Source organism: Acinetobacter sp. FY731 (assembly GCF_059515905.1).
Genome location: NZ_JCAKNB010000011.1, coordinates 1 through 57,671, shown reverse-complemented (window position 1 = coordinate 57,671; position 57,671 = coordinate 1). Strand labels below are relative to the sequence as shown.

Sequence of the window (57,671 nt, the reverse complement as noted above, 5' to 3'; positions counted from 1 at the left end):
TTAACATTTGATACCTATAATCCTCAGATCTATTTCATTCATAACGCATCATGCGCATTTGTAGTAATACATCTGCTTTTAAATACTAAATTTGTTGAAAGTTTACGCTATAATAACAGAAGCATATATTTCTACTTTTAGACTAGAAAAATAATAAGTCAAAAATCCCTAGATTCGCTCCCTTTAAACAAACGATGTAGTGAATAAATTATTTTGTTTAATCGCTGTTTCACGTGGAACAACTTTTGAGCAATTTATAGTTTCTGTTGTTGATCCCAAAACCATCTAAAGTTTTTCGCAATCTCAATAGTAATGTTTTTCGCTCGTGTAGAGATAAATGTTAAATTTATAAAACCATGTGTTTGGTCTTGATAATCCATATATGCAACATTTATACCTTTTTGCTGCAACTTATGAACATAGATTATCGCTTCATCATGTAAAACATCATGCCCTGCTGAAAATATGTAAGCTGGTGCAATATTATTTACATCTCCATGAATAGGAGAAACCAAAGGATCATCCAATTCAAAACCATGTTGTTCTACATAAAATTGAGTAACATGTTCAATATCTGACTCCGTTAAAACTAAACCCTCTTTATAAGAAAAAAATGATGGATGACGGTTTTTAAAATCTACCGTTGGATAAATAAGAAGTTGTGCTTCTGGTGCATAGGCTTCAAGTTTTGTTCTTTGAGCGACAACTGTCGCTATATTTCCACCCGCACTATCACCTGCAACAGCAATGCGATTATTTAATATGTTAAAACGAGCTTTATTTTCATAAATCCAAATCAATGCTTCTTCACAACTTTGAATTAATTGCCTAGGACTCGCTTCTGGTGCAAGTGGATAATTCACACTTATAATTTGGGCATTTGCATGGACTGCTAATAATCGGCAAGCTTCATCGTGTGTATTTATACTTCCTACAACAAAACCACCCCCATGATAAAAAATAATAAGTGGCAACTTTTGATTTGGTGCAGGATGATAATGTCGAGCTTGTATCTCTCCACCTGTTAAAGGAAGTTGAATTGTTTCTACCTGTTTAACAAACGTTGGCTGAGTAGCAATTGAATACATTTGTGATTCAAAAGCCATTCTTGAAGCTTCAACATCTGCACCAATGAAACCAATCTTTCCTTGTTTAAGCTGAGCCGCCATCATACTTTTTATAAAAGGATCAAGATTTGGATATTGATAAGGATACGATAATGCTTTGGCTAGAGTATCTTGAATATTGCTAGGAACTTTATTTAAGAGTCTTGCTGCAAAACCCTGCCCCTTTTCCATTTTATTTTTTATTCTTGAATAAATAGACAAAACTATCACCTTTAAGACACAGCTTTTATGTATTTATATCACCTACACATCAACTAAACAGCTTATATCGTCACAATAAAAATGAGATTCCAAGAAAATAATAACTAAAAGCTTTAAAGCCCAAATAAAATAACCCTGAAGATAAAAATTATCTTCAGGGTTATTTTTGGGAGAGATCAACGTTCATGTCAGCACTTTCTATTTCTCAACAATAAAGTGCGTTCATGTAAAAGTATAAAAAAAGGCTCACCCATAGGAGGGGTAAGCCTTGAAAAAGAAATAAAAGAAGAAACATACAGCGCTATGTATCTGAACAAATAATATGCAATTTTAGAGAAAATTAGAAATATATAATTTATAACTCTTAATATCTTTTAACTATTAATATGTGTTTAAAAAAAAACTGACCATAAAGATGATCAGCTAAAACTGTTATTTGGTTACAGCAACTATACTCAGCTCTCTCTTCAAAATATAGTTACTGTATCTGTGATACATAATAATGATGAAAAATCATTCCGTAAAAACGATATATTTCATTATATTTATTAACTATTACGATCAATATCTACCTTTCTTTTGATAATCAAAAATTTAAGGCCACTTCATTTCACCTTTTACTACTTTTGCACCTAGCTCAAGATTTGAATCGCCTGCCAATTCAGGATATTTCTGCTTCATTTGGGCAATGAGTTCCGCTGAATTTTTTGATGATTTCACAGCTTTTTCATATTGAGCTAAATAATCCAATGAAAAATTCACAGCTGCTAAATTTTGAGGGGCATTTACCAATGTATGTGCAGGAACAATAATTTCAGGATTCAGCTTTTTGATATCTTTTAATGTTGTTGCTACAGTTTCACGATCTTGTTTTGTTGCAGAATCTGCCATCCACAAATGAGAGCCTGAAGTTACAGGAATACCTCCCACAACTGCTTTTTGTTGTGGAATCCACAAATAAGTCAGTTCATTTTTGCCTTTAATTTCAATATTAGCATCTTCAAGTTTTAATGTTTTAGCCGTATAAATTTCTGGTACATAAATTTTACTTGGTGCATTTGCACCCATTTGTGGTGCCCAGTAGTCCATTTTCAATTTATAAGTAGACTGAATATGTTTCACTGTTTCAGGTGTTGCAACAATTTGAACATTCGGAAAATATGTTTTAAATACATCTAAAGCAAAATAAAAGTCTGGATCACCATAACTCACAAAAATTGTTTTTAAATTTTTACCTGAATCTAGAATATCCGCAGCAATACGCAATGCTTCAGATTTTGAAAATTGTGCATTGACTAAAATAGCATCTTTATCCCCCTCAATGAGCGTTGAAGTCACACCAAAGTGTTCGGGAGCAGCAATATAATTTTTGATTTTTAGATCTTGTGCCATTGCCGTTTGAATACCAAATGCAAGCGTTGTTAAGGCTATTGCTGTTGTTTTTAAAGATTTCATTTTTTGTCGATCTCTATATTTAATAAACATACTTTAAATTACAGATCATGTTCAATAAATACGCTTTTTTAAGATAGAATATTGCATAAATTGCAACAATAAGAATCATTATGGACACATTAAAAGCAATACAAGTTTTTGTATGTATTGAAAAAAATGGCAGTTTAACCAAAGCAGCAGATCAATTGGGTTATTCACGCGCAATGGTTTCTCGATATTTAGAACATTTAGAAAACCACTTTTCAACACGTTTATTTCATCGAAGTACTCGAAATATTTCCTTAACCAGCGCAGGTGAAAAGGCACTTCTATATTGTCAAAATATTTTGCAACAGCAACAACTTCTTAAAGAGCTTTCATTAGAAGAACAATATACAGGTACAATTCGTTTAACCTGTGGCTTATTTATTTTAGAAAATGGTTTATCCGAAGCAATTCAAAAATTCCAGCAATGCTACTCAAATATACAATTTGATATTTTAATTACAGAAGAAACCTTAGATTTAGTAGAATCTCAAATTGATGTTGCTTTTCGAATTACAGCAAAAGTTTCAGATAGTTTAATTGCACGACCTTTACTGCAAATTCATTCTGTCTTGTGTGCTCATCCTGAATATTTACAAGCTTTACCGCAAATTACACATCCAGATCAGCTCATTCAATATCAGTGTATTAGCCATCACAACATGCAAAATACATGGACACTTTCCACACAGCAAAAAGAACCTCAAAACTACCCTATTAATATTGTTGCTCAAAGTAATGACGCACATGCATTGTATCTAATGTGTCGAAACAAAATGGGCATTGCCATGCTACCTTACGCAATCGTGAAAGAAGATTTAGAAAATAAAACATTAACTTCCCTACTAACGGATTATGAAGCCCCACAAATGATGCTTTCTGCTGTGTATTCCTCTCGTCGACATCTGCCTAAAAAGACACAAGAATTTATTACCTTTGTGATTAATCATCTCAAAAATAGTTAAAATTTAGAAAATTAAAAAATTTAATTATTCATATCGCTTGAATTTTTCTAGCTCGCCCCGATTTCTGTATTAATCATGACATTTAACAAACGCATGGCCGTTCAGTAGGAACAGAGTTCAATCTGACGCCTAAAAAGGACTGTACATGTTTAAGAACCCATTTAAACGGAGTAAATCAATGGCGACTGATCAAAATCAAGAAGCTCAAGAACTTCAACAAGAGCAAGCAGAACAGCAAACTCAAGCTGAAAATGAGCAAGCTGAAGTTTCAGTTGAAGATTTACAAGCTCAAATCACCAACTTAGAAGAAAGCTTAAAACTTGAAAAAGCACGTACTGCAAATGCAGTTTACGAAGCGCAAAAAAGTGTTGAACGTATTCAACGTGAATCTGAAAAGCATAAAGATACTGTGCTTGAGAAATTCGCTAAAGAATTATTAGATTCTGTAGATAACCTAGAACGCGCCATTGCTGCGGCAGGCGAAGAAAAATCTGGTTTATCTGAAGGTGTAGAGCTTACGCTTAAATCACTCCTTACAACTTTAGAAAAGTTTGGTGTTGTAATTGTAGATACAGCTAATGGCTTTAATGCAGATTTCCATCAAGCAGTCGGTATTTCACCTGAAGCAAAAGCAAATGAAATTGGTACTGTACTGCAAAAAGGCTACACCTTAAAAGGTCGTTTATTACGCCCAGCAATGGTATTAGTTGGCGCATAAGACCTAAAAATTCGGGAGTTTTTTTAATTTTTTTTGAAAAAAATACTTGAAAAAAATTGAACGGCTCTCATATCGGATAACAAGCGAAAACATTGTAAAAGAAATTCAGAGGAAACATCCAAATGGCTAAAATCATTGGTATTGACTTAGGTACTACAAACTCTTGCGTAGCAGTACTTGAAGGCGACACAGTTAAAGTAATTGAAAACGCTGAAGGCGCACGCACAACTCCATCTATTATTGCGTATAAAGATGGCGAAATTCTTGTTGGTCAATCTGCTAAACGTCAAGCAGTAACTAACCCTAAAAACACATTATTCGCAATCAAGCGTTTAATTGGTCGTAAGTATCAAGACCAAGCAGTTCAAAAAGATATTGGTCTTGTACCTTACAAAATCATCAAAGCAGACAATGGCGATGCTTGGGTTGATGTAAACGATAAGAAACTTGCTCCACAACAAATCTCTGCTGAAATCTTGAAAAAGATGAAGAAAACAGCTGAAGATTACTTAGGTGAAGCAGTAACTGAAGCAGTTATTACTGTTCCTGCTTACTTCAACGATGCACAACGTCAAGCAACTAAAGATGCGGGTAAAATTGCAGGTTTAGAAGTTAAACGTATCATCAACGAACCAACTGCTGCTGCACTTGCATTTGGTATGGACAAGAAAGAAGGCGACCGTAAAATCGCTGTATACGATCTTGGTGGTGGTACATTCGACGTTTCAATTATTGAAATTGCTGACCTTGATGGCGACCAACAAATTGAAGTGTTATCTACAAACGGTGACACATTCCTTGGTGGTGAAGACTTCGATAACGCGTTAATTGAATTCCTTGTAGAAGAATTCAAGAAAGAGCAAAGCGTAAACTTGAAACAAGATCCTCTTGCACTTCAACGTTTAAAAGAAGCTGCTGAAAAAGCGAAAATCGAGCTTTCTTCTTCTAACGCAACTGAAATCAACCTTCCGTACATCACTGCCGATGCGACTGGTCCTAAACACTTAGTGATCAACGTAACACGTGCAAAATTAGAAGGTTTAGTTGCTGACTTAGTTGCTCGTACAATTGAGCCTTGCCGTATTGCGCTTAAAGATGCTGGTCTTTCGACTTCTGACATCTCTGACGTAATTTTGGTTGGTGGTCAATCACGTATGCCAATGGTTCAACAGAAGGTTCAAGAATTCTTCGGTAAAGAACCACGTAAAGACGTGAACCCTGATGAAGCTGTAGCAATGGGTGCTGCGATTCAAGGTGCGGTACTTTCAGGTGACAAAACTGACGTACTTCTTCTTGACGTAACGCCGCTTACTCTTGGTATCGAAACTATGGGTGGCGTGTTAACTGCAATTATCGAGAAAAACACGACGATTCCTGCGAAGAAATCTCAAGTATTCTCAACTGCTGCTGACAACCAACCTGCTGTAGACATTTCTGTGTTCCAAGGTGAACGTAAAATGGCTCAGCAAAACAAATTGTTAGGTAACTTCCAATTAGGCGATATCCCACCTGCTCCACGTGGTGTGCCACAAATTGAAGTATCTTTCGATATCAACGCTGATGGTATCTTGAAAGTATCTGCAAAAGACAAGAGCACTGGTAAAGAGCAATCGATCCAGATTAAAGCAAACTCAGGTTTGTCTGATGCTGAAATCGAAGCGATGATCAAAGATGCTGAAGCGAATGCTGAAGAAGATCGTAAATTCGAAGAATTAGCGAAAGCACGTAACGAAGCTGATGCGCTTGTATCTTCTGCTCAAAAAGCAGTTAAAGATCTTGGCGAGCAAGTAACTGCAGACGAAAAAACTGCAATCGAAACTGCTGTAGCTGAACTTGAAGCTTCTACAAAAGAAAATGATGTAGAAGACATTAAAGCGAAAACTGAAGCGCTTCAAAACATTATCATGCCTATTAGCCAACGTGCTTATGAAGCAGCACAAGGTCAAGGCGGTGCTGAAGGTTTTGATCCGAATGCATTCGGTGGCGAAGCTCAAAAAGCTGATGATGGCGTTGTAGATGCTGAGTTCAAAGAAGTTAAAGATGACAAAAAATAATTTGTCACTTTAATAAAAGACCGCGCGAAAGCGCGGTTTTTTTATTCTCAAATTCATCTAATTAAGCTACATTATTCTTCAAATAACTCTTTGATTTTTAAAATGCGTATTTATGTTCTGATTTTTTTCAGTCTCATTTTTTTCTATTTTATTATTCAAAATAAAAAACACCCTCACGTGATATTAAATAGCCCAATTGATAGAGTTTTACACCCTACAGACTCTCGACTCAGGTATAAAATTCAGAAATTGATCCTAGATTTAATATTAGTCATGAAAAAGCCATTCAGCTTAGCCAAGAAGCAATTGAAATTTGGAAAAATGGCACAGGAAAAGATTTTTTTGTTTATGATCCTCAGGCAAAACTAACGATAAATTTTCACTACGATGAGCGCCAAGCAGAAAGCACTGCTCGCTCTTCTTCTGAAAAAAATATTGAAGCCAATCAAGCGCAATGGGCAAATAAGAAACAAGAAGTTGAAGCCTTTCGTAAAGATATAGACCGCTACAACACCTTACTCAATGCCAAAAAAATTGAGTACGACAACCAAGTTCAATATTACAACGAACAAATTGCACAGATTAATCAAAATGGTGGTGCCAATGTGGTACAAAGAGAAGCCTTTACCCAACAAAAACAATATCTTGCACATCAAATGGACAGCTTAAAATTTGAAATTGAAGGGTATAACCAAAAAATTAATGTCCTTAATCAACACGTGAATGAACTCAATCACATGAATCAAAATATCAATCTTTCCATTCAACATTTCAACCAAAGGTTTAAACCCTATTTATTTGATAAAGGAAATTTTGATGGTCGAAATATCAATATTTTTGAGTTTCAATCTGAAGATGATTTACGCTTAACTCTCGCACATGAATTTGGTCATGCCTTGGGTTTAAAACATCATGAAGATCCTAAAGGACTAATGCACCCGATGATGAAAGATCAAGAACAACAAAATTTTAGATTATTACCTGCCGATTTAGCACTTTTTAAATATCGTAATTATGAATAAAAAAAGCCAACACAAATGTTGGCTATAAAGAGGAACTTTAAATTATTTTACTGCTGCTGTAAGCATCACTTCTACCAATACTTGAGGACGTGCTAAATCTGCTTGTAAAGCGGCACGTGCAGGTGCGGCACCTTCAGGCAACCAAGCTTCCCAACACTCATTAAATGCTGTGAAATCTTCAGCAATATTTTTAATCCAAATTTGAGCTGTTAAAATACGGCTTTTATCACTACCCGCTTGTTCCAACAAAGCATCAATTTTCGCTAAAACTTCTAAGGTTTGTTGTTTTGCATCTGCATCTAAAGTTGTTGGAACTTGACCAGAAACATAAACCAAGCCGTTATGAACTACACAACCAGCTAAACGTGCATTTGCACCAATACGTTGAATATCATTACTCATTTTATTTCTCCAAAGATAAACCATCTAAAGCAATTGGCGATTTTGATTGGCTAATTAAACCAGTAATCACCATTGCACTACCCGCTGCTAGCGTGAAACCCAAGCTACCTTGACCAACATTTGACCATAAGTTTGCGTATTTTGTAGCGCCTAAAATTGGTGGACCTTTTGGTGTAGATGGGCGCAAGCCACTCCACTCTTGAGCAATATCTACCCCTGCCAAATCTGGGAATGTTTTTCTCACCGTTTCTTTTAAAGCGTCCATACGCTCTTGACGGATATAAACATCTTGATAGCCAATATCCACCATAGCAGCAATACGCAATTGATCGCCTAATTTTGCATATACAATTTTATTAGCATAATCCGTTACGCTCATATTTGGCACAACGTTGTCATGTTCAGGGAATGGAAGCGTTAAGCTATAACCTTTTAGCGGATAAACTGGTACAGAAATTCCAACCATATTAAATAGAGATGTACTGCCATTACCCGCAGCAACCACAAAGTCATCTGCTTCTAAACGACCTTTATTGGTTTCAATTGCCTTAATTTTGTTATTTTCAGCAATAAAATCTACCACCTCATGTTCATATAAACATGAAAAATCTTGGCTTTTCTCTAACTCTTTATACAAAGCCAAACAGAATTTATAGCAGTCGGCTGTTTCATCATCTGGAGTATAAATAGAACCGACTAATTCTGAAGCAATACCTTTTAATGATGGCTCAAGCGCAATGGTTTCATCACGATTTAGTGCCTTTTGCACGTCAGGATCTATGCCAGAAGCTGCTTTTTTAAAGGCGTATTCATCACGATGGATTACCATTTTTCCTGATTTTACCCAGCAAAAATCATCAATTTCATCACGCCATTCAGACATGATGTTTTGACTAAAAAGTGATAACCGTAAAATATGATTACCATTGGCAATATTATCTTTTCGATTGCACGCAAGTAAAAATTGAAGTAACCAAGACCACTGAAATGGTGAAGCATTTAATTTAAAATTTAATGGAGAGTGTGCTTTTCCAAGCCATTGAAGCGCTTGAAATGGAACGCCTGCATCAGCCAATGGTGCAACATAGCGGTAACTTAACTGTCCGCCATTTGCAAAACTTGTTTGGCTACCAACCTGATCTTTGGCTTCAATGATTGTAACTTTATGACCAGCTTTAATAAGTGCATAGGCTGTACTTAATCCAACTACACCACCACCAATTACGGCTACATGCTTTTTCATGGTTCCATGCTATATATTCCAAAACGTATCCATTAAAGAAGATCAACTATGCTTTAACAAATGAGTTTTTAGGTAGTGGTCATAACTTTTAGTTAACTGCTGGTGTAATTAATCCAATTTCAGATTTAATCAATTCAATAAAGTCTTCTGTTGCTTTCGTGGTACTCACATTGGCATTTCTAAGAATATAAATAGTGGTATACATACGAGGTTTCATTTCATGAATCATCTCTTTAGGTAATGAATAGGCTGCCGTATAAATATCAGTAATACTGCACCCTATACCTTGCCGCACCAACTCACTTGCCATGTAATAGGTTTGGACATTCACAATACTTTTATTAAATGTTCTATATTGTTTTACCACCTGCATTAATGAATCTGCATCTGGCTGAATCCATCTACTTTCATCAATAGAGTGAATATCTTGACTAGACCTAACAGGGTAAGAATCAATATAAACAAGCGGTATTTCTAAAATAGGCGTTGCAATAATGCCATGTTGAGTATGCGGCTGAAATGTTACAGCTATATCAATTTCTCGTTGTAATAATTTTTGTTCTAATGCTTGCGTATGATCTGTTCCGATATTTACAAAAACACCTGGATATTTTTTTAAAAATTGCGCAGTCAACTTTGGTATTAGACTCAACCCCAAACTCGGTAAACAACCCAATGTAATTTGACCTTGTGTATTCTTTGCCAAATTGTTGGTGAGCTTATTTAACTCATTAATTTTTTCATAAATTGGCTTAATTTCTTCATACAAAATGTAAGCTTCTTTGGTGGGTTGTAATTTTCCTTTTACGCGCTTAAATAGTGCAAAACCAAGACGTTGCTCTGCATATTTGAGGAGTTTACTTGCCGCAGGCTGTGATATACATAGCGAAGATGCTGCTTCAGTAAGCGATCCAAAAAGCATCACTGCATAGAACATTTCTAAGTGTCTGAGATTCATGATAGTGCACATAACTTATGGTTATAGGTAATCTATTAGAATTCATTACTTAAAGTCAATAAACCCTTGTAAATTGGCGTCATTTTCAGCAACTAATTAAAAAACCTATTCGTTCAGATATGAACAAATTAATAGTGAATTTAAGATTAGCTTGGTAACTCATCAGTAGTATGTAAACCCATAGATATTAATACGAACCTGAAAAATCTAATTTTAGGTGTATCACCATCTATAACATTTAAAGGGACACAAATGATCGTAAGTACAAACCTCACATTGTTGATGGCTTGCGTCGCATTAGCGCTCGGCATGCTTGCAGTGAAGCACTCAAAATTTTTACGCAACAACCACATCCCCGAAGCTGTTGTAGGTGGATTTATCGTTGCAATCGCCTTATTCTTTGTCCAAAAAACAACAAGCTATACCTTTAAATTTGACACATCATTGCAAAGCCTATTGATGATTACCTTTTTCTCTGCGATTGGTTTAAGCTCAGACTTTGCAAAACTAGTCAAAGGTGGAAAACCCTTACTAATTCTAATCTTCGTTGTAACCATACTCATTATTACGCAAAATATTGTGGGTATTACAATGGCTATGCTATTGAACCAAGATCCTTTTATGGGCTTAATTGCAGGTTCTATTACGCTCTCTGGCGGGCATGGTAATGCTGGTGCTTGGGGACCAATTCTAGAGCAAAAATATGGTGTCACTGGTGCTTTAGAACTAGCAATGGCATGTGCAACATTAGGTCTAGTAATTGGCGGTTTAATGGGTGGACCAATTGCTCGTCATCTTATTAAAAAAGTAAAAGTTCCTAAAACAACTGAAGAACAAAAAAATACGATTGAAAATGCTTTCGAAGCACCAAAAGTTACACGAGAAATTAATACAAAAAATGTTATCGAAACTATTTTCATGCTCATTACTTGTATTGTGGTCGGAAGTTATCTTGGCGATTTACTCAAAGATAGCGCATTCTACTTACCTACTTTTGTATGGTGTTTATTTGTAGGTATCTTTTTACGTAACATCCTTAATCATTTATTCAAAAAAGAAGTGGTTGAACCAACAATTGATGTTCTTGGTAGCACATCTCTTTCTATTTATTTAGCAATTGCACTTATGTCTTTAAACTTCAGTCAATTGGCAAATATGGCAGGACCTGTACTCTTAATCATTATTGTACAAACAATTGTTATGGCTTTATTCGCATGCTTTATTACCTTTAAATTAATGGGTAAAGATTATGATGCCGTTGTTATTAGTGCCGGACATTGTGGTTTTGGTATGGGAGCAACACCTACAGCCATTGCAAATATGCAAACCGTAACAAAAACCTTTGGACCATCACATAAAGCTTTCCTTATTGTACCGATGGTTGGTGGATTTATTATTGATATCTCAAACAGTATTTCGATCAAATTCTTCATTAGCATTATTGAAAAAATCACCTGATTTTTTAGTTCAAATTAAGCATTTTCAATACAAAAAAGCCCTATTTTAATAGGGCTTTTTTGTATTGAATAACATTCCTAAAACCGTTCTATTAACACTATTCAAGGCTTTAAATTTATTTTAAAAATAAGAGAAACTAACGATCTTCCCTTGATGAATGCGATTCATGCTATTGTATGAATAGTTTGCTTGGAGGAAAAACTGTGAGTTACTATCATATTATTTTAGAAGTGAATGACCATATCAGTACAATTGAAGAAACACGTGATATTGAACTATTTGATATTATTGACCTTCAGCCATATCTTCATTCAATTTTATTGCCTTATTTCAATAAACAACTTCTTGAATTAGATGATGATAACATCGAATTTAAAGATGTCTTACACCTTGAAATTAAACAAACTCTTATACCAATTAATGACTTAATTGAAGAAGAACAACGCTTACTCCCAAGCGATACTGACGTTACAATTACAGCGTATGAAATTTTCAATAATCGTAATTTAAGCATTGATATCACATCGGCTGTTTTCGACTTATTGGAAGCGGTAAAAATTGATCCGTATGCGACAATTTAACATTGTCATACAATAAAAAAGGTCTGCAAATGCAGACCTTTTTTATATTTCTATTTCATCATATTTTTTGCATTTTCATCACGAATTGCACGCAAAATTAATTGCCCTGCTCTACCTGTTGGGCTTAAACCAAAACGTACTTGCTCCTGACGAATTGCCTGACGCGTTTTATCACCAATTAAACCATCTACCTCGCCAATAGAATAACCACGGCTAAGTAAATATGCCTGAATTTCACGGCGTTCTCTTCTTGATGTACCAGCATCATCTGTTGGCCAATCTTTTACAAAACCATGAGAGCCTTGAAATCTGTCAGATAAATGTGCAATCGCAAGCGCATAACTCTCAGCGGCGTTATAACTATAAATGGCATCAAAATTTTTAAAGACTAAGAATGTTGGTCCATTTACACCAGCTGGTGACATTAAACCTGCTTGTGAAAGTTCTGTTAAATTACCTTGAATTAAAGGCGTACCATCTGCTCGTACAACACCTCTTTCCACCCAAGAAGACAATGGCTTTTTATTACGACGACCTTCACCAGAAATTGACATTCCTTCTGGAATTTGAACTTCAAAGCCCCATGGCTGCCCTGTTTGCCATCCTCTTTTTTTCAAGAAGTTTGCTGTAGAGGCTAAAGCATCTGCTGTACTTGAAACTAAATCACGTCGACCATCACCATCAAAATCTACTGCAAGTTCTTCATAAGTAGATGGCATAAATTGCGTATGACCAAATGCACCTGCCCATGAACCTTTTAGTTGATCTTGTGTTAAGTCACCACGTTGGAGAATTCTCATAGCTGCAAAAAACTCACCACGGAAAAAGCTTTGTCTACGTCCTTCACAACTCAAAGTACCTAAAGCCTGCAATAGATCATAATTCCCAGAAATATTGCCATAGTTACTTTCAACACCCCAAACAGCAACAACAGTTTCGGCTGGCACACCATAAGTCGCTGAAACTTTCTTTAATACATCTTGATTCTGGCGAAGTTGTATTTTTCCAAGCTCAACACGTTCAACATCAACCAAACCCGATAAATAATCCCAAATAGGCGTAGAGAATTCTGGCTGATAATTCAATTTATCAATAACGGAATAATCTGGCGTTAAATTTTGCGTATAACGATCAAAGGTAAAACTAGAAACGCCAGAATTGATTGCCTGACTTTTTAACTTTGAAATACAGATTTGAAATGGACTTGGCGTATTAGAAGCCAAAGTATTTTGCCCAGCCATATTCACTGGAACTGTTTGACCATTAATGATCAATTCAGCCTGAACTTGCGTTGTGAGGAATAAAGCAGAACCAAAAAGAAAAGCAATATTACGCATATTATCCCGATGCATTTTTGAATTTAAATTATGACCTAAACATACCACTAACAAGATGAAAGAACATGAGTAAATCGTAAATTTAAATTCATTTTTCTCCACTTTAAATTCATATTTGAACTTTTAAATTTAAAAATCAGCGCTTTCTTTGTTTTTAAATTCAAAAATAGCAATCACTCGATGTTTTTTGAATTTAAAAGTGTGATTCTTAGATATTATTTAAATTTAAATTCGCACTTTTAAATTCAAATTCCTCAAATATAAATTCAAAACAAATAAGTTATCCACAATATAGGCGCAACAATACCACCTAAAAGACGGTTTTAAATTCAAAAACCAATGTTTAAATTCATTTTTCTGCCTTTTAAATTCAAAGTAAATTATTTTTAAATTTATTTTTCTCATTTTGAATTCAAAATAAGACATTTGAATTCATTTTATATAATTTAAATTCATAACTTTGAATTCAAACTCAAAACTTAATGTTTATTTTATAAAACAACTTAAATAAGCATCAAATTTCATTTGCTTTCTTTTTATACACATCACTTTAATGTAATGCTTATTTTTAGATCAATAATCTTCCGATAAATGGCATCCATTTCGAAAGAGGCGCAATCATGCCCGAACTGCACGCATAAAAAAAGCGGTCATTTGCATGACCGCTTTTTTAACATTCAAACTTGAGTTTAAATGCTCATATCTTCGCTAAGTGCGAGAGGATTCGGTAAAATTTTCGCCAACTTACGACATAAAGTCGTAAGTTCAGCGCTATCATTTGGCATTAATGTAATATGCCCAATTTTACGGCCTTCACGCTCAGTTTTGTTATACAAGTGAAGATGAGCTCCCTCTAAAGCAAGTACATCTTCGGTTTTTGGATGCTGACCAATAATATTCACCAATACCGTTGGACGAATAATTTCAGTCGAGCCTAAAGGCAAACCTGCAACCGCACGAATGTGATTTTCAAATTGAGAGCAAACCGCACCTTCAATTGACCAGTGACCAGAGTTATGTACTCGTGGTGCCATTTCATTGGCATACAGACCTTTGTCCGTCACAAACAATTCAAGCGTTAACACACCTACATAGTTCAAATGATTAAGTAAGCGAGTAATGTAGTCTTGCGCCACAGGCTGTAAATCTGTGCTATTTGGAGCAGGAACAATCGAATGCGACAAAATACCATTATGATGATGGTTCTCAGCCAAAGGCCATGTTTTCACATCACCATTTTGACCACGCACTGCAATAATTGATACTTCACGAGAGAAAGTCACAAAACTTTCGGCAATCAATTCACCTGCTGGACCAAGTTCAGCCCATGCTTGATCAATTTGATCTTCACGGCGTAAAACAAACTGACCTTTACCATCGTAACCGCCACGCGAGGTCTTAAGCACAATTGGTAAGCCAAGCGCAATAACCGCAGACTTTAAACTTTCTACAGAATCGACAGCTTTATATGGTGCAACAGGAATAGACAATTCATCGAACAATGCTTTTTCTGATAAACGATGCTGTGCTATTGCTAAGGCTTTACGTGGAGGATGTATGTCTTTGTTTTGCGTTAAAACATCAACATCTGCCAATGGCGTATTTTCAAATTCAAGGCTAAATACATCTGCACTTGCAATGAATTGTTGTAATCCATTTTCAGCTTTAGTCGAAATGACTTGACCTAAAGCTGCCGAAGGGCAATCTGTACTTGCTTCAAAGAAAGTACATTGAATATTTAAAGGCAATGCTGCCTGTGCCATCATTCGACCAAGTTGACCGCCACCAAAAATACCAATGGTTTTATCCATGATAATAATTCCTTAATTAAGCTTGGCTTTAGATTTGACCAGGAATATTTTTACTTGCTACTTTTTCAGTCTGTGCCGCACGGAAATCTGCAACATTTTTTGCAATTTCAGGGCGTGTAAGACCTAAAATTTGTGCTGCCATAATGGCTGCATTTGTCGCGCCCGCTGGACCAATTGCCAGTGTACCAACTGCAATACCTGCTGGCATTTGTACAATTGAAAGCAATGAATCTACGCCATTTAAAATAGATGATTTCACAGGTACACCAAGTACAGGTAAATCCGTTTTTGCCGCACACATACCAGGCAAATGCGCTGCGCCACCTGCACCAGCAATAATGACTTGAATACCACGATCACGTGCTTGTTCAGCATATTCAAATAAACGGTCTGGAGTACGGTGTGCAGAGACAACCTCAGCTTCAAAAGGGACACCAAGCTGCTTAAGCATATTGGCAGTGTGTTCTAGAGTTGCCCAATCCGATTGAGAACCCATGATAATTCCAACGAGAGGAGTGTCTTGTGAAGCGGCCGCATTCATTGCAATGTTTCCAGAGATAAAGTGAGAGAGTTAAATCTCGACTATAGCCAAGCTTTAATAAGAGCCCCATATTATAGACTGATTTTTCGGCTCAATAAAATTTAACGGTCAATGCAAAGCATGATTTTTATTATTTTTTTATTAAAATTACAAAAAATTAAATAAAAATAGGGGCGTAGCAAATTGCTATTTTTTGCTACTGACTACGGAATACAAAATAAACACAACCACACAAGCATAAAGCAGCCCAAATATAGTCAAGCTTAAAGGGTTGTTTGAATAAAAAAATCATAAAAGGTACAAACACTAAAAGCGTTACTACCTCTTGAGTAATTTTCATGTGCCCAACAGTTAAGCCTTGTTGTGCTAATAGTTTTGTTGCGGGAATCATTAAACTATATTCAAATAAAGCAATAAACCAACTCAACAAAATAGCCTGCCACAATGGAGCATCGTGCGGTAAAAATTTTAAATGTCCATACCATGCAAGTGTCATAAAACAATTGGCAAGAATAAGAAGTAATAATGGAATAAACATAAGATCAGCAAACCTGCTCTAGATAAATATAATTTAACTAGTATTGGTCTAAAATATCTAATATTATTTTTACGCTAAAAAAAATAAGACCAACAAATTATTATGAATTTTTTAAAAAAACTGTTCTCTTCAAAAAAACGCAATCCATTCAATGAAGATGCAGCTTTACTCTCTCAACAATTAAAGCAAAACCAAAATGATCTACTTTTTTCTGAAATACTTCGCTCAATTACACTCGACTATGAGTTAATGAGTTTAAAAGAGCTAGATTATTATCTACTTAAAGTCCGCCTTTACTTCCAAATAAAAAATCAAGATGCCAAATCTATGACAGAAAAAGGAATATTAATGAGTGAATTAACGCCGACTATTCTTAGTGTAGGCGCTTATTTAGGTAAAACCTTAAGAAAACAAAATAAAAATTTAAATTGGACTGAAAATACTCAACAACTACATTCTGGAACTACAGCACCTTCGTTTGCTGCTCTTGTTTTAACAAACCAAGTTCATACAATATCTCCTATGCAAGAAATCATTAATTTTATTTGTAATGCACAACAGCCCAACTCGCTCTATCAATATGCAGAAGAAATTTTAAGTCGCTAAAAATTACAAATATTTCTTATTCTAAGTAAATTCTCAACTATCTTTTCAGATATAGCCTTGCTATCGTTGCTTACAAATCGAATAAATCTGACAACACCACATAAAACAACGTGATGTGTCTTAAAAAGAAGTGGAGTTAAACGTATGCATCTGCATATCTTAGGTATCTGTGGCACCTTTATGGGTTCTTTGGCTTTATTAGCACGTGATTTAGGTCACACCGTAACTGGCTCAGATCAAAACGTTTATCCACCTATGTCTACGCAGTTAGAAAATGCAGGCATTAAACTCATGCAAGGCTATGACCGTAGCCATTTACAACCTCATCCTGATTTAGTGATTGTCGGTAATGCCATGAAACGTGGTATTGATGCTGTGGAATATATGTTAAATGAAGGTTTACCGTATATTTCAGGTCCTCAATTCCTTGCAGATCATGTATTGCAAGGCAAGCATGTACTTGGTGTTGCAGGTACACATGGTAAAACCACTACAACGACAATGTTGGCTTGGGTGCTCGATCAAGCAGGTTTAGAGCCAGGCTTCTTAATTGGTGGTGTACCTTTAGGTTTTAGTGAAAGTGCACGTTTAGGTGGTGGTAAATATTTCTGTGTAGAAGCAGATGAATACGATTCTGCATTCTTCGACAAGCGTTCTAAGTTCGTGCATTACCATCCTAAAACAGCCATTTTAAATAACTTAGAATTTGACCATGCCGATATCTTTGATGACCTGGCGGCAATTCAAAAACAATTCCATCATTTAGTTCGTACTATTCCAAGTGAAGGTCGCATTATTGCGCCTATTACTGAAACCAATATTGATGAAGTATTGGAACAAGGTTGTTGGACACCTGTTGTCCGTACAAGTTTAGATGCGAATGAAAAATCTGAGCTTTATGCAGAGCAATTATCTGCCGATGGTTCTCACTTTAAAGTTTTACAACACGACGTTGTAAAAGGCGAAGTGAAGTGGACAATGACAGGGCAACATAGTGTTGCAAATGCTTTAGCGACTATTGCTGCTGCAGAACATGTTGGTGTTTCTATTGAAACTGCATGTGAAGCATTATCTAATTTTGGTGGTGTGAAACGCCGTATGGAGCTTTTAGGCACTGTACGTGGTATTGAAGTTTATGATGACTTTGCGCATCACCCAACGGCAATTGATACAACACTTGAAGGTGCTCGTAAGCGTTTAGGCGAACGTAAACTTTGGGCTATTATTGAGCCTCGTTCTAATACCATGCGCATGGGCAGTCATAAAGATGGTTTAGCGCATTCTGCTCGTTTGGCGGATGAAGTGATTTGGTACCAACCTGAAGGTTTAGATTGGGATTTACAACCTGTAATTGATGCTTCACCGAATAAAGCTGTAATTGCGCGTACTTTGGATGACATTATTCAAACTGTCGTTAGTCAAGCAGGTGAGGGCGATGCGGTTGTGATTATGTCGAATGGCGGTTTTGGTGGCTTACATCAGAAGTTAATTACAGCGTTAAAAGCTTAATTTATTGTTTAAAAAAGCCCGCGAATGCGGGCTTTTTATTGTTCTAAATAGTCATAGTTAATGTGAATTATAAGCACACTTCTAGTGTTTTTTATGCTCTATGATCAAACAACTAATCTAGGATTGATTAGTCAATGAAATTCCTTCAGATGGTTAAATCTAGGGTGAATATATGGACAATATATCTACAACAATTACAACCCAGCCTACTAGCATTTTAGTAGAACAAGAAGTTAGTCACGTAACAAAGAAAAAATCGTTAATTGCGAGTACAGTCGGAAACCTCCTTGAATGGTATGACTGGACTATTTATGCAGTTGCGTCAGTCTACATTGCCACAGCATTGTTTGATAAAACTGATCCTACCTCTGCGCTATTAAATACCTTAGCTGTTTTTGCTGTAGGTTTTATTTCAAGGCCATTAGGTGGATTTGTTTTTGGACCATTAGCAAATAAATTTGGTCGTAAGAATATTATGCTTACGACCATGGTACTTATGGCAATAGCTAGCTTTATGATCGCGCTCATACCCAATTTCTCAAATATTGGATATTGGGCATCATTAATGTTGCTCATCGCACGCTTAATTCAAGGGTTTGCTCATGGCGGTGAAATGGCGACATCCTTTGCCTATATTGCAGAAATTGCACCAAACAACCGCCGTGGTTTATGGGCAAGTAGTTCATATGTAGCAAACGGTGCTGGAACATTACTCGCAACCTTATCTTTTGCAGCATTGAATGTCTTCTTTACTTCAGAAGAAGTATTTGAATGGGCATGGCGAATTCCATTTGTAATGGGTGGGCTACTTGCATTTTTTGCAATTTACTTAAGACGTAATATGGTTGAAAGCCATGTTGAATCTGATGCTCAATCTGATGATATCAATTGGAGTACTGGTAAATTCCTACGTACAGGCTTTAGGCTTTTCTTATATGAAGCGGGTTCAACTATTACTTTCTATACATGGGTTGTATGTGTATCTATTTATGCAATTACCTATCAAGGAATGGACCCTAAATCGGCCTTTTTCGTCAGTTGCTGTGCACAGGTCATTTATATTGTTTGTTTACCATTCCAAGGCTTACTTTCAGACTATATAGGGCGTAAAAAAACAACATTAATCACTTATGTGGGCTGTGCTTTAGTGATGTTCCCTCTATGGAATATTATTAGCAATGAACCATGGACTTTATTTGTTGCCCAAACTATTGGTTTAATACTTATTGGTTTCTTAATGTCATGTAAAGCAGCAACGATGTCAGAACAAATACCAACTAAATATCGTACTAAAATGTTGGGATTCTTTATGTCTCTTGCTATTGCATTGTTTGGCGGTACAGCATCTTACATCAACACATGGTTATATTCGACAGATCGTGGCTGGATGTTTAGTGCTTATCTCATCATTATTTGTATAGTCGCATTTTTTGTTGTTATTCGATGGAAAGACAACACAGGCATTCCATTAGACCAAATCAAGTAATACTCCATTAAAAAACTCCCCTAAATGGGGAGTTTTTTTATTTAATATTCCAAGGATTTAATTGAACCTTTTCAGTCCAAAAATTCATAAAAGTTTTAATACGGGGACTAAGAAATTTACGATTTGGATAAATTAAATAAATAGGCTCTAAATCATGAATTCGATAATCTCTTAAAAGTGGAACAAGTTTGCCATTTTGTATATCTTTAGACACATTATAATCGGCCAATCGAACAATGCCTTGTCCATCCAAAGCCAAATCTCGTAAAAAATCCCCTTGTGAAAATGAAGCCAAGGGTTTTATAGGTAAGCTAAAACGCTCACCTTTATTTTCATATTCCCACAAGTTCCAATCATTAAAATAGCTAAAGTGAAAACACCGATGATCTAACAAATCTTTTGGTTCTTTCGGTATACCATATTTAGCTAAATATTCAGGTGATGCACAGGTCACCCATTCACTTGCACCTAAACGCGACGTAACCCGAGAAGAATCGGGAAGCTTTCCTCCATAAATTGCAAGATCTATTCCTTTTTCAAACTCATCGACATATCTAGATTCAATTTTAATGTCGATCTGTAAGTTAGGAAATTTTTCAATAAACTCAGGTAGCCACGGTAAAATTTGATGCCGTGCAAAGGTCGGCATCGTTTTTATTCTTAATATACCACTGACTTGTTCTGGAAAGTTTTCTGCTAAAGCATCGGCTTCTGCCATAGCTGATACAACCTTACGTGCACTTTCTAAATATAATTGTCCTTCTTCAGTTAGCGTTAATTGACGAGTTCCTCTCTGAATTAATCTCACTTTTAAACGACTCTCTAAACGACTGATCATTTTGCTCATAGCAGATGGAGTCATGTCGTGTACACGTGCAGCAGCCGATAAACTTCCATGCTCATATGCCCAAATAAATGCGAGCATTTGTCTATAATTATCCATAATACCGACTCCATTTTTAAGATACTTTTACCGTATTATTAAGAACTTATACAAGTTATTTATAGTCTATATCTTTGCCATATATTCATAGATATTGTGAATCCAAATAGGGTAATCAAGTATTTTTTCTTTGCTACTATGAACTCACAAATTGCAGCACAATAAGGATTTTTAGCAATGAATGTTCAAAATAAAGCAATAGAACAATATGCAGAAGATATGCCATATCAACTACCACAAGTCCCTTACATGCCACAAGAAATTGTGACTCAAGAAGTACTCAGTGAAATGCTTAAAGATGATGATCTTTGGGTTCCAAGTTCAGAAAATGGTTGTGTAAGTTTTAAACCATTACTTCTTAGTGTAAGTGGTGGATATTTCATTAATTTATTACGAGTAAAAAAGAGCGGAATTTTATCGCGTCATCGTCATAATGGTCCTGTTCATGCTTTTGTACTCAAAGGTCGCTGGCATTACTTAGAACATGATTGGGTTGCTGAAGAAAACTCTTTTGCTTTTGAACCACCAGGTGAAGCACACACACTTTATGTTCCTGAAGATGTAGAAGAAATGATTACGTTATTTACCGTTTATGGTGGTTATATTTATGTAGACCCATATGGTAAAGCTGAAGGTTATGAAGATGTATTTACCAAGCTAGAACAAGCACGTGCTCATTATAGAAAACTTGGTATTCCAGATTCTGAATTAGAAAAAATTATTCGCTAATTAAAAGCCCGCGAATGCGGGCTTTTTTCTATTTTAGATCGTTCAAAAGTAATGTTTTAAGAATTAAACCTTCACATCAGCCAAACTTTTATCTCGTCTAAACATCACTTCAACATAAGAACAAGTAGGTAAAATTTTAAGGTTTTTTTCACGTGCAAACTCAACCAAAACATCAAGCAATTGACGCGCAACACCTTGTCCACGCAAAGAATCATCTACCCATGTATGATTTGCAATAATTGTATGTGTACTGCTCCAAACATAAGTAATTTCAGCAATTCTTTCCCCAGTATCATCAACCGCAAAAAACTCACCCAATTGACCATCGTCTATATGTTGAAATTGCATGGCAGATCTCTATAAATTTCTAATTAAATAGTAGCTGTGAATATGTTAACCGAATAGAACGTCACGAATAGAAGAATCTTTATTAAAAACAGATTTTGCAAAAGGGCATAAAGGTAAAATTTTCACCCCCTTATTCCGTGCATATTCCACAGCACGACTCACCAAAAGCACACCCACATTTTGTCCACGTAATTTATCTTCCACATGGGTATGATCAATAATAAACTTATCATCACCTGCCCAAGAATACGTCATTTCAGCCAAATGATGACCTTCTTCACCAATATAAAACTCACCCTTAGAACCATTTTCTTGATGTTTAATTTCTAACACTTTTTTATCCTTCAAATTATTCTTAATTTTTAAAATGCCATGTTTATTTTTTATGTACTGTTAATTTTTATTACTTTAAATATCATTAAGTCACATACCAAATCTATCATGAGAAATAAAACACATAACTTAACTTCACACTAAATTAAGCCTACAATTCACACAAATACTCTTTGCAATTTTTTTATGAAAACATCCCCCGTAGAAGCAGAATCAACAACCAAACAATGGATTTGTGTGATTACACTTGCTTTCGCTGCTTTTATATTTAATACAACAGAATTTGTGCCTATTGCTCTCTTAAGTGATATTGGTAATAGTTTTGGAATGCCTGCAACAGACGTTGGCATAATGATTACGCTTTATGCATGGGTTGTTGCACCTATTTCCTTACCTATTATGTTGCTGACAAAAAATATCGAAAGACGATTTTTACTGACCGCTTTATTCGTTGTATTTATTGTGAGCCATATTTTATCTTATTTTGCATGGAGCTTTACGGTTCTACTCATTAGCCGTATTGGTATTGCATTTTCACATGCATTATTTTGGGCAATTACTGCATCTTTAGCGGTACGTGTAGCACCTAAAGGCAAAGAGTTTCAAGCATTGGGCTTACTTGCTACAGGTACAGCCTTAGCCATGGTTTTAGGTATTCCATTTGGTCGTATGATTGGTGAAACATACGGATGGAGAAATACTTTTGGGCTTATTGCCATTTGTGCCACCATTGTTTGTATTACATTGGCGAAAACCTTGCCTTTACTGCCAAGTGTCAATTCAGGCTCAATCAAAAGTTTATCTAGTTTTGTAAAACGTCCAAGCCTGATGATGGTTTTTGCATTAACTATTATTATTATTACGGCGCAATTTACCGCTTATAGTTATATCGAACCTTTTTCACTTAATATTGCTCAATTCAGTTCTGCACAAACCACAACATTGTTGCTTATTTTTGGTGGTGCAGGCTTTTTTGGTTCTTTCTTATTTGGCAAATTTGGTGCTCGCTATCCAAAACTTGCAATTCCATTAAGTACATTTTGTTTAGCCATTTCAATGCTTCTTCTATTGCCATTATCGACAGGCTTTCTAAGTTTAAGCGCTGTTTGTTTATTTTGGGGCATGGGCATTATTGGATTTAGTCTTGCACTTCAGGCAAAGACTCTTAATTTAGCTTCCGATGCAACCGATGTTGCTATGGCAATTTACTCAGGCTTATACAATGTTGGTATTGGTGGTGGTGCATTATTAGGTGGTCTAGTTAGTACTCATTTAGGACTCAGTTATATTGGTATTATTGGCGGTATTCTTGCGGTTTTAGGAACATTAGTCACATTAGTTTTAGTACGCCGTGCAGACTTTATACCAAATAAAATTTAACTGTTTTAATACGTGAGCATTTGCAGATTGATTAAAAATCTGTCATGCTCTGCGCATATTTGGATTTAATCCAAAACAAAATTTAGTTGAACAAGGGGAGTAGCCTCCTCCAAGCGTTAAACACTCTTTTTGAATATTTAACGTGTCAGAATATCGTCATTACACTTTGCAAAAAGTCGGTATCTGAGCATCTTTTTTAAATATAAAGATGTAGGCAAGACCTTGATCATGTTGTTACAGATGTTTTATTTCATCTGGCGACTGGTCAAGGTTTTTTTATGGCTGGTTGTTAGATGTGGAGAATTCCCCCATGGAAACAATCGGCACTTTATGGCTGTATTTAGCATTTTTCGGTATCGTTACCGTCATGCTTATCATCGACTTTTTAGGTTTTAAACAAAAACAAGGTCAAGAAGTTAAAGTTAAAACCGCAGCATACTGGAGTATTGCTTGGGTTACAGTCGCGACTTTATTTGGTGGCGGCTTGTGGTTATATCTAGAACAAACCGCAGGTGCTGCAGTCGCTAACACCAAAGTTATGGAATACTTTGCAGGTTACTTACTTGAAAAATCACTCGCAATTGATAACGTCTTCGTTTGGCTCATGATTTTCGCAGCATTTGCTATTCCACCTGCATTACAACGTAAATTACTGTTATACGGCGTATTAGGTGCAATTGTTCTACGTACTATCTTTATTTTTATTGGTGCTTGGTTTGTTCAGGAATTCTCTTGGATTCTCTACATCTTCGGTGCGTTCTTAGTTTATACAGGCTTCAAGTTCTTAAAAGGTCAAGATGATGACCCGAATATTGAAGATATGGCAATTCTAAAATGGCTACGTAAGCACATGCGTATTACGCCAAAACTTGAAGGTGATAAGTTCTTTGTTCGCCAAAATGGTATGCTTTGGGCAACACCACTTTTTTTAGTGTTAATTTTAGTAGAAGCATCTGACGTTATTTTCGCAGTCGACTCTATTCCTGCTATTTTTGCAGTAACAACCGACCCGTTCATTGTATTAACTGCAAACTTAATGGCAATTTTAGGCTTACGTGCAATGTTCTTCTTGTTGTCTGGCGCGGCATCTAAAATGCATTATTTACCGTACGGCTTAGGACTTATTTTAGTGTTCATTGGCTTCAAAATGTTAATGCTAGATGTCTTCCACATGCCAATTTGGATTTCACTTGGTTTTATTATTATTACGCTTGCTATAACCGCAGTATTGTCTATTCGTCATAGTAAAAAGCATAACGAAACCACTTTATAAAATTGAAGATGTTTCATAAAAGCCTTCCTTTTTGGAGGGCTTTTTTAATGCAGCAGATTTTAACTTTGGCCATTTTAATACCTACTATAATTTTTAAATGATGATCCTAATATCTAAATTGGTAAAGATTATGTGATGAATCATGGAAGAGTTTATTTTTTAAGTTACAATCAATCGAAAAAAGTACAACCATAGGTTTCCCATGTCTTCAATTTTATCTTCTACAGCCATTCGTGGTCGTTTTCTCGATATTCAAAATACAGTTTCAAAAGCATCCGATATCGACCAAGCTGTTCGATATATTGAAGATGGCTTACTCATTAGCCATGAAGGAAAAATTTCATGGTTTGGTACTTGGGAAGAAGGGCAATCTCAACTTAAATCAGATACAAAGGTTCAGCATTATCCTGATCAATTAATTGTTCCAGGTTTTATCGACACGCACATTCATTTTCCACAAACAGAAATGATTGGGGCCTATGGCGAACAGCTTTTAGAATGGCTAAATACCTATACATTCCCCACAGAAATTCAGTTTGAAGACAAAGCTTATGCAGACAAAATTGCAAAATTCTTTGTAAATGAACTTCTAAAAAATGGCACAACAACGGCACTGGTTTTTTGCACGGTTCATCCTCAATCTGTAGATGCTTTATTTGAAGTTGCAGAACAACACCAAATGCGTTTAATTGCAGGTAAAGTGATGATGGATCGTCATGCTCCTGAAGCACTTTGTGATACCGCAGAAAACGCATACACAGACTCTAAAGAACTTATTGAAAAATGGCATGGCAAAGGTCGTAATTTATATGCGATTACTCCACGTTTTGCACCTACATCTACACCAGAGCAACTCACTGCAGCAGGCAGACTTAAAGCAGAATTCCCTGATGTTTATGTCCATACGCATTTAAGCGAAAACAAAAATGAAATTGCATGGGTAAAAGACTTATTCCCCGAGCAAAAAGGCTACTTAGATGTTTATCATCATTATGGTTTAACAGGTTCACGTTCTGTATTTGCACACTGCGTACATTTGGAAGATGAAGAATGGGACTGCATGCATAAAACCGACTCTGCAATTGCATTTTGCCCAACATCAAACTTGTTCTTAGGAAGTGGTTTATTTCCTTTGAAAAAGACATGGGAAAAACAAGTAAAAGTAGGCTTAGGGACAGATGTAGGGGCAGGGACTTCATTTAACCAATTACAAACGCTGAATGAAGCTTACAAAGTTCAACAACTACAAGGCGATAAACTATCTGCATTTGAAGCGCTTTATCATGCAACAATTGGTGGTGCAAAAGCTTTAGATTTAGATGAAAAGTTAGGTAACTTTAACATTGGAAAAGAAGCCGACTTTGTTGTTTTAGATTTAAAACCAACAGCCATTCAAGCCTTACGTCAAGAACGTGCTAAAGGTATTGATGATGCTTTCTTTGCACTGATGACTATGGGTGATGATCGTAACATTCACAGCACTTATATCTTTGGTCAATTGGCTTATCGCAAAAATAACGCTGAATAATGAATATCTTTCATCTTTTGTCTATTGAATGAAATTTACTAATTGTTCTATTTCATTTGATGAATATTTCACAATTTGAAAAACAATGATTACATTCTAAACAGGCAAAAGGGATGCATCTCAATTACAGATGTATTAAAATTAAGATAATATGAGGTGTTGCTGGTCAACACCTTTTTTATTTTTTTATTTTTTATCTTTAGGTATCTACCCATGACCGTTCAAATGAGCGTAATGATTTCCACAGAAGAAATCCAAGCTAAAGTTAAAGAGCTTGGTGCAATTATTGATGCACACTACGCAAACAGTGACAAAGAATTAGTACTTGTAGGTTTATTACGTGGCTCTGTAATTTTCATGTCAGATTTATGCCGCGCAATAACGAAACCACATGAACTAGATTTTATGACGGTATCAAGTTATGGCGGTGGAACTGTATCTTCAAAAGACGTTAAAATTTTGAAAGATTTAGACGGCGAAATTCGTGGTAAAGACGTTCTTGTTGTTGAAGATATTATCGATTCTGGTAATACATTAAGCAAAGTTTTAGAAATTTTAAGCACCCGTCAGCCTAATTCAATTGAGCTTTGCACCTTAGTTAGCAAACCTTCACGCCGTGAAATTGATTTAGAAGTTAAATTTTTAGGCTTTGAAGTCGAAGACAAATTTATTGTTGGTTATGGCTTAGATTACGATCAAAAATATCGCCATCTTCCATTTATTGGTGAAATTGGTCTTTAAGTAATTTTTTTAAAAGTGGCGTAAGCCACTTTTTTTATTTTTAAATTGTAGTGAACAAAAAAACAACAACACTTTTCCTTAACTTTCTTTTTTCTTTAAGATTTTTATTTAATGATATATCTATACGTTTTTATAATACAAAGATAAATAACAAGGAGATTTACGATGTGGTCACTTATTGTTGCAATTGTTGTTGGTTTTTTTGCAGGTTTAATTGCACGTGCTATTCATCCTGGTAAAGATAAAGCAGGTTTTTTTGTTACAGCTGCACTAGGGATTGCTGGTTCATTACTTGCAACTTATGGCGGACGCTTCTTAGGTTTATATGCTGAAGGTTCAAGTGCAGGATTTATAGCATCTGTGATTGGTGCAATTATTATTCTATTTATTTATAATTTTGTTGCTAAAAAATCTTAATTATTCAAATAAAAAAAGCACCTTTTACAGGTGCTTTTTTCAGCTTAAAACTTTCGCTTACAAACCAAATTCTTTAAATATTTGTTCAATTTGTTCTGCAGGGTAGGCACCTGAAACTTTAAATCCATTTTCAAAAACAATAGTTGGTGTGCCATTAATTCCTAAAGTACGTGCCAATGAAAGGTTACGTTCAACAGGGTTTTCACATGTCTTTTGATTTGTTGGTTCATACCCTTTACCAATTAAATCATCCCAAGCTTGTGCAGGATTTTTTTCACAGAAAATTTTCTTAGATGGTGCAACCGATTGTGGTTTAAATGCTAAAACAAAAATATGAATAGTCACATTATTTAACTTTTTAAACTCAGCTTCTAATTGCTTACAATAAGGGCAGTTTGGATCTGTAAATACCGCAATTTGACGTTTACCATTACCTTTTACAATTTTAATAGCATCATTTAACGGAAGCTTTTTCCAGTCCAAAGAGTTTTGTTGAACCAATAAACTTTTAGTTAAATTTTGCTTATCTTTTAAACGCACCATAGAGCCTGCAACAATATGCTGAGCATCATCGTTTAAATATACAACTTGCCCATTTAAAGAACCGCTATAAATTCCTTTCATTTCTGTTGTTTGAATATTCTGAATATTCACATCTGGTGAATTTTTTGCGAGATTCGTTTTTACCGTATTAATATCTGCAAATGTTATGGTCGACAAAAGGGCCGTTGCCAACATCATATATTTTTTCATTTATTTCAGTTCTCTTTTAAAACCTTTACAAGTGTAACGTGTAATCTTTCCGCTTGTGTTGATTTTTATTAACTCAAAAATTAACCAATTTGTTCCACGTGGAACAAATTATTTTGGGTTGATTTCGACAGAAATATGAACAATTTCATCATGAATTGAAAGTGCCTTTCGAATATAATCTGCATCAAATTGAGCACTACTTTCTAATGCCAAGATACATGCATATTTTCCATTACCTACTTTCCATACGTGTAAATCTGTAATATTTACAACATAAGGAAGCTCTTGAATAACAACTCGAATTTCTTCAACAACTGGCTCATTCATTTCAGCATCAAGCAAAGTTTTTCCTGTTTCAGACATTAAACCCAAAGCCCATTTTGCAATTAAAATTGCCCCAATTATTCCTAGCACTGCATCTAGAAAATCCCATCCCATATATTTACCAGCACACAAGGCTATAATAGCCAATACAGAAGTCACAGCATCTGCCACCACATGTAAAAATGCAGCTTTTTGATTTAAGTCATGATGGTGATGATCATGGTCGTGAGAATGATTGTGAGGATGGTGTGAATGTCCGTGATCATGCGAGTGATGATGTTCTCCATCATGAAGTAACCAAGCACAAATTAGGTTAATAACTAAACCTAAAATCGCAATCGGAATTGCTTCGTTATAGTGAATTTCAACAGGATTCATTAACCGAATACATGATTGAACTGCCATAAAAACAGCAACAACTAACAATAAAATTGCGCTGCTATATCCGGCTAAAATTTCAATTTTCCATGTACCAAAACAAAAGCGTTTGTCATTTGCATAATGACGTGCAGCACGATATGCAAAATAAGCCAAACCAAGTGCAAGCATATGCGAACTCATATGCCATCCATCGGCTAACAATGCCATGGAGTTAAAAAACCAACCTCCAAATACTTCTAAGATCATCATGACTGCCGTTAGAATAGTAGCAATCAAAATGCGTTTTTGAGCAAGCGGATTTCCCTCATCAAACTGATGAGAATGAATTCGAGATGACTTTAAATTTTGCATAATCATTAGAAATTAATATACTCCCCTACAGTATATTCCCATTTGGAGAATTTGTGTGAGCCATGTACATCAAGATAAGAAAATTTTGAATCGCGTTAAGCGCTTACAAGGTCAATTAAATGCAGTAGAGCAATCAATGATTCAACCTGAATCAAGCTGCATTGAAGTTCTTCAGCAAGTTGCTGCTATTCGTGGTGCTGTCAATGGTTTAATGAATGAGCTTACTGAAATGCATTTACGTCATCATGTATTACATGATGCTGAACATGTGAATGAAGAGGAGCTTGAAGAGTTTTTTAAATTATTAAAACGGTATGGTTAATTTTTTAAAATTTATTTTGATCTCTTAATATTTTTGTTTTTAAATTAAACATCTCTTCTTTTTTACCTCATGTTTTATTTAAAGCATTCGGTACACGCGATTTTAAATATGACTCAATCACAATGGAGACCATTTTTAATGGTTAGCCTTGCCCTTTGTATCGGCACAATTGGTACAGCTTTAGCAAGCCCGCTTTATCCAATTTATCAAGAGTTATGGCATTTACTTCCTAGTCATATTACTTATATTTTTGTTGCCTATATGTTTGGATGCTTGGCTACATTGTTGTTTTTAGGGCGTGCTAGCAATAGTTTTGGCTTTTTAAGAACCTTACAAGTCGGTCTATTACTCATTATTTTAGGATTAGCATTATCTAGTGTTGCACCGAGTGCATTATGGTTGTCTTTGGGGCGTTTTATTATTGGTATTGCATCTGGGCTAATTAGTACATCTGCCATGCTAGGCTTAATTTACACTATTCCTGAAAGTCATAAACAACAAGCAGCTCAGCTAAGTTCTGTAATTACCGTTATTGGCTTTAGTTTAGGGCCTTTTATTGGTGGAGTGATTGCCCAATTTTCACAGTTTCCATTATTTACACCCTATATTCCTGTCATTATTTTTGCAATTTTGTGTTTAATTGGCTTATTTTTTATTAAAGTCCCTCATTTCAAAAAACAGACTTTTTCTATTGCACCTCATTTAGAAACACCTGAAAAAAAATATAAATCATCTTTTTATATCGCAGGTCTTACCGCTTTTTGCGCTTTTGCATCATTTAGCCTATTTGCATCACTCGCACCATCTTTTGTCAAAGAAGCAATTCCTTGGCATGGCCCATTCGTCAGTGGGACAGCTATTGCGAGTATTCTTTTGGTTTCGGCATGTGTACAATTTTTTGCGAAAGGTTTAAAACCTGAAAAATCATTAAAACTAGGGTTAAGTATTCTTATTTTAAGTTATGTGCTTCTCGCACTTTGTATGACTCAGCATCTCAGCTTTTTATTCTTTGTAAGTGATATTTTAGTTGGTGTTGGGCATGGTTTCGGCTTACTTGGTGCTTTTGGTTTAGTACATACCATGACGCATAGTGAAAATCGTGCGGGGGTTATTTCAACTTATCTGTTTATTGGGTATTGGGGCACCATTTTACCAATTATTGGTACAGGTTATTTGTCGGATCTTTTTGGTTTAGTGGTTGGTATTTTAGGTTTTTGTATCGTAATAGGTTTGTTATGTTTTAGCTTATTAGCTTGGCAAAGAAAAATTAAAACTACTTAAATTACCCACAATTTCTTCATTTTTCATTAAGATACATTTTTTAATTTTAAATGGGGGAAATAATGATAAAACAACTTGGAATTTTAGGACTTACTTGTATTTCTTTAAGTGCATGCACTTCAATTCAGGTAAAAAATACAAATGGGTTTCAACCTAAAAACCTTCAAAAGATTTGTATTATTCAGAATCCAAAAGTCATTGTGAATGGCTTTGAAGATGCCATGATTAAAAGTTTTAAAAGATACAATATTCAAGCTAATGTTTATCCTGAAAATTCTAAACCTGTCTTGTGTGATACAACCATGACATATACAGCTTTACGTACTTGGGATGTAGTGACTTATTTAAGTTTCGCTCAATTTACGTTATATCAAGATAACCAACAAGTTTCTGAAGCAAAATTTCATTTAAAGGGTAAAGGTGGATTAGCATTAAATAAATGGCGATCTACTGAAACGAAGGTCAATGAGCTTATAGATGAGCTTTTAAAATAAAAAGAAGCCCTCAACTGAGGGCTTCTTTTTATTATTCAATGAAATTATTTCCCAATACAAAATGATCCGAAAATTTTTCCAAGTAAATCATCTGCACTAAAATCACCAGTAATTTCGCCTAATGAATTTTGAGCTAATCGAAGTGACTCAGCAACCAACTCACCTGCGTTATAAACAACAAGTTGCTCACGTGCTTCAGCAAGATATTCCTGAGTACGCTTCATTGCGTCTAAATGACGAGTTCGAGCAATAAAGGTATCTTCTTCTGGTTGGAAGCCTGCATGCGCTGTAATCGCATCTATGAGCGATTGAACACCAGTTTCTTCTTTTGCTGAGACCGTTATATGGCGGAAACTCTGAAAATCCGAAATTTCAGCAGTTTTTCCAGTTAAATCACACTTATTACCAATCAACATTAAGCGTTTTGGCTCAATATGATCCGCAAAATACTCTTGAGCAAGTTCAAGCGGGTTATCACCTTGGCTTAAGTCATAAACAAGCAATAACAAATCAGCTTGTTCAATTTCTTTAATCGCACGACGGATCCCTTCTTTTTCAACAATATCGCCAGTTTCACGTAAACCAGCTGTATCTGTAAGCGTAATTGGTAAACCATTTAGCGTAATTTTCTCGTGTAGAACATCGCGTGTTGTACCCGCAATATCCGTCACAATTGCACGTTCAATACCTGCAAGCGAGTTCAGTAATGAGGATTTACCCGCATTTGGCTTGCCTGCAATAACAACTTGCAAACCTTCACGTAATAACTGACCTTGACGTGCAGATTGCTGTACAGCCGTAACTGAATTTGCCACACCATCTAACAGATTTAAAATTTTACCATCTGCCAAGAAATCAATTTCTTCTTCAGGAAAATCAATGGCAGCTTCAACGTGTAAACGTAAATGGATTAGCTGCTCCAATACTGTATTTACTTTTGTTGAAAATGCACCTTGTAACGAACGTACAGCAGAGCGTGCTGCAGCCTGTGAAGTTGCATCAATCAAGTCAGCAATCGCTTCTGCTTGTACCAAATCAAGCTTACCATTTTCAAAAGCACGCATTGAAAACTCACCAGCTTTAGCTGCAATTGCACCTAATTCAAATAAACGTGCAAGTAGGGCATTTTGAATGACAGGACCACCATGTCCTTGCAACTCAACAACATCTTCACCTGTAAAAGAGTTTGGATTTGGAAAGCATATTGCTAAGCCTTCATCCATCACTTCATTATTCGCATCATAAAACTGACGGAATCCTGCATAACGTGCTTTTGGTAATTCTTTTTGTGTTAAAGCTTCTGCAATGGCATAAGCCTGAGGACCAGATAGGCGAATCACACCGACACCACCACGACCTGGTGGTGTGGCAATTGCAGCAATAGTGGTTCGGTTTTGCATAAAATTCACCTAAAAATCGAAAACAACAGACAAATAAAAATCCGCCTAAGATTACCATCTTAAGCGGATTTATTCAGCTATTCAGCAAGTCTTACTTTGCTTCGTTCGCTTCTTCACGTTTTACACGGTCTTTTTCAACAGATTTGTTGATTAAACCTTGCTGTAAAATCGTAATACTGTTGTTACAGATCCAGTAAAGTACAAGACCTGCTGGGAAGAACAACATGAATACAGTGAAAATAATTGGCATAAATTTAAATACTTTCGCTTGCATAGGATCTGCAGGCTGAGGATTTAAACTTTGCTGAATGAACATCGTTACGCCCATTAACAATGGGAGAATGAAATACGGATCCATTGCTGATAAATCTTGAATCCAAAGAATCCAAGGTGCATGGCGTAGTTCAACAGATTCCATCAACACCCAATACAACGCAAGGAAGATTGGCATTTGAAGTAATAATGGTAAACAACCTGAAAGTGGGTTCACTTGTTCACGTTTGTAAAGCGCCATCATTTCTTGAGAGAAACGCATGCGGTCTTCACCAAACTCTTCTTTCATGCGTTGCATTTCTGGTGCAATCACACGCATTTTCGCCATAGAGCGGTAGCTCTTAGACGATAAAGGCCAAAGAATAAGCTTAACAAGAATCGTCAATAGAATAATTGACCAACCCCAGTTTCCAACAATACCGTGGAAGAATTGCAAACCTAAGAATAAAAGTTTAGCAATTGGCCATAACCAACCATAATCAACGGTTTGATTTAACCCAACAGCTAAGTCTTTTAATTCAGATTGAATTTTAGGGCCAGCATAGAATGTCGCATCAACTTCAGCCACTGTACCCTTAGGAACAGTAATTGTTGGTGAAGTAAAACCAATGATATTCATATCATCAGCAGACTTACGAGATTCTAATTTTGCTGTATATGCTTGACCATCATTTTGCGTTAACTTGATATCACCAGGAATCCAAGCACTTACAAAATAATGTTGAACCATTGCAACCCATGCATCTTTAGCCTCAACACTTAACTTTTCTTCGTTAAAATTAGCGAATTTAAGTTTATTGTAATGCTCTTCAGGTGTACCCCAAGCACCGCCCAAGAATGTACCTAAAGTAAAAATACCTTGGTCAGACTTGCCTGGATCTTCTGAGTTATCACGTTTAAGTTGGCCAAACATTTGACCTTGCCAAGGAGCTGCACTGCGGTTAATTACTTTATGGTTAACAACAACTGGGTAATCACCTTCCTTAAATGTGAAAGTCTTGATGATTTCAACACCATCAGCTGTTTTATATACCATTGGAATAGTTAAAACTTTAACTATTTTTCCATCTTTATCTTTTATTTCTTTAGCATCAGCTAAATTATATGAAGCTTTTTCAAACTCATATACAGGACGACCATTACGGCTGCTATCTGGACCATTAAGACCAATTAAGCCAGATTGCGCGACATAAGTACGTTTTGCATCGCTTTCGAGCATAACGAATGGTTCATCACTGTCTTTATTTTTGTCATGGTTGAGTAATTCAACACGAACAATATCACCACCTTTAGGATTAATCCAAAGATGATAAAGGTCAGTTTTTACTGAAATAAGTTGTTGACTTACAGGTGCTATAGCATCCGAAGTTTGTTGCTGAGTTGCAATATTTGCTTGCGGCATATCAGTTGTTGCTGTAGCCGTTTGACCATTTGGCAAATCAGCAGACACATCTTTTGAAACTGCAACAGCTTCTTGCTGTACTTTAGGTTCCACGTGTCCATAATCTTTTTGCCAAGCCAAAATGAGCAAATATGCGACAACAAACATAGCTCCTAGAATGGCAATCCTGGCCCATTGTTGCATATCAATTACCCCAAGTGGTTAGAGTGATTTTGGTTCATTAAACGATCACGAAAGGGTACAACAACGTGAAGCGTTTGAGAATCTATTTGCTGAAATGAAATAAAACGAATTACCTTTGGAGGGACTGGGTCATAACCCGATCCTCCCCACGGATGACAACGACAAATACGTCTAGTCGCCAGCCACACACCACGCACAGCACCATGTGTATGGACTGCTTCCAATGAATATTGAGAACAAGTGGGAATATAACGACAGCGAGGTCCTAATAAAGGACTAAGCGCAATCTGATAGAAACGTATAAACCAATGCAGTAAACGAACCATTGGCCATCTCTACTTTTGTGGGGATGGAACTATTTTTGAATGCTTTTTGGCAAGGCGTTGCAATTTTTGCCAAGCACTTTGTAATTGCTGATGCAATTCAGCGTTCGAAATTGTATCAATACCTATTTTAGGCATAACAACAATATCTAAATCATCTAATTGCTGTTGATGCAGGCGAAAACTTTCGCGAGCAAGACGTTTTACTCTATTTCTTTCATGTGCACGACGCACTTTCTTTTTAGCAACGACAATACCCAAACGGCTATTAGGCAATTCGGAACGTTTTGCTAAAAATAAGAAATGGGGCTGATGCACTTTAAAAAGCGCACCATCAAACACACCTTTATAATCAGCAGCACAGCGTAATCGAACCTCTGTACTGAAGCTATAAAGTTTTGTTATAACACCCAAGGTATAATACCTTAACTGATTAAACAGTTAAGCTATGACGACCTTTTGCACGACGGCGAGCTAATACTTGACGACCAGCTTTTGTAGCCATACGAGCACGGAAACCATGAACGCGCTTACGCTTTAATTCAGATGGTTGGAATGTACGTTTCATATTGAAACTCCAAATATGATCTTGCTATGAAGGTTCGCGATTTTAGTGCTCATTGCTTGAGCTGTCAATGAAAAACGCGATTTGTAACAAAAATGATGCCTTTTTTTATTGTAAGACTTTAAATAAAAAAATTTAGTCTGAAAAATCAACTCACAATGCAAGATACTGATATATCTAGAGTAATAGTAATATCAACACCTTTATCTTCAGCTTTATCCACAATAGATGATTTCTAAATGAATTTATACAACCATATTTTTTGAATTTATTTAAATTTAAAATTACCCACAAAAAATAGCCTTCATATTAATAAATTCAAATTTATAAATTTAAATTTATTATTATTAGCGCTGATTATTTCTGTGGAAATCAACTTTATTTCTTTTTTTAATAGTAACTTAGATTGTGGATATACATGTTTTAATAAAAAGAATACTTTGTGGATAAGTTTATGATATATTTTATCCACAGGTTGTTAATTAATTTATCCACAGGCGATTGAATTTAATTTTTTAGCTTGTTTTGCTTTTTTTTATACAAAATTACTTTAATTTGCCATGACAGATGTGGATAACTTCGTTATCATGGCGACCCGCTTTTGCGGTCTTGAATATTTTTAATACATCATATTATGTAACGAACAGGGGGTTCGCATGCTTTGGACAGACTGCTTAACTCGTTTAAGACAAGAGTTATCGGGTAATGTCTTTACAATGTGGATTCGTCCTTTAATTGCGGAAGAACTAAACGATACATTACGTTTATACGCACCGAATCCGTATTGGACACGTTATATTCAAGAACATCATTTAGAATTGATTTCTATTTTGGCTGAACAATTGTCTGAAGGACGGGTCTGTAAAGTTGAAATTTTAGTTGATTCGCGACCAGGTGCAATTTTATCGGCAAGTGAGCAACCTGCAACAACAACAGCTGCTTTGGAAACTACACCGATAGTTAAACCTAAAAAAGAAAAAGAAGAGTTAAGTCATAAGAACAACCGTAAAAGGTTACTTAATCCTTTATTTACATTTTCTTTATTTGTGGAAGGTCGTTCTAACCAAATGGCAGCGGAAACATGTCGTAAGGTTTTAACTCAACCTGGTGCATCTCAACATAACCCTTTATTTTTATATGGTCCTACAGGGTTAGGTAAAACACACTTAATGCAAGCGGTAGGGAATGCTTTGTTACAAGCAAAACCGAATGCACGTGTGATGTATATGACCGCTGAAAGCTTTGTTCAAGATTTCGTAAAGTCATTACAACAAGGAAAAGTAGAAGAGTTTAAAAAGAACTGTCGTTCTTTAGATTTATTGTTGGTAGATGATATTCATTTACTAGCGGGTAAAGAAGCAAGTCTGGTTGAGTTTTTTTATACGTTTAATGCTTTGTTAGATGAATCTAAACAAATTATTTTGACTTCAGATCGTTATCCAAAAGAATTAACAGAATTAGATCCACGTTTAGTTTCACGTTTCTCTTGGGGATTATCAGTAGGTGTTGAGCCTCCTGATATAGAAACACGTATTGAAATTTTGTTAAAGAAAGCTGAAAGTAACGATGTTGATTTGCCACGAAATTGTGCGTTGTTTATTGCTCAACAAGTTGTTGCAAATGTTCGTGAACTTGAAGGCGCTTTAAATAAAGTGGTTGCGATTTCTCGTTTTAAAGGCACGCCAATTGATTTAGAAGTTGTACGTGAGTCTTTAAAAGATGTGTTGGCTATTCGTGCACGAACCATTAGTACTGAAAATATTCAGCGTGTGGTGAGTGAGTATTTTAGAATTCCGTTAAAAGAAATGGTTGGCCCAAAACGTACACGTATTTATGCAAGACCACGCCAATTGGCAATGGGATTGGCACGTGAACTAACAGGTGATAGCTTCCCAGAAATTGGGATGGCTTTTGGTGGTCGAGATCACAGTACTGTTATGCATGCATGCGAAAAAGTGCAGAACTTACGTGAAGAAGATCCGATCTTTAATGAAGACTACAAAAACTTGCAACGCTTGTTGCAAAGTTGATTAAAACTGTTCAAATTATGTTCTTGCAATGCGGTATTTTCTACCGCATAGTAGATGACTAAAAAATTTATTTATTATTAATCTTCAGTTGTTAGAGGAATGAACCGTGCGTTTGAAAATCGCCAAAGAAAGTCTATTGAATGTTCTATCACATGTTGTTGGAGCGGTAGAGCGTCGCCATACTTTAAACATTCTATCTAATGTGAAAATTCAAGTTACAAATGAATTATTAACGATTACTGGTTCTGATTTAGAAGTAGAACTTGTTGCGAGTATGCCTTTAGCAGAAGGTGCATGTTTGCAAGTTGGTGAAACTACGGTTCCAGCCCGTAAACTGGTTGATATTTGTAAATCTCTACCAGCTGCGGCGTTAATTGACTTTCAAATTACTGAAGATCAACGTTGTATTTTAAAATCAGGAAATAGTCGTTTTGTATTGGGTACTTTACCAGCAGAAGACTATCCGCTTTTAGCTACTGAAAATGCACAAGGTACAGAAGTATCTGTGACTCAGCGTGAATTAAAACGTTTATTTGAAAAAACTGCATTTGCAATGGCAGTTCAAGATGTACGTTTTTATTTAACAGGTACATTGTTAGAAATTGATCAAACACAACTTCGTGCTGTAACAACAGATGGTCACCGTTTAGCACTTTGTGAAACAGGTGCAACATCTACAGCAACACAAGCTGTTCAAGCTATTGTTCCGCGTAAAGCTGTGGGTGAATTACAACGCTTATTAAGTGTTGAAGATGAGCAATTATCTTTGTTAATTGGTCGTGAATTATTGAATGTAACAATTACAATTGCGAGTCGTGATAAAGAGCAAGGTGATATTACAGTTCGTTTCACAACAAAATTGATTGATGGTAAATTCCCAGATTATCGTCGTGTTATTCCACGTGGTGGCGATAAAGTTGTTATGATTGCACATGATGTATTTAAACAATCACTTCAACGTGTTGCTATTTTAAGTAATGAAAAATTACGTGGTGTGTTCTTAAACTTTAATGCAGATTCATTGCAACTGCGTGCGAACAACCCAGAGCAAGACGAAGCTATTGAAGACTTAGCAATTCAATATTCAGATGCCTCTTTAGAAATGTCTTTTAATGCACAATATTTAATTGAAGTATTAAATGTTTTAGATGGCGATGATGTTTCGATTACGATGACAGAAGCAAACCAATCTGTATTGGTGCAAGATCCTGCACAACAAGATCAAACTTATGTTGTTATGCCAATGCGTGTTTAATCTATAGCATTTTATTTAGATTTTATTATGCATATCACGCGTTTAAACATAGAGCGTGTTCGAAACTTAAAAGCGGTTGCACTCCAAGAGTTGCAGCCGTTTAATGTTTTTTATGGGCAAAATGGCTCAGGAAAAACTTCAGTTCTAGAGGCTATACATTTGCTTGCAACTGGACGATCATTTCGAACACATCTTCCTAAAAATTATATTCAAAATAATACGCAAGATGCGATTGTTTTTGCACAGTCATTGACTGAAAAAATCGGAATGCAAAAACTTTTGAGTGGAGAGCAGATCATTAAAGTAAATGGTGATCTTATTGCAACTCAAGGACAATTAGCTAAAATTTTACCGTTACAATACATTGAGCCACAAAGTACAGATCTTATTGATTATGGTGCAAAACCAAGAAGACAATTATTAGATTGGATGATGTTCCACGTGGAACCTGAGTTTTATCATGCGTGGCAATATTACTCTCGTGCATTAAAACAAAGAAATAGTTTATTAAAAGCCAATAGGCGCTTAACACTTTCAGATTTAGAACCATGGAATGTCATGCTGAGTGAGTATGGTGAAATACTACATAATCAGCGAGTGGGGGTAGTTGAAAAATGGAAACACTATTTTGAGCAAGATTTAAAAGCACTATTGCCAGATTTAAATATAGAGCTTGAGTATGTGGCAGGTTTCCGTGCGGAAACGGGCTTACTCAATGATCTCACCAATTATCATTATAAAGATGTAGAACGGGGTTATACCGAATATGGTCCGCATAAAGCAGATTTACGTTTAAAAACCCCAACAGGCGATGCTGATCATGTATTGTCACGTGGGCAAAAAAAACTATTAGTCATGGCATTAAAGCTATCGCAGATTGCAATGCTACATGATTGCAATAAGGAAACTGTGGTATTATTAGATGATCTGACAGCAGAATTAGATTTAACCGCACAACAACGTTTAATTGAGCGATTGAGCCAACTTGGTAGTCAAGTTTTTATTACCACATTAGACCATAAATCAGTACAAAAGCACTTACATGATTTGTCTATCTCATATCAGTTATTCAATGTTGAAAACGGTACAGTTCAAGTTGTTGTGCAATAATTTTCCAAGTTTGGATAAACCTATTTTTCACTAGGGAGAAACCATGAGTTCAGAAGATCAAGCTGCTTCTCAAACAGAACAAACCACTGAAAAGGCTTATGATTCCTCTAGCATCAAGGTATTACGTGGTCTAGACGCGGTACGTAAGCGTCCAGGTATGTATATTGGTGATACAGATGATGGAACAGGCTTACACCATATGGTGTTTGAAGTCGTAGATAACTCTATCGACGAAGCCTTGGCAGGTCATTGTGATGAAATTTTGGTGACTATTCACGAAGATGAATCTGTAAGTGTTTCAGATAATGGTCGTGGTATTCCTACCGATATTCACCCTGAAGAAGGTGTTTCAGCAGCAGAAGTAATTTTAACAATTTTACATGCTGGTGGTAAATTCGATGATAATAGCTATAAAGTTTCTGGTGGTTTACATGGTGTAGGTGTTTCGGTTGTAAACGCTTTATCTGAAAAATTACTATTGAATATTAGCCGTGCGGGTAAAACTTACGAACAAGAATATCGTCATGGTGACCCTGTTTATAAATTGCGTGAAACAGGTGTAACTGAAACTTCAGGTACAACTGTACGTTTCTACCCGAGTGCAGAAACATTCAGCCAAACTATTTTTAATGTTGATATTTTGGCACGTCGTTTACGTGAGCTTTCATTCTTAAATGCTGGTGTTCGCATTGTTTTACGTGATGAACGTATTAACTTAGAACATGTGTATGACTACGAAGGTGGTTTGTCTGAGTTTGTTAAATATATTAACCAAGGCAAAACGCATTTAAATGACATTTTCCATTTCACTACTCAAGCCGATAACGGTATTGGTGTTGAAGTTGCTTTGCAGTGGAATGATACCTATCAAGAAAATGTACGCTGTTTTACAAACAATATCCCTCAAAAAGATGGTGGTACTCACTTAGCTGGCTTCCGTGCTGCGTTAACACGTGGTTTGAACAGCTATATGGAAAATGAAAGCTTACTTAAGAAAGAAAAAGTAGCTGTTTCAGGTGATGATGCACGTGAAGGCTTAACTGCGATTGTTTCGGTTAAAGTGCCAGATCCAAAATTCTCTTCACAAACCAAAGAAAAATTGGTTTCAAGTGAAGTAAAAACAGCTGTTGAACAAGCAATGAACAAATCATTCTCTGAATATCTTTTAGAGAATCCTCAAGCTGCAAAATCAATTGCTGGAAAAATTATTGATGCTGCGCGTGCACGAGATGCTGCACGTAAAGCACGTGAAATGACTCGTCGTAAAAGCGCATTAGATATTGCAGGTCTTCCTGGTAAATTGGCAGATTGCCAAGAAAAAGATCCAGCTTTATCTGAATTGTACTTAGTCGAAGGTGACTCTGCGGGTGGATCTGCGAAGCAAGGTCGTAACCGTAAGATGCAAGCAATTTTGCCATTGAAGGGTAAAATTCTAAACGTGGAACGTGCGCGTTTTGACAAGATGATTTCATCTCAAGAAGTCGGCACGCTTATTACTGCATTAGGTTGTGGTATTGGTCGTGAAGAATATAATCCTGACAAATTGCGTTATCATAAAATCATCATTATGACCGATGCCGATGTCGATGGTTCGCACATTCGTACCTTACTATTGACTTTCTTCTTCCGTCAAATGCCTGAACTTGTGGAACGTGGTTATATTTATATTGCCCAACCACCGCTTTATAAGTTGAAAAAAGGTAAGCAAGAACAGTACATCAAAGATAACGATGCACTAGAAACTTATTTAATTTCAAATGCAATTGATGAGCTTGAGCTGCATATTAGTGCAGAAGCACCTGCTATTCGCGGTGAAGCTTTAGCAAATGTAATTGCTGATTATCAAACTTCACAAAAAAGCTTACAGCGTTTAACTGTTCGTTATCCTGCAAGCTTACTTGATGGTTTGTTGGCAATAGAAGCATTTAAACTTGATCAAACTTCAGATCAAGCGTATGTACAACAATGGGGTGAGCAACTTCGTCAACATATCGAAGCGACTCAATCTAGCTTACGTCCAGAGTTAACACTTGAAGCATTTGAAAAAGAAAATGCAGATGGTTCTAAATCTACAACATATTTCCCACGTATTACGATTTACGTTCATAACTTGCCACATACATACTTATTAGATGCTGGCTTGTTAGGTTCAGGTGAATATGCACGTTTATTGAAAAATTCGAAAAGCTGGTTCACATTGCTTGAAGAAGGTGCTTATTTACAAAAAGGCGATCGTAAGATTGTTGTATCGAGCTTCCATCAGGTTTGGCAAAACATTCTTCAAGACTCACGTCGTGGCATGATGATTCAGCGCTATAAGGGTCTTGGCGAGATGAACGCTGAACAGCTTTGGGAAACAACAATGGATCCTGAAAACCGTAATATGCTACAAGTTACGGTTCAAGATGCAATTGAAGCAGACCGTATGTTCTCTTGTTTAATGGGTGATGATGTGGAACCACGTCGTGCTTTCATTGAGGAAAATGCATTAAATGCAGATATCGATGCTTAATTGATATTAAAAAAAGAGCACCTTTCGGGGTGCTTTTTTTATGTCAAAATAAAATGATTAAATAATTTTAAAATGTACTTTTATAAAATTGACTTATTTCACAAACATAATGATGATGAATGAAAGAAATCCTGAAGAATAGGAGGAATATAAGATGAATGATTTATTAGAACAAAGTCGTGATGTTTGGACCAATGCTTTTTTTACAGGAAACTATGAAGTTTTAGCTCAATATGAAGATGAAAATTTTAAAGTAGTTTACGAACAAGATGATCGTGTTGAAAGCAATTATATGCGTTACGATCGTATTGCACATGCTGTACAAAATGGTGTGTGGAAACCACGTAATCCTGATGTTGAGTTTGAGGAGTTTGAATACAGCTATGATCAAAATCAATGTACAGTTTTAATTGGTTTAGAGCATGAAAAAACTATGATTCAAGAAAATTGGATTTTTGATGAGCAATGGAAAATCACAGAATTACGATTTTTAAAAAAGAAGCATAAACATAGTCAATCTTAAATATAAAAAAACCGCCAAGTAAGTTAATTTACTTGGCGGTTTTTTACAGAATTAATGATTCTTAATCATCAAAAGAGCTTTCTAGTTCTTCTAATTCCATCATTAATTCCAAAATGAGTTCTTCGGCTGTTTCAAGCTTAGCTTTCAACTCTGTTTGCTCATTCATTAGCTTCAGTAAATCATCTTTACGACTTGCTTCATATAAAGCTGTATCACCAAGTAATGTTTCAATTTCTGCTAATCGAGGCTGAATTTTTACTACAACAGCTTCGTTCTTTTCAATATTTTTACGAATAGGGCGCCCTAATTCACGACGACGAGCCGCTTCTTTACGTTGACCTTCTTTATCGAGTTTTGAAAGTGTTGGCTTAACTTCAACTTGAGATTTAACTGGTGCAGCAGGTTTCTGACCATTTTTCATCATATCGATACGTGCTTGACGTAACCAATCTGCATAAGCAACTAAGTCACCTTCAAATTCACGACTTACACCGCCATGAACTAAAATGAGTTCATCACAAACACTTGCTACCAATTGACGTTCATGTGAAACAAGAACTACTGCACCTTCATAGTCTTGCAGTGCCATTGTTAAAGCATGACGCATGTCTAAATCTAAATGGTTTGTTGGTTCATCTAGAATGAGTACGTTTGGACGTTGCCATACAATTAAAGCCAATGCCAAGCGGGCACGTTCACCACCAGAGAAGCTTTCACTTGGCGTATCCATACGTTCGCCACTGAAACCAAAACTACCTAAGAATGAACGTAAAGATGCTTCACTGATCTTTTTGTCTGCAATGCGGGCAAGTTGTAACATTGGACTTGCATTGCCATCTAAAGCATCCATTTGGTGCTGTGCAAAGTAGCCAATATTGAGTAATTCAGAATCTTTGCGCTCACCTTGAATGAGTTTTAAATCACCTACAAGTGATTTAATTAAAGTTGACTTACCTGCACCATTCATACCCAATAAACCAATACGGCTTGATGGGGTAATCTGTAAATTTACATTCGTTACAATGAGTTTGTCGCCATAACCAATATCTGCATGTTCTAGCTGTAATAATGGTGAACTCATTTTTGTTGGTTCACGGAACGAGAAGGTAAACGGTGTATCTACATGAGCAGCAGATAACTCTTGCATACGTTCAAGTTGCTTAATACGGCTTTGTGCTTGTTTGGCTTTGGTGGCTTGTGCTTTAAAACGGTCAATATATTTTTGCAAATGTGCACGCGTTTCAAGCTGCTTTTCATACGCTTGTTGTTGTTGTGCTAAGCGTTCACTACGGGTACGTTCAAATGTTGAATAGTTACCTGTGTAAAGAATAAGTTCTTGATTTTCAATATGTAAAATATGATCGGTAATGGCATCTAAGAAATCACGGTCATGTGAAATTAGAATGAGCGTACCTTCATAAGCTTTTAGCCAATCTTCAAGCCATAAAATTGCATCTAAATCTAAATGGTTTGTTGGTTCATCAAGTAATAATAAGTCTGAACGGCTCATGAGCGTACGAGCAAGGTTCAAACGCATACGCCAACCACCAGAAAAGCTTGAAACATCGAGTTGAGATTGATGTTCAAAAAAGCCTAAACCTGCCATCAATTGAGATGCTTTAGATGGTGCAGAATATCCATTAATTTCATCAAAACGACCATATAAATGGGCAAGCTCATCATCATTTAAATTTTCAGGATGATCTAGTTTATTTTGAATATCCCAAAATTCTTCATCGCCCGACAGTACAAAATCAATTGCTTTCATATCCAAAGCTTTGATTTCTTGTGCCATGTGAGCAACTGTCCAAACAGCAGGGCGCGTGAGCGAACCACCATCCGATTCCATTCCACCAAGCAGTGCAGAAAATAAAGTTGATTTACCGGCACCATTTACGCCAGTTAAGCCAATTTTCCAACCTGGATGTAGTTGCATGGATGCTTTTTGAAATAAAACACGACCACTGCGGCGTATAGTAAGTTGGTCTAACTGAATCATGGATGAAATTAAACATAAGCGAAAAGATGGCTTATTCTAATGGATGCGTGAGATAAAACAAAAAGAACAATCAATAATTTTATAAAGCTAATAATTTCATTGATTTATGTTTTAATGAAACTTGACTAGAAATATATTTTTATAAAAATAATATGAAAAATAAATCGCTTTTAAATTAAATAGTATAATTCTGATGAAAATACTCTGAATTAACATTGAATCGAAGATAACTGACCATATATTGTCTATGTTATACTTAAATTATAGTTATAGTCTTTTTATAAAAGACGTTTGAATTGTATTGAGGAATCCCACATGACTGCCCAAGTACTTGAGCTCACCGATAGCGCTGCAAATAAAGTACGCCAATTGCGTGACAGTGAAGGGAACCAAGATTTAATGCTACGTGTTTATGTAACGGGTGGCGGTTGTTCTGGCTTCTCTTATGGTTTTAACTTTGCAGAAAGCCAAAATGAAGATGACGCTGAGTTTTTAAATGGCGATGTAAAAATGCTTGTAGACTCTTTAAGTTATCAATATTTAGTAGGGTCTGTTGTAGATTATTTAGAAGGTTTAGAAGGTTCTCGTTTTGTGGTTCAAAACCCAAATGCGACAACAACGTGTGGTTGTGGTTCTTCTTTTTCTATCTAAAATAGATATAAGAATAAAAAGCCCTCTTGTGAGGGCTTTTTTGTATTTGGTCTTTAATTTTTAATTGTATGTATTTTTAAAGAATCAATTTGCTTAGGAATTTTGTTTTTAAGAAACTCCAAGCATAATCTTAAAGCAAGTGTTCTATATTGCCGACTTGGCGTAACAATAAAAACATCTTCTTGAGATAAGAGCCAATCAGGCAAAATATGTATGAAGCTCTTTTGTTCTAATAATGCAGTAATTTGAATTTCAGCGACTGCTGCAATACCTAAATTGGACTCTACTGCTGTTAATGCATGTTCAAATGGTGTGACAGTTAAGCGACTGTGAATTTGAACTTGCTTGGTTTGTTGATCTTTTATTAATGTAATTTTATTTAAATTTCGAGTATGAAAAATTAATCTATGATCTTTTAGTTGCTCTGGTTCAGTGGGGATTCCGTGTTGTTCTACATATTGTGAACTTGCACATAAAATACGTCTTACAGTGCCGACATGTTGAGCATATAAATTAGAGTCAGCTAAATGACCAATACGAATAGCAAGATCGAAACCTTCAGCCACCAAATCAACTTTTTTGTCATTTAAGTCGATATCAATTTCAACTTGTGAATATTGACTAAGAAATTCAGAAATAAGTGGCAAAATCACTAATTTTCCAAAAGTTCCAGATGCTGCAATCCTAATTTTTCCTTTAGGCTCTATTTCTAAATTAGATAAATCATGGGTAATGGTTTCGATTTGTTGAAAGATAGGAGATATTTCTTTGAGAAATAATTTTCCTGCATCAGTAAGTGATGACGCATTGGTATTTCGGTTTAATAATTTAATTTCTAAAATACTTTCAAGGCGTGATAACCGATTTGATAACGTCGATTTTGCAATATCATATCGTTTTGCTGCTGCCGATAAACTACCTGCTTCTGCAATTAATACAAACCAATATAAGTCATCTATGGAGTAGGGCAAGCTGTTCATATTTTCGAACACGACCTTTCATTTTTATTGTCTATGCACATCATTATAGAACAGCTAATTTATGTCAAACGATCAATTGTATTGATTATTTGAACGAAATATTGAGGGTAGAGCAATGACAATGAATTGTGATTTAGAAACTGGAACATGTTCAGTTCCAGAATTAGAAGCAGGTGAAACTGTTGTAAAGCATACAAAAACAGATTTAGGGCTGATCTATATTGGTGATCCAATGTGTTCATGGTGTTGGGGAGCCTCAAAAACTATTCAACAAGCAAGAAAGTATGCTATCGAAAAAGGGATGGAATTTTCGGTTATTACAGGTGGTTTACGTCCTGGGGGTGGAGATGAATGGACGGAAGATTTTAGAAATTTTTTACGTAAAGAATGGAAAAATATTGCGGATGCAACTCAACAACCATTTACTAATAAATTATTAGAGCGTGAGCATTTTAATTATGATACTGAGCCATCTGCTCGAGCAGTTCATATAGCACGAGATTTATGGAAAGACTCAGATTCAAATGATGAACAATTATTGGCATTCTTTTCAACAATCCAATACAAATTTTATGTAGATGGTGAAGATCCTAACGAACTTGAATTTTATAAAAGCATTTGTGAAAAATTGGCATTGGATTTTGAGATTTTTGCTAAAAAATTTAATTTAGCAGACACAAAAAAAGCAACTTATGAGGAGTTCAAACTTAATCGTAGTTGGGGAGTGAGGGGTTTTCCAAGTTTTGCTATTCGTAAAGGTGCAGAGGTGACGGTAATTGGTTCAGGGAATTTATCATTTGAAAGCCTGGTCAAGTCCATTAATGAGTCTGTAGCACACGATTTCTAGTTAAGTATTTGGTAAATTGAGATGTCATATATTTTACAAGTTGATTTTCCATATCAGGGACCTTGGGGCTCTGATATGGAGCAAGTTATGAAACCATTAGCTGAATCAATTGCATTGGAAAGAGGTCTGATTTGGAAGATTTGGACTGAAAACCAAAGTTTAAATGAAGCAGGAGGCATCTATTTATTTACTAATCCTGTAGATGCTCAGCAATATATTGAAAAGCATGAAAAGCGTCTAAATGAAAATGGAATTCATCAAATCCGCTATAAAATATTTCATGTTAATCAACAGCTATCGTATTTAAACCGAGCTCCTTTGTAATAAAAAATAAGGTAATTCAATAAAAAATTAATTTGAATTACCAAATTTTTATATATTCACCTGGTTTATATTGGCAATTAATAATATTTAGGATGTTTAATCCTTGTTCGTAACTAAAATTTTTATTGTTTGTTGGTTGAAAAAAATCAATATAATCCAAGCTTAATTTTCCTAAGATAAAGCCACCAATCAATGGTTCATTAATAGAATATATTTTGGGAATAAGAGCCATCATTGATGTGGCAGGGACGCCAATTAAATGTTCCTCTAAATCACCTTCTTGTATGGCATCTTGAGGATAAAACCATAAAGGCGTGCTGATAAACAAGTAAGCATCATCTTTCATTGATGATAAAAGTTCTTTTAATAAAGATTTTGCTGTTTCAACATCTAAATGTTCAATAATATCTAACAAACAAATAAGATCGTATGCTTTGAATTGTTCAGAGGGAATATCTTGAGCAAGACCATGCCAAATATTTCGGTAAATTTTATCATTAAATAAAACCTCATTATTACAATTTGGTTCAAAGCCATCTACACCGTCTACAGACCAGTGGGATGTGGGTATATAATTTTTAATTAAACGGCCTAGACTGCCATCACCAAAGCCAATATCTAAGACTTGAATAACTTGAGAATTATCATCAAAGATATGTGCAAATAGTTCTTTGGGAGAAGCAGAAGTTCCACGTGGAACTTGTGTTGTTTTTACTAAATTTTGTATGAGCTTGTATTCATTTATAATGTTTTTCATTTTTTGCCTAAATCTTATTATTGGCTCACAAGAGTGAATAGCGTGAGCCTTTAAAAAAATTATACAGCAGTCATTACTCCAAGCATACAATAACCTTTTGCACCTGTCACACTAGGTAAATTCCCACTGAGTTTATTAACAAAACGCATTGCAAGCCATGCAAAGGCTGTTGCTTCAACCCATGTAGGACTTAATCCTAAATCAGCTGTGGTTTGCACAGTCCATTCATGTTTTCTTAAACGCCAGCGAAGTTGCTCAAGCAAATGTGAGTTATATGCACCACCACCACAGACATACACTTCACCTGTTGGCATATCTGAACGATAAATCGCTTTTTTAATGGCACGTGTAGTCAACTTCATTAAAGTTGCTTGGATATTTTCAGGTGTATCTTCAAGTTCATCGTATTCTAAACTGCTACGCCAATCTAAAATTTGCTCATCTAACCATTCCAAATTAAAGTCTTCACGACCTGTACTTTTTGGTGGCTCTTTAGAAAAAAATTCATGTGCTTGTAAACGGTCTAATAAGCTTCGAATTGCATTGCCGTAAGCAGCCCAATTGCCATTTTCATCGTATGGCTGACCTGTATAACGATGACACCATGCATCCATTAAAATATTTGCAGGTCCTGTATCAAAACCATAAATATCTTCAGGGCGATTTGCAGGTAGCATGCTGACATTGGCAATACCACCTAAGTTTAGAATGACACGATGAATACTTTCATGTTGGAATAATGCTTGGTGAAAGGCAGGAACCAATGGTGCACCTTGTCCGCCTGCTGCCATATCACGACGACGAAAATCTGAAATAACAGGAATTTGCGTAATTTCAGTAATAATATTTGGATCGCCAATTTGTAAGGTAAACCCATGTTCAGGTCTATGGCGGATGGTTTGCCCATGTGAGCCAATGGCTTTAATTTGAGTTTTATCTAAATTATTTTCTTGAATAAGTGTGTTAATGCCATGACCAATCATGGTTGCAAGTGCTACATCTGCTTTCCCCATACGATCAATTTCGTTGTCATCGGGCAATGTCAGTGCCATTAATTCATCACGTAAATCTGGATCAAATGGCAATGTAAGCGTGGCATGTAGTTGTAATGGATCAAAAGAAGCAGCAACAATATCGACACCATCCATGCTTGTGCCAGTCATTACCCCAATATAGATCGCTGTCATGATTATTCTTAAGCCTGCAATGTGCTGAAAAAATGTTAGTATATCGCACAAATTGAATAACTGACGTATTTGGGTTTTGTGATGTCAAATTTCCTGCCAGCTGAAGAACAACTCGCCCTCATCCAACGAGGCACTCACGAAATTATCTCTGAAGAGGATCTGTTAAAGAAACTTAAAGAGAACCGTCCTTTAAAAGTAAAGGCGGGTTTTGATCCTACGGCACCAGACCTGCACTTAGGTCATACTGTACTTATTAATAAGTTAAAAGTATTTCAAGACTTGGGTCATGAAGTATTGTTCTTAATTGGTGACTATACTGCGATGATTGGCGATCCTTCTGGGAAAAGTGCTACGCGTCCGCCGTTATCACGTGAGCAAGTTTTAGAAAATGCAAAGACTTATCAAGAGCAAGTCTTTAAAATTCTTGATCCAAATAAAACAAAAGTTGTTTTTAACTCTGAATGGTTTGCAGAAAAATCTGCTGCAGATTTAATTCAACTTGCATCACAACAGACTGTTGCACGTATGTTAGAGCGTGATGACTTTACAAAGCGTTATAACAATCATCAACCTATCGCAATTCATGAATTCTTGTATCCATTGGTACAAGGTTATGACTCAATTGCTTTGGAAGCAGACGTAGAGCTTGGTGGTACAGACCAAACCTTTAACTTGTTAATGGGTCGTACACTTCAGGGTCGTTATAACCAAGAAGCGCAAGTATGTATTACTGTGCCAATTCTTGAAGGTTTAGATGGCGTAAATAAAATGTCTAAATCTTTAGGTAACTATATTGGTGTGTTTGATGCACCAGGTGCAATGTACCAAAAAGTACTTTCAATGCCAGACTCATTAATTGAACGTTATTTCGATTTATTAAGCTTTAAATCTGTTGAAGAAATTCAGCAGTTACTAAAAGAAGTGGCTGAAGGTCGTAATCCACAAGAAGTGAAGAAGATTCTTGCACTTGAATTGGTAGAGCGTTTCCATGGGGCGGAAGCTGCCGAAAATGCACATAAAGGTGCAGGTAATTTAATTACTGAAGGTGAACTACCTGAAGGAACGCCTGAAGTGACAATTTCATTATCTGAATTTGGTGGTGAAGTTTTTATTACGTCTATTTTACGTGAAGCTGGTTTAGTTAAAAACTCTGCACAAGCGAAAGATGCTTTAGGACGTGGTGCTGTAAAAGTTGACTGGAATGGTGTTGATACAACTTATTCAGTAAAAGAAAATGTAACTTTAATTGTCCAAGCGAGTAAAAAAGCGATTGCGAAAGTAACATTTACGGACTAATTAACAGCACTATTGTATTTAAGCTATTGAAAATAAAGCAGACTAAAGGTCTGCTTTATTTTTGTTTATATTTGTATTTTGAATAACTAAATTCAAAAAAACCTTATAAAAAAGACACTTAAATTTACCTATAGGTGTTGATTTTAATGAAAGGGATGTTTAAGCTCTAGATGTCTAGAATTTTTTGTAAAAGAGCATCTAGAGGGTAAATATAAAATATTTTTACATTAAGTTAATCTCTATCCCTTAGAGATAGCTTATTACCAATAACTACAATAACAATGGAATGAATCCTAAACAGATTCAACTATAGGGAGAGATTTTGGGAGAGATCTCTTTCTTTTTTTTATCCAAAATTTATGACTTAACCTCTATTAATAAGCATTTTCTATCTGCAACCAACTTATTTATTCGCGACTATCTTTAAATTTTCAATAATAAAAGCACAAATGCAACTATTTGGGATATTAACTTTATTTATAGAAAAGAAAACTTCTTTAAAGAGGTAAATAAACACCTTCATATAAAGAAAACTAGATAATTTATGATTGCTATATAAAAAAATGTAGAAAAGGACATGAAATTTGAAAATTGAATTAGATATATGGGAAAAGAATGCAGGAAATAATCTGAAAGATGAAAATAAATTTCAAAATAAAATCATTTTTTTCGCTTAAAACGTACAATAAATAGCTAGAAAAACAAAAAAATGCTATTTTTTGCCGAAAAATAATACATACGTGGAAAATATTGCTAAATAGGGGTTGCAATGATTCTGAAATGCTCTAGAATGCACCCCATACCGACGAGATAGACGGAAACGAACGAAGCACGAAGTGCTGAGTTGTTAAGTTTATCGAAGTCCAGCTTCTAGCACTGACGAGGTGTTAGAAAGATCATTAAGAGATTATGAAGAACAACTTGTGTGGATTTTTACTGATTGATCAATCGAAATTATTTTCATTGATTTAATGGTAGAAATTACTCGAAGTTTATTTGAGAAATATTTGTCAGAAAATTGATGAGCCAAGATTGGTACCCTTTAAAGGTACTACTGATTTTAAACTGAAGAGTTTGATCATGGCTCAGATTGAACGCTGGCGGCAGGCTTAACACATGCAAGTCGAGCGGGAATAGGTAGCTTGCTACTGATTTCTAGCGGCGGACGGGTGAGTAATGCTTAGGAATCTGCCTATTAGTGGGGGACAACAGTTGGAAACGGCTGCTAATACCGCATACGCCCTACGGGGGAAAGCAGGGGATCTTCGGACCTTGCGCTAATAGATGAGCCTAAGTCAGATTAGCTAGTTGGTGGGGTAAAGGCCTACCAAGGCGACGATCTGTAGCGGGTCTGAGAGGATGATCCGCCACACTGGGACTGAGACACGGCCCAGACTCCTACGGGAGGCAGCAGTGGGGAATATTGGACAATGGGGGGAACCCTGATCCAGCCATGCCGCGTGTGTGAAGAAGGCCTTTTGGTTGTAAAGCACTTTAAGCGAGGAGGAGGAGCTCTAGATTAATACTCTAGATGCTTGGACGTTACTCGCAGAATAAGCACCGGCTAACTCTGTGCCAGCAGCCGCGGTAATACAGAGGGTGCGAGCGTTAATCGGATTTACTGGGCGTAAAGCGTACGTAGGCGGCTTTTTAAGTCGGATGTGAAATCCCTGAGCTTAACTTAGGAATTGCATTCGATACTGGGAAGCTAGAGTATGGGAGAGGATGGTAGAATTCCAGGTGTAGCGGTGAAATGCGTAGAGATCTGGAGGAATACCGATGGCGAAGGCAGCCATCTGGCCTAATACTGACGCTGAGGTACGAAAGCATGGGGAGCAAACAGGATTAGATACCCTGGTAGTCCATGCCGTAAACGATGTCTACTAGCCGTTGGGGCCTTTGAGGCTTTAGTGGCGCAGCTAACGCGATAAGTAGACCGCCTGGGGAGTACGGTCGCAAGACTAAAACTCAAATGAATTGACGGGGGCCCGCACAAGCGGTGGAGCATGTGGTTTAATTCGATGCAACGCGAAGAACCTTACCTGGTCTTGACATAGTAAGAACTTTCCAGAGATGGATTGGTGCCTTCGGGAGCTTACATACAGGTGCTGCATGGCTGTCGTCAGCTCGTGTCGTGAGATGTTGGGTTAAGTCCCGCAACGAGCGCAACCCTTTTCCTTATTTGCCAGCACTTCGGGTGGGAACTTTAAGGATACTGCCAGTGACAAACTGGAGGAAGGCGGGGACGACGTCAAGTCATCATGGCCCTTACGACCAGGGCTACACACGTGCTACAATGGTCGGTACAAAGGGTTGCTACCTCGCGAGAGGATGCTAATCTCAAAAAGCCGATCGTAGTCCGGATCGCAGTCTGCAACTCGACTGCGTGAAGTCGGAATCGCTAGTAATCGCGGATCAGAATGCCGCGGTGAATACGTTCCCGGGCCTTGTACACACCGCCCGTCACACCATGGGAGTTTGTTGCACCAGAAGTAGGTAGTCTAACCGCAAGGAGGACGCTTACCACGGTGTGGCCGACGACTGGGGTGAAGTCGTAACAAGGTAGCCGTAGGGGAACCTGCGGCTGGATCACCTCCTTAACGAAAGATTGACGATTGGTAAGAATCCACAACAAGTTGTTCTTCATGAAGATGTATCTGAGGGTCTGTAGCTCAGTTGGTTAGAGCACACGCTTGATAAGCGTGGGGTCACAAGTTCAAGTCTTGTCAGACCCACCAAATCTGATTACCTAAGCAATTAGTACAGAACACAGAGACATCGAATCTATATGATAAGCTGGGGACTTAGCTTAGTTGGTAGAGCGCCTGCTTTGCACGCAGGAGGTCAGGAGTTCGACTCTCCTAGTCTCCACCATACATTAAGATAAGTTGCTAGATTATAGAATTTAGTAAAAGAGATCGAAGATCTTGTTTATTAAGTTCTGTGATTTATCACAGCGTCTAGACCTGACGAAGGCTAGATTAATCATTAACAGAATATATTTGAGTTGAAATAATTTGTTCATGCTCATTCAATCGAAAGAAAGAATGAGTACTAGCGAAATTAACTGAATCAAGCGTTTTGGTATATGAATCTAATTGAAGCTGTACGGTGCTTAAATGCACAAGACGCCAACTGTATGAGCAAGTCGTAAGACAAGCTCTGTTGCTAACCTAACTTGTAAGGGTTAACGACTGTTTGGGGTTGTATAGTCAAGTAATTAAGTGCATGTGGTGGATGCCTTGGCAGTCAGAGGCGATGAAAGACGTAATAGCCTGCGATAAGCTCCGGGGAGGCGGCAAATATCCTGTGATCCGGAGATTTCTGAATGGGGAAACCCACTTACCATAAGGTAGGTATCATAAACTGAATACATAGGTTTATGAGGCGAACGAGGGGAAGTGAAACATCTCAGTACCCTTAGGAAAAGAAATCAATTGAGATTCCCTCAGTAGCGGCGAGCGAACGGGGAACAGCCCATTAAGTCATATAAGTTCTAGTGGAATGCTCTGGGAAGTGCAACCATAGTGGGTGATAGTCCTGTACACGAAAGGGCTTATATGATGATGTCGAGTAGGGCGAGGCACGTGAAACCTTGTCTGAATATGGGGGGACCATCCTCCAAGGCTAAATACTCCTGACTGACCGATAGTGAACCAGTACCGTGAGGGAAAGGCGAAAAGAACCCCTGTGAGGGGAGTGAAATAGATCCTGAAACCGCATGCATACAAGCAGTGGGAGCCGACTTGTTCGGTGACTGCGTACCTTTTGTATAATGGGTCAGCGACTTATATTCAGTAGCGAGGTTAACCGTATAGGGGAGCCGTAGAGAAATCGAGTCTTAATAGGGCGTTTAGTTGCTGGGTATAGACCCGAAACCGGGTGATCTATCCATGAGCAGGTTGAAGGTTGGGTAACACTAACTGGAGGACCGAACCCACTGTCGTTGAAAAGCCAGGGGATGACTTGTGGATAGGGGTGAAAGGCTAATCAAACTCGGTGATAGCTGGTTCTCCCCGAAAGCTATTTAGGTAGCGCCTCGGACGAATACCATTGGGGGTAGAGCACTGTTTCGGCTAGGGGGTCATCCCGACTTACCAAACCGATGCAAACTCCGAATACCAATGAGTACTATCCGGGAGACAGACTGCGGGTGCTAACGTCCGTAGTCAAGAGGAAAACAATCCAGACCGCCAGCTAAGGCCCCAAAATTATAGTTAAGTGGGAAACGATGTGGGAAGGCATAGACAGCTAGGAGGTTGGCTTAGAAGCAGCCACCCTTTAAAGAAAGCGTAATAGCTCACTAGTCGAGTCGGCCTGCGCGGAAGATGTAACGGGGCTAAAACTATATGCCGAAGCTGCGGATTTGCAATTTATTGCAAGTGGTAGGGGAGCGTTCTGTAAGCCGATGAAGGTGTGTTGAGAAGCATGCTGGAGGTATCAGAAGTGCGAATGCTGACGTGAGTAACGACAATGCGAGTGAAAAACTCGCACGCTGAAAGACCAAGGGTTCCAGTCCAACGTTAATCGGGGCTGGGTGAGTCGACCCCTAAGGCGAGGCCGAGAGGCGTAGTCGATGGGAAATTGGTTAATATTCCAATACTTCAGTGTAATGCGATGAGAGGACGGAGAAGGTTAAGTCAGCCTGGCGTTGGTTGTCCAGGTGGAAGGAAGTAGGCATGCATCTTAGGCAAATCCGGGGTGCTCTATGCTGAGATCTGATAGCAAGCTAGTTTACTAGCGAAGTGGCTGATACCATACTTCCAGGAAAAGTCTCTAAGCTTCAGTTACACTGGAATCGTACCCGAAACCGACACAGGTGGTCAGGTCGAGTAGACCAAAGCGCTTGAGAGAACTCTGCTGAAGGAACTAGGCAAAATGGTACCGTAACTTCGGGAGAAGGTACGCTGTTGACGGTGATGGAACTTGCTTCCTGAGCTATTGACAGCCACAGAAACCAGGCCCCTGCAACTGTTTATTAAAAACATAGCACTCTGCAAACACGAAAGTGGACGTATAGGGTGTGATGCCTGCCCGGTGCTGGAAGGTTAATTGATGGGGTTAGCGTAAGCGAAGCTCTTGATCGAAGCCCCAGTAAACGGCGGCCGTAACTATAACGGTCCTAAGGTAGCGAAATTCCTTGTCGGGTAAGTTCCGACCTGCACGAATGGCATAATGATGGGGGCGCTGTCTCCAGCAGAGACTCAGTGAAATCGAATTCGCCGTGAAGATGCGGTGTACCCGCGGCTAGACGGAAAGACCCCGTGAACCTTTACTGCAGCTTGACATTGAACTTTGATCTTACTTGTGTAGGATAGGTGGGAGGCTTTGAAACCGAGACGCTAGTTTCGGTGGAGCCAATCTTGAAATACCACCCTGGTAATATTGAGGTTCTAACTCTGCTCCATAATCTGGAGCGAGGACCATGTCTGGTGGGTAGTTTGACTGGGGCGGTCTCCTCCTAAAGAGTAACGGAGGAGTACGAAGGTGCGCTCAGCGTGGTCGGAAATCACGCGTAGAGTATAAAGGCAAAAGCGCGCTTAACTGCGAGACCCACAAGTCGAGCAGGTACGAAAGTAGGTCTTAGTGATCCGGTGGTTCTGTATGGAAGGGCCATCGCTCAACGGATAAAAGGTACTCTGGGGATAACAGGCTGATACCGCCCAAGAGTTCATATCGACGGCGGTGTTTGGCACCTCGATGTCGGCTCATCTCATCCTGGGGCTGAAGCAGGTCCCAAGGGTATGGCTGTTCGCCATTTAAAGAGGTACGCGAGCTGGGTTTAGAACGTCGTGAGACAGTTCGGTCCCTATCTACCGTGGGCGTTGGAAATTTGAGAGGATCTGCTCCTAGTACGAGAGGACCAGAGTGGACGAACCTCTGGTGTACCGGTTGTGACGCCAGTCGCATCGCCGGGTAGCTATGTTCGGAAGGGATAACCGCTGAAAGCATCTAAGCGGGAAGCCTACCTCAAGATAAGATTTCCCTAGGAATTTATTCCTCTAAAGAGCCGTTGAAGACTACGACGTTGATAGGTTGGATGTGGAAGCATAGTGATATGTGAAGCTGACCAATACTAATTGCTCGTGAGGCTTGACTATACAACACCCAAACAGTTGTTGTATAAAGCTGAAATCGATTCAAAACCAAACAGTCAACACTGACTGATCTTGATTCAGAATACGCTAGAACTTATACTTTAACTCAAATAATCTGTTAATGAATTCTATTTGGTACGAAGTAAGGCATACATCATTTGATGTAAATAAGACCCGAATAAGTCCATAAACAGTTGTGCTGGCGACAATAGCAAGAGTGAACCACCTGATCCCTTCCCGAACTCAGAAGTGAAACCTCTTAGCGCTGATGGTAGTGTGGGGTTACCCATGTGAGAGTAAGTCATCGCCAGCTCATTAATTC

At 36.9% G+C, this 57,671-nt stretch carries 51 protein-coding genes, 2 tRNA genes and 3 rRNA genes (1 of these 56 running past the window's edge); 32 read left to right on the top strand and 24 right to left on the bottom strand.

The window, feature by feature from the left end; all coding sequences use genetic code 11:
* The 3 genes from AC5YC8_RS12325 to AC5YC8_RS12315 all read right to left on the bottom strand — a co-directional run.
* Positions 1-7: the start of a peptidylprolyl isomerase gene (locus AC5YC8_RS12325; protein WP_496119049.1), read on the bottom strand. Its footprint begins 557 nt before the window's first position; the window shows 7 of its 564 coding nt (coding positions 1-7); it begins with the start codon at positions 5-7; its stop codon lies beyond the left edge, outside the window.
* Between the two features lie 247 nt (positions 8-254).
* Complete coding sequence (locus AC5YC8_RS12320) at positions 255-1,298, bottom strand: alpha/beta hydrolase (RefSeq protein WP_496164726.1); 1,044 nt, start codon at positions 1,296-1,298, stop codon at positions 255-257.
* A 624-nt stretch (positions 1,299-1,922) separates the two neighbouring features.
* Positions 1,923-2,783, bottom strand: a complete 861-nt coding sequence (locus AC5YC8_RS12315) for an MBL fold metallo-hydrolase (protein ID WP_496164725.1) — start codon at positions 2,781-2,783, stop codon at positions 1,923-1,925.
* 110 nt (positions 2,784-2,893) lie between these two features.
* Here AC5YC8_RS12315 and AC5YC8_RS12310 point away from each other — a divergent pair, with 110 nt between their 5' ends.
* The 4 genes from AC5YC8_RS12310 to AC5YC8_RS12295 all read left to right on the top strand — a co-directional run bounded on the left by AC5YC8_RS12310 (position 2,894) and on the right by AC5YC8_RS12295 (position 7,566).
* Positions 2,894-3,772 (top strand): LysR family transcriptional regulator, encoded by an 879-nt coding sequence (locus AC5YC8_RS12310; RefSeq protein ID WP_496119046.1) that lies wholly within the window; start codon positions 2,894-2,896, stop codon positions 3,770-3,772.
* A gap of 178 nt (positions 3,773-3,950) precedes the next feature.
* Positions 3,951-4,490 carry a nucleotide exchange factor GrpE gene (grpE, locus tag AC5YC8_RS12305; protein WP_496119044.1) on the top strand — a complete coding sequence of 180 codons (540 nt, stop codon included), beginning with the start codon at positions 3,951-3,953 and terminating at the stop codon, positions 4,488-4,490.
* A gap of 122 nt (positions 4,491-4,612) precedes the next feature.
* Positions 4,613-6,544 (top strand): molecular chaperone DnaK, encoded by a 1,932-nt coding sequence (gene dnaK / locus AC5YC8_RS12300; protein ID WP_496119042.1) that lies wholly within the window; start codon positions 4,613-4,615, stop codon positions 6,542-6,544.
* 248 nt (positions 6,545-6,792) lie between these two features.
* Positions 6,793-7,566 carry a matrixin family metalloprotease gene (locus tag AC5YC8_RS12295; protein WP_496164728.1) on the top strand — a complete coding sequence of 258 codons (774 nt, stop codon included), beginning with the start codon at positions 6,793-6,795 and terminating at the stop codon, positions 7,564-7,566.
* Positions 7,567-7,608: 42 nt separating this feature from the next.
* Here the strand turns inward: AC5YC8_RS12295 and AC5YC8_RS12290 are convergent, their stop codons facing one another.
* The 3 genes from AC5YC8_RS12290 to AC5YC8_RS12280 all read right to left on the bottom strand — a co-directional run bounded on the left by AC5YC8_RS12290 (position 7,609) and on the right by AC5YC8_RS12280 (position 10,169).
* Positions 7,609-7,968: a RidA family protein gene (locus AC5YC8_RS12290; RefSeq protein WP_152875490.1), complete on the bottom strand. Its 360-nt coding sequence runs from the start codon at positions 7,966-7,968 to the stop codon at positions 7,609-7,611.
* Between the two features lies 1 nt (position 7,969).
* Positions 7,970-9,211 (bottom strand): D-amino acid dehydrogenase, encoded by a 1,242-nt coding sequence (locus AC5YC8_RS12285; RefSeq protein WP_496164724.1) that lies wholly within the window; start codon positions 9,209-9,211, stop codon positions 7,970-7,972.
* Positions 9,212-9,299: 88 nt separating this feature from the next.
* Entirely contained in the window at positions 9,300-10,169 is an 870-nt protein-coding gene (locus AC5YC8_RS12280) for a LysR family transcriptional regulator (protein WP_496119031.1), read from the bottom strand.
* Between the two features lie 252 nt (positions 10,170-10,421).
* Between AC5YC8_RS12280 and gltS the strand changes: the two genes are divergently transcribed.
* Both gltS and AC5YC8_RS12270 read left to right on the top strand, forming a co-directional pair.
* Positions 10,422-11,627, top strand: coding sequence for a sodium/glutamate symporter (gene gltS / locus AC5YC8_RS12275; RefSeq protein ID WP_496164723.1), 1,206 nt, complete (start codon positions 10,422-10,424; stop codon positions 11,625-11,627).
* Between the two features lie 203 nt (positions 11,628-11,830).
* Positions 11,831-12,208, top strand: coding sequence for a hypothetical protein (locus AC5YC8_RS12270; protein WP_496119027.1), 378 nt, complete (start codon positions 11,831-11,833; stop codon positions 12,206-12,208).
* Positions 12,209-12,258: 50 nt separating this feature from the next.
* Here the strand turns inward: AC5YC8_RS12270 and AC5YC8_RS12265 are convergent, their stop codons facing one another.
* The 4 genes from AC5YC8_RS12265 to AC5YC8_RS12250 all read right to left on the bottom strand — a co-directional run bounded on the left by AC5YC8_RS12265 (position 12,259) and on the right by AC5YC8_RS12250 (position 16,435).
* Positions 12,259-13,545 (bottom strand): lytic murein transglycosylase, encoded by a 1,287-nt coding sequence (locus tag AC5YC8_RS12265; protein ID WP_496164722.1) that lies wholly within the window; start codon positions 13,543-13,545, stop codon positions 12,259-12,261.
* Between the two features lie 689 nt (positions 13,546-14,234).
* Complete coding sequence (locus tag AC5YC8_RS12260; protein ID WP_496164721.1) at positions 14,235-15,356, bottom strand: 5-(carboxyamino)imidazole ribonucleotide synthase; 1,122 nt, start codon at positions 15,354-15,356, stop codon at positions 14,235-14,237.
* Positions 15,357-15,384: 28 nt separating this feature from the next.
* The gene (gene purE, locus AC5YC8_RS12255) at positions 15,385-15,897 is read right to left on the bottom strand and encodes a 5-(carboxyamino)imidazole ribonucleotide mutase (protein ID WP_154772987.1); all 513 of its coding nucleotides are present in this window, start codon (positions 15,895-15,897) and stop codon (positions 15,385-15,387) included.
* 196 nt (positions 15,898-16,093) lie between these two features.
* The gene (locus AC5YC8_RS12250; protein ID WP_496119021.1) at positions 16,094-16,435 is read right to left on the bottom strand and encodes a DMT family protein; all 342 of its coding nucleotides are present in this window, start codon (positions 16,433-16,435) and stop codon (positions 16,094-16,096) included.
* A 102-nt stretch (positions 16,436-16,537) separates the two neighbouring features.
* On the opposite strand from AC5YC8_RS12250, the gene AC5YC8_RS12245 reads away from it, so the two are divergent.
* The 3 genes from AC5YC8_RS12245 to AC5YC8_RS12235 all read left to right on the top strand — a co-directional run bounded on the left by AC5YC8_RS12245 (position 16,538) and on the right by AC5YC8_RS12235 (position 20,036).
* Positions 16,538-17,041, top strand: a complete 504-nt coding sequence (locus AC5YC8_RS12245; RefSeq protein WP_496164720.1) for a hypothetical protein — start codon at positions 16,538-16,540, stop codon at positions 17,039-17,041.
* A gap of 144 nt (positions 17,042-17,185) precedes the next feature.
* Positions 17,186-18,550 (top strand): UDP-N-acetylmuramate:L-alanyl-gamma-D-glutamyl-meso-diaminopimelate ligase, encoded by a 1,365-nt coding sequence (gene mpl / locus AC5YC8_RS12240; protein WP_496164719.1) that lies wholly within the window; start codon positions 17,186-17,188, stop codon positions 18,548-18,550.
* Positions 18,551-18,722: 172 nt separating this feature from the next.
* Positions 18,723-20,036, top strand: coding sequence for an MFS transporter (locus AC5YC8_RS12235; RefSeq protein ID WP_496119015.1), 1,314 nt, complete (start codon positions 18,723-18,725; stop codon positions 20,034-20,036).
* A gap of 37 nt (positions 20,037-20,073) precedes the next feature.
* Here the strand turns inward: AC5YC8_RS12235 and AC5YC8_RS12230 are convergent, their stop codons facing one another.
* Positions 20,074-20,979 (bottom strand): LysR family transcriptional regulator, encoded by a 906-nt coding sequence (locus tag AC5YC8_RS12230; protein ID WP_496164718.1) that lies wholly within the window; start codon positions 20,977-20,979, stop codon positions 20,074-20,076.
* A gap of 177 nt (positions 20,980-21,156) precedes the next feature.
* Between AC5YC8_RS12230 and AC5YC8_RS12225 the strand changes: the two genes are divergently transcribed.
* Complete coding sequence (locus AC5YC8_RS12225) at positions 21,157-21,708, top strand: 2,4'-dihydroxyacetophenone dioxygenase family protein (RefSeq protein ID WP_496119011.1); 552 nt, start codon at positions 21,157-21,159, stop codon at positions 21,706-21,708.
* Positions 21,709-21,771: 63 nt separating this feature from the next.
* Here the strand turns inward: AC5YC8_RS12225 and AC5YC8_RS12220 are convergent, their stop codons facing one another.
* Both AC5YC8_RS12220 and AC5YC8_RS12215 read right to left on the bottom strand, forming a co-directional pair.
* The gene (locus AC5YC8_RS12220) at positions 21,772-22,056 is read right to left on the bottom strand and encodes a GNAT family N-acetyltransferase (protein ID WP_496164717.1); all 285 of its coding nucleotides are present in this window, start codon (positions 22,054-22,056) and stop codon (positions 21,772-21,774) included.
* Between the two features lie 45 nt (positions 22,057-22,101).
* Positions 22,102-22,389 (bottom strand): GNAT family N-acetyltransferase, encoded by a 288-nt coding sequence (locus AC5YC8_RS12215; protein ID WP_496164716.1) that lies wholly within the window; start codon positions 22,387-22,389, stop codon positions 22,102-22,104.
* Between the two features lie 186 nt (positions 22,390-22,575).
* Between AC5YC8_RS12215 and AC5YC8_RS12210 the strand changes: the two genes are divergently transcribed.
* From AC5YC8_RS12210 to AC5YC8_RS12190, 5 genes are all read left to right on the top strand, one after another.
* Positions 22,576-23,769 (top strand): sugar transporter, encoded by a 1,194-nt coding sequence (locus AC5YC8_RS12210; RefSeq protein ID WP_496164715.1) that lies wholly within the window; start codon positions 22,576-22,578, stop codon positions 23,767-23,769.
* A 310-nt stretch (positions 23,770-24,079) separates the two neighbouring features.
* Positions 24,080-25,042 carry a TerC family protein gene (locus AC5YC8_RS12205; protein WP_496119004.1) on the top strand — a complete coding sequence of 321 codons (963 nt, stop codon included), beginning with the start codon at positions 24,080-24,082 and terminating at the stop codon, positions 25,040-25,042.
* Positions 25,043-25,244: 202 nt separating this feature from the next.
* Positions 25,245-26,570 carry a guanine deaminase gene (guaD, locus tag AC5YC8_RS12200; RefSeq protein ID WP_496164714.1) on the top strand — a complete coding sequence of 442 codons (1,326 nt, stop codon included), beginning with the start codon at positions 25,245-25,247 and terminating at the stop codon, positions 26,568-26,570.
* Positions 26,571-26,783: 213 nt separating this feature from the next.
* Positions 26,784-27,311: a hypoxanthine phosphoribosyltransferase gene (hpt, locus tag AC5YC8_RS12195; protein WP_496119001.1), complete on the top strand. Its 528-nt coding sequence runs from the start codon at positions 26,784-26,786 to the stop codon at positions 27,309-27,311.
* A gap of 165 nt (positions 27,312-27,476) precedes the next feature.
* Positions 27,477-27,728 carry a GlsB/YeaQ/YmgE family stress response membrane protein gene (locus AC5YC8_RS12190; protein ID WP_496118999.1) on the top strand — a complete coding sequence of 84 codons (252 nt, stop codon included), beginning with the start codon at positions 27,477-27,479 and terminating at the stop codon, positions 27,726-27,728.
* A gap of 57 nt (positions 27,729-27,785) precedes the next feature.
* Here AC5YC8_RS12190 and AC5YC8_RS12185 read toward each other — a convergent pair whose 3' ends face one another.
* Positions 27,786-28,481 carry a DsbC family protein gene (locus tag AC5YC8_RS12185; protein WP_496164713.1) on the bottom strand — a complete coding sequence of 232 codons (696 nt, stop codon included), beginning with the start codon at positions 28,479-28,481 and terminating at the stop codon, positions 27,786-27,788.
* A 108-nt stretch (positions 28,482-28,589) separates the two neighbouring features.
* Positions 28,590-29,537, bottom strand: coding sequence for a CDF family Co(II)/Ni(II) efflux transporter DmeF (gene dmeF / locus AC5YC8_RS12180; RefSeq protein WP_496164727.1), 948 nt, complete (start codon positions 29,535-29,537; stop codon positions 28,590-28,592).
* A 55-nt stretch (positions 29,538-29,592) separates the two neighbouring features.
* On the opposite strand from dmeF, the gene AC5YC8_RS12175 reads away from it, so the two are divergent.
* The 3 genes from AC5YC8_RS12175 to AC5YC8_RS12165 all read left to right on the top strand — a co-directional run bounded on the left by AC5YC8_RS12175 (position 29,593) and on the right by AC5YC8_RS12165 (position 31,634).
* The gene (locus tag AC5YC8_RS12175) at positions 29,593-29,859 is read left to right on the top strand and encodes a metal/formaldehyde-sensitive transcriptional repressor (protein ID WP_496118995.1); all 267 of its coding nucleotides are present in this window, start codon (positions 29,593-29,595) and stop codon (positions 29,857-29,859) included.
* Positions 29,860-29,967: 108 nt separating this feature from the next.
* On the top strand, positions 29,968-31,140 hold the full coding sequence (locus AC5YC8_RS12170) for an MFS transporter (protein ID WP_496164712.1): 1,173 nt from the start codon (positions 29,968-29,970) through the stop codon (positions 31,138-31,140).
* A gap of 62 nt (positions 31,141-31,202) precedes the next feature.
* Entirely contained in the window at positions 31,203-31,634 is a 432-nt protein-coding gene (locus tag AC5YC8_RS12165) for an Sbal_3080 family lipoprotein (protein WP_496164711.1), read from the top strand.
* Between the two features lie 44 nt (positions 31,635-31,678).
* On the opposite strand, the gene mnmE is transcribed toward AC5YC8_RS12165, so the two are convergent.
* The 5 genes from mnmE to rpmH form a co-directional block, all read right to left on the bottom strand.
* The gene (mnmE, locus tag AC5YC8_RS12160) at positions 31,679-33,034 is read right to left on the bottom strand and encodes a tRNA uridine-5-carboxymethylaminomethyl(34) synthesis GTPase MnmE (RefSeq protein ID WP_496164710.1); all 1,356 of its coding nucleotides are present in this window, start codon (positions 33,032-33,034) and stop codon (positions 31,679-31,681) included.
* 91 nt (positions 33,035-33,125) lie between these two features.
* On the bottom strand, positions 33,126-34,892 hold the full coding sequence (gene yidC, locus AC5YC8_RS12155) for a membrane protein insertase YidC (RefSeq protein ID WP_496164709.1): 1,767 nt from the start codon (positions 34,890-34,892) through the stop codon (positions 33,126-33,128).
* 5 nt (positions 34,893-34,897) lie between these two features.
* Entirely contained in the window at positions 34,898-35,218 is a 321-nt protein-coding gene (gene yidD, locus AC5YC8_RS12150) for a membrane protein insertion efficiency factor YidD (protein WP_321090297.1), read from the bottom strand.
* Between the two features lie 9 nt (positions 35,219-35,227).
* Entirely contained in the window at positions 35,228-35,620 is a 393-nt protein-coding gene (rnpA, locus tag AC5YC8_RS12145) for a ribonuclease P protein component (protein ID WP_496119051.1), read from the bottom strand.
* A 28-nt stretch (positions 35,621-35,648) separates the two neighbouring features.
* Positions 35,649-35,783: a 50S ribosomal protein L34 gene (gene rpmH, locus AC5YC8_RS12140; protein ID WP_000831329.1), complete on the bottom strand. Its 135-nt coding sequence runs from the start codon at positions 35,781-35,783 to the stop codon at positions 35,649-35,651.
* A 653-nt stretch (positions 35,784-36,436) separates the two neighbouring features.
* Here rpmH and dnaA point away from each other — a divergent pair.
* From dnaA to AC5YC8_RS12115, 5 genes are all read left to right on the top strand, one after another.
* Positions 36,437-37,810, top strand: a complete 1,374-nt coding sequence (gene dnaA / locus AC5YC8_RS12135) for a chromosomal replication initiator protein DnaA (protein WP_496164708.1) — start codon at positions 36,437-36,439, stop codon at positions 37,808-37,810.
* Between the two features lie 106 nt (positions 37,811-37,916).
* Positions 37,917-39,065: a DNA polymerase III subunit beta gene (dnaN, locus tag AC5YC8_RS12130; RefSeq protein WP_496164707.1), complete on the top strand. Its 1,149-nt coding sequence runs from the start codon at positions 37,917-37,919 to the stop codon at positions 39,063-39,065.
* Positions 39,066-39,092: 27 nt separating this feature from the next.
* Positions 39,093-40,175, top strand: a complete 1,083-nt coding sequence (gene recF, locus AC5YC8_RS12125) for a DNA replication/repair protein RecF (RefSeq protein WP_496164706.1) — start codon at positions 39,093-39,095, stop codon at positions 40,173-40,175.
* Between the two features lie 43 nt (positions 40,176-40,218).
* Positions 40,219-42,687 carry a DNA topoisomerase (ATP-hydrolyzing) subunit B gene (gene gyrB, locus AC5YC8_RS12120; RefSeq protein WP_496164705.1) on the top strand — a complete coding sequence of 823 codons (2,469 nt, stop codon included), beginning with the start codon at positions 40,219-40,221 and terminating at the stop codon, positions 42,685-42,687.
* A 154-nt stretch (positions 42,688-42,841) separates the two neighbouring features.
* Entirely contained in the window at positions 42,842-43,210 is a 369-nt protein-coding gene (locus AC5YC8_RS12115; RefSeq protein ID WP_496164704.1) for a hypothetical protein, read from the top strand.
* A gap of 61 nt (positions 43,211-43,271) precedes the next feature.
* On the opposite strand, the gene AC5YC8_RS12110 is transcribed toward AC5YC8_RS12115, so the two are convergent.
* A complete protein-coding gene (locus AC5YC8_RS12110) occupies positions 43,272-45,209 on the bottom strand; it encodes an ATP-binding cassette domain-containing protein (RefSeq protein WP_496164703.1) in 1,938 nt (645 codons plus the stop codon).
* A gap of 315 nt (positions 45,210-45,524) precedes the next feature.
* On the opposite strand from AC5YC8_RS12110, the gene erpA reads away from it, so the two are divergent.
* Entirely contained in the window at positions 45,525-45,860 is a 336-nt protein-coding gene (gene erpA, locus AC5YC8_RS12105; RefSeq protein ID WP_496164702.1) for an iron-sulfur cluster insertion protein ErpA, read from the top strand.
* 53 nt (positions 45,861-45,913) lie between these two features.
* Here erpA and AC5YC8_RS12100 read toward each other — a convergent pair whose 3' ends face one another.
* Positions 45,914-46,852, bottom strand: a complete 939-nt coding sequence (locus tag AC5YC8_RS12100; RefSeq protein ID WP_496164701.1) for a LysR family transcriptional regulator — start codon at positions 46,850-46,852, stop codon at positions 45,914-45,916.
* Between the two features lie 103 nt (positions 46,853-46,955).
* On the opposite strand from AC5YC8_RS12100, the gene AC5YC8_RS12095 reads away from it, so the two are divergent.
* Together AC5YC8_RS12095 and AC5YC8_RS12090 are read left to right on the top strand one after the other, a co-directional pair.
* Complete coding sequence (locus AC5YC8_RS12095) at positions 46,956-47,687, top strand: DsbA family protein (RefSeq protein WP_496164700.1); 732 nt, start codon at positions 46,956-46,958, stop codon at positions 47,685-47,687.
* 21 nt (positions 47,688-47,708) lie between these two features.
* On the top strand, positions 47,709-48,011 hold the full coding sequence (locus AC5YC8_RS12090) for a monooxygenase (RefSeq protein ID WP_496164699.1): 303 nt from the start codon (positions 47,709-47,711) through the stop codon (positions 48,009-48,011).
* A gap of 37 nt (positions 48,012-48,048) precedes the next feature.
* On the opposite strand, the gene AC5YC8_RS12085 is transcribed toward AC5YC8_RS12090, so the two are convergent.
* Together AC5YC8_RS12085 and AC5YC8_RS12080 are read right to left on the bottom strand one after the other, a co-directional pair.
* Positions 48,049-48,768, bottom strand: coding sequence for a methyltransferase domain-containing protein (locus AC5YC8_RS12085; RefSeq protein ID WP_496118938.1), 720 nt, complete (start codon positions 48,766-48,768; stop codon positions 48,049-48,051).
* A 59-nt stretch (positions 48,769-48,827) separates the two neighbouring features.
* Complete coding sequence (locus AC5YC8_RS12080; protein WP_496118936.1) at positions 48,828-49,955, bottom strand: anhydro-N-acetylmuramic acid kinase; 1,128 nt, start codon at positions 49,953-49,955, stop codon at positions 48,828-48,830.
* An 81-nt stretch (positions 49,956-50,036) separates the two neighbouring features.
* Between AC5YC8_RS12080 and tyrS the strand changes: the two genes are divergently transcribed.
* From tyrS to rrf, 6 genes are all read left to right on the top strand, one after another.
* Complete coding sequence (gene tyrS / locus AC5YC8_RS12075) at positions 50,037-51,251, top strand: tyrosine--tRNA ligase (protein ID WP_496164698.1); 1,215 nt, start codon at positions 50,037-50,039, stop codon at positions 51,249-51,251.
* Between the two features lie 1,062 nt (positions 51,252-52,313).
* Positions 52,314-53,851, top strand: a 16S ribosomal RNA gene (locus AC5YC8_RS12070).
* A gap of 61 nt (positions 53,852-53,912) precedes the next feature.
* Positions 53,913-53,989 (top strand) — tRNA-Ile (locus AC5YC8_RS12065).
* A 60-nt stretch (positions 53,990-54,049) separates the two neighbouring features.
* Positions 54,050-54,125, top strand: a tRNA-Ala gene (locus tag AC5YC8_RS12060).
* A 336-nt stretch (positions 54,126-54,461) separates the two neighbouring features.
* Positions 54,462-57,352, top strand: a 23S ribosomal RNA gene (locus AC5YC8_RS12055).
* Between the two features lie 195 nt (positions 57,353-57,547).
* Positions 57,548-57,662, top strand: a 5S ribosomal RNA gene (gene rrf / locus AC5YC8_RS12050).
* Together the 16S, 23S and 5S rRNA genes with 2 tRNA genes alongside form the textbook arrangement of a ribosomal RNA operon.
* Positions 57,663-57,671: the final 9 nt, after the last annotated feature.

Excerpts from the sequence above, each read along its gene's own strand:
- guaD (WP_496164714.1), top strand. The coding sequence starts at position 25,245 with ATGTCTTCAATTTTATCTTCTACAGCCATTCGTGGTCGTTTTCTCGAT.
- AC5YC8_RS12310 (WP_496119046.1), top strand. The coding sequence starts at position 2,894 with ATGGACACATTAAAAGCAATACAAGTTTTTGTATGTATTGAAAAAAAT.
- gyrB (WP_496164705.1), top strand. The coding sequence starts at position 40,219 with ATGAGTTCAGAAGATCAAGCTGCTTCTCAAACAGAACAAACCACTGAA.
- AC5YC8_RS12220 (WP_496164717.1), bottom strand. The coding sequence starts at position 22,056 with ATGCAATTTCAACATATAGACGATGGTCAATTGGGTGAGTTTTTTGCG.
- AC5YC8_RS12225 (WP_496119011.1), top strand. The coding sequence starts at position 21,157 with ATGAATGTTCAAAATAAAGCAATAGAACAATATGCAGAAGATATGCCA.
- AC5YC8_RS12095 (WP_496164700.1), top strand. The coding sequence starts at position 46,956 with ATGACAATGAATTGTGATTTAGAAACTGGAACATGTTCAGTTCCAGAA.
- recF (WP_496164706.1), top strand. The coding sequence starts at position 39,093 with ATGCATATCACGCGTTTAAACATAGAGCGTGTTCGAAACTTAAAAGCG.
- AC5YC8_RS12090 (WP_496164699.1), top strand. The coding sequence starts at position 47,709 with ATGTCATATATTTTACAAGTTGATTTTCCATATCAGGGACCTTGGGGC.
- AC5YC8_RS12085 (WP_496118938.1), bottom strand. The coding sequence starts at position 48,768 with ATGAAAAACATTATAAATGAATACAAGCTCATACAAAATTTAGTAAAA.
- AC5YC8_RS12185 (WP_496164713.1), bottom strand. The coding sequence starts at position 28,481 with ATGAAAAAATATATGATGTTGGCAACGGCCCTTTTGTCGACCATAACA.
- AC5YC8_RS12315 (WP_496164725.1), bottom strand. The coding sequence starts at position 2,783 with ATGAAATCTTTAAAAACAACAGCAATAGCCTTAACAACGCTTGCATTT.
- AC5YC8_RS12210 (WP_496164715.1), top strand. The coding sequence starts at position 22,576 with ATGAAAACATCCCCCGTAGAAGCAGAATCAACAACCAAACAATGGATT.
- rpmH (WP_000831329.1), bottom strand. The coding sequence starts at position 35,783 with ATGAAACGTACATTCCAACCATCTGAATTAAAGCGTAAGCGCGTTCAT.
- AC5YC8_RS12260 (WP_496164721.1), bottom strand. The coding sequence starts at position 15,356 with ATGGATAAAACCATTGGTATTTTTGGTGGCGGTCAACTTGGTCGAATG.
- dmeF (WP_496164727.1), bottom strand. The coding sequence starts at position 29,537 with ATGCAAAATTTAAAGTCATCTCGAATTCATTCTCATCAGTTTGATGAG.
- mpl (WP_496164719.1), top strand. The coding sequence starts at position 17,186 with ATGCATCTGCATATCTTAGGTATCTGTGGCACCTTTATGGGTTCTTTG.
- AC5YC8_RS12290 (WP_152875490.1), bottom strand. The coding sequence starts at position 7,968 with ATGAGTAATGATATTCAACGTATTGGTGCAAATGCACGTTTAGCTGGT.
- AC5YC8_RS12280 (WP_496119031.1), bottom strand. The coding sequence starts at position 10,169 with ATGAATCTCAGACACTTAGAAATGTTCTATGCAGTGATGCTTTTTGGA.
- yidC (WP_496164709.1), bottom strand. The coding sequence starts at position 34,892 with ATGCAACAATGGGCCAGGATTGCCATTCTAGGAGCTATGTTTGTTGTC.
- AC5YC8_RS12080 (WP_496118936.1), bottom strand. The coding sequence starts at position 49,955 with ATGACAGCGATCTATATTGGGGTAATGACTGGCACAAGCATGGATGGT.
- AC5YC8_RS12235 (WP_496119015.1), top strand. The coding sequence starts at position 18,723 with ATGGACAATATATCTACAACAATTACAACCCAGCCTACTAGCATTTTA.
- AC5YC8_RS12115 (WP_496164704.1), top strand. The coding sequence starts at position 42,842 with ATGAATGATTTATTAGAACAAAGTCGTGATGTTTGGACCAATGCTTTT.
- AC5YC8_RS12265 (WP_496164722.1), bottom strand. The coding sequence starts at position 13,545 with ATGCGTAATATTGCTTTTCTTTTTGGTTCTGCTTTATTCCTCACAACG.
- AC5YC8_RS12205 (WP_496119004.1), top strand. The coding sequence starts at position 24,080 with ATGGAAACAATCGGCACTTTATGGCTGTATTTAGCATTTTTCGGTATC.
- erpA (WP_496164702.1), top strand. The coding sequence starts at position 45,525 with ATGACTGCCCAAGTACTTGAGCTCACCGATAGCGCTGCAAATAAAGTA.
- dnaK (WP_496119042.1), top strand. The coding sequence starts at position 4,613 with ATGGCTAAAATCATTGGTATTGACTTAGGTACTACAAACTCTTGCGTA.
- AC5YC8_RS12190 (WP_496118999.1), top strand. The coding sequence starts at position 27,477 with ATGTGGTCACTTATTGTTGCAATTGTTGTTGGTTTTTTTGCAGGTTTA.
- dnaA (WP_496164708.1), top strand. The coding sequence starts at position 36,437 with ATGCTTTGGACAGACTGCTTAACTCGTTTAAGACAAGAGTTATCGGGT.
- hpt (WP_496119001.1), top strand. The coding sequence starts at position 26,784 with ATGACCGTTCAAATGAGCGTAATGATTTCCACAGAAGAAATCCAAGCT.
- purE (WP_154772987.1), bottom strand. The coding sequence starts at position 15,897 with ATGAATGCGGCCGCTTCACAAGACACTCCTCTCGTTGGAATTATCATG.
- AC5YC8_RS12165 (WP_496164711.1), top strand. The coding sequence starts at position 31,203 with ATGATAAAACAACTTGGAATTTTAGGACTTACTTGTATTTCTTTAAGT.
- AC5YC8_RS12250 (WP_496119021.1), bottom strand. The coding sequence starts at position 16,435 with ATGTTTATTCCATTATTACTTCTTATTCTTGCCAATTGTTTTATGACA.
- gltS (WP_496164723.1), top strand. The coding sequence starts at position 10,422 with ATGATCGTAAGTACAAACCTCACATTGTTGATGGCTTGCGTCGCATTA.
- AC5YC8_RS12285 (WP_496164724.1), bottom strand. The coding sequence starts at position 9,211 with ATGAAAAAGCATGTAGCCGTAATTGGTGGTGGTGTAGTTGGATTAAGT.
- AC5YC8_RS12110 (WP_496164703.1), bottom strand. The coding sequence starts at position 45,209 with ATGATTCAGTTAGACCAACTTACTATACGCCGCAGTGGTCGTGTTTTA.
- AC5YC8_RS12170 (WP_496164712.1), top strand. The coding sequence starts at position 29,968 with ATGACTCAATCACAATGGAGACCATTTTTAATGGTTAGCCTTGCCCTT.
- AC5YC8_RS12245 (WP_496164720.1), top strand. The coding sequence starts at position 16,538 with ATGAATTTTTTAAAAAAACTGTTCTCTTCAAAAAAACGCAATCCATTC.
- tyrS (WP_496164698.1), top strand. The coding sequence starts at position 50,037 with ATGTCAAATTTCCTGCCAGCTGAAGAACAACTCGCCCTCATCCAACGA.
- grpE (WP_496119044.1), top strand. The coding sequence starts at position 3,951 with ATGGCGACTGATCAAAATCAAGAAGCTCAAGAACTTCAACAAGAGCAA.
- mnmE (WP_496164710.1), bottom strand. The coding sequence starts at position 33,034 with ATGCAAAACCGAACCACTATTGCTGCAATTGCCACACCACCAGGTCGT.
- AC5YC8_RS12320 (WP_496164726.1), bottom strand. The coding sequence starts at position 1,298 with ATGGAAAAGGGGCAGGGTTTTGCAGCAAGACTCTTAAATAAAGTTCCT.
- yidD (WP_321090297.1), bottom strand. The coding sequence starts at position 35,218 with ATGGTTCGTTTACTGCATTGGTTTATACGTTTCTATCAGATTGCGCTT.
- AC5YC8_RS12230 (WP_496164718.1), bottom strand. The coding sequence starts at position 20,979 with ATGGATAATTATAGACAAATGCTCGCATTTATTTGGGCATATGAGCAT.